General features: G+C 70.7%; 55 protein-coding genes and 2 tRNA genes (2 of these 57 only partly in view). 36 read left to right on the top strand and 21 right to left on the bottom strand.

What is annotated here, in order from left to right:
* From FCN18_RS20780 to FCN18_RS20735, 11 genes are all read left to right on the top strand, one after another.
* Positions 1–715, top strand: partial view of a sodium:solute symporter family transporter gene (locus FCN18_RS20780; RefSeq protein WP_158303143.1) — the end only. The gene continues 749 nt to the left of window position 1, outside the view; the window shows 715 of its 1,464 coding nt (coding positions 750–1,464); its start codon lies off the left edge, out of view; it ends in the stop codon at positions 713–715.
* Positions 712–1,155, top strand: a complete 444-nt coding sequence (locus FCN18_RS20775; RefSeq protein ID WP_113641169.1) for a hypothetical protein — start codon at positions 712–714, stop codon at positions 1,153–1,155. The genes FCN18_RS20780 and FCN18_RS20775 overlap by 4 nt, the downstream gene beginning before the upstream one ends.
* A 366-nt stretch (positions 1,156–1,521) precedes the next feature.
* Positions 1,522–3,222, top strand: coding sequence for a class I adenylate-forming enzyme family protein (locus FCN18_RS20770; RefSeq protein ID WP_137095886.1), 1,701 nt, complete (start codon positions 1,522–1,524; stop codon positions 3,220–3,222).
* Positions 3,219–4,385 (top strand): acyl-CoA dehydrogenase family protein, encoded by a 1,167-nt coding sequence (locus FCN18_RS20765; protein ID WP_113641170.1) that lies wholly within the window; start codon positions 3,219–3,221, stop codon positions 4,383–4,385. The genes FCN18_RS20770 and FCN18_RS20765 overlap by 4 nt, the downstream gene beginning before the upstream one ends.
* A gap of 42 nt (positions 4,386–4,427) precedes the next feature.
* On the top strand, positions 4,428–5,960 hold the full coding sequence (locus FCN18_RS20760; protein ID WP_113641171.1) for a class I adenylate-forming enzyme family protein: 1,533 nt from the start codon (positions 4,428–4,430) through the stop codon (positions 5,958–5,960).
* Positions 5,957–6,991 (top strand): FAS1-like dehydratase domain-containing protein, encoded by a 1,035-nt coding sequence (locus FCN18_RS39810; protein WP_199542461.1) that lies wholly within the window; start codon positions 5,957–5,959, stop codon positions 6,989–6,991. Before FCN18_RS20760 ends, FCN18_RS39810 begins: the two co-directional genes overlap by 4 nt.
* A gap of 4 nt (positions 6,992–6,995) precedes the next feature.
* Entirely contained in the window at positions 6,996–7,127 is a 132-nt protein-coding gene (locus FCN18_RS40585) for a hypothetical protein (RefSeq protein WP_255565654.1), read from the top strand.
* A 39-nt stretch (positions 7,128–7,166) separates the two neighbouring features.
* On the top strand, positions 7,167–7,955 hold the full coding sequence (locus FCN18_RS20750) for an enoyl-CoA hydratase/isomerase family protein (protein ID WP_112272965.1): 789 nt from the start codon (positions 7,167–7,169) through the stop codon (positions 7,953–7,955).
* 11 nt (positions 7,956–7,966) lie between these two features.
* The gene (locus FCN18_RS20745) at positions 7,967–8,785 is read left to right on the top strand and encodes an SDR family oxidoreductase (protein WP_206077951.1); all 819 of its coding nucleotides are present in this window, start codon (positions 7,967–7,969) and stop codon (positions 8,783–8,785) included.
* A gap of 56 nt (positions 8,786–8,841) precedes the next feature.
* Positions 8,842–10,017 (top strand): thiolase C-terminal domain-containing protein, encoded by a 1,176-nt coding sequence (locus FCN18_RS20740; RefSeq protein WP_206077950.1) that lies wholly within the window; start codon positions 8,842–8,844, stop codon positions 10,015–10,017.
* An 11-nt stretch (positions 10,018–10,028) separates the two neighbouring features.
* Positions 10,029–10,478 (top strand): Zn-ribbon domain-containing OB-fold protein, encoded by a 450-nt coding sequence (locus FCN18_RS20735; RefSeq protein ID WP_137095884.1) that lies wholly within the window; start codon positions 10,029–10,031, stop codon positions 10,476–10,478.
* A 1,111-nt stretch (positions 10,479–11,589) separates the two neighbouring features.
* On the opposite strand, the gene FCN18_RS20730 is transcribed toward FCN18_RS20735, so the two are convergent.
* A tRNA-Lys gene (locus FCN18_RS20730) sits at positions 11,590–11,662 on the bottom strand.
* A gap of 202 nt (positions 11,663–11,864) precedes the next feature.
* Here FCN18_RS20730 and FCN18_RS20725 point away from each other — a divergent pair.
* Positions 11,865–13,076: a L,D-transpeptidase gene (locus FCN18_RS20725; RefSeq protein WP_137095883.1), complete on the top strand. Its 1,212-nt coding sequence runs from the start codon at positions 11,865–11,867 to the stop codon at positions 13,074–13,076.
* 56 nt (positions 13,077–13,132) lie between these two features.
* Here the strand turns inward: FCN18_RS20725 and FCN18_RS20720 are convergent.
* The 4 genes from FCN18_RS20720 to FCN18_RS20705 form a co-directional block, all read right to left on the bottom strand.
* Positions 13,133–13,208, bottom strand: a tRNA-His gene (locus FCN18_RS20720).
* Positions 13,209–13,282: 74 nt separating this feature from the next.
* Positions 13,283–13,888, bottom strand: a complete 606-nt coding sequence (orn, locus tag FCN18_RS20715) for an oligoribonuclease (RefSeq protein WP_112272957.1) — start codon at positions 13,886–13,888, stop codon at positions 13,283–13,285.
* A 36-nt stretch (positions 13,889–13,924) separates the two neighbouring features.
* Positions 13,925–14,869, bottom strand: a complete 945-nt coding sequence (locus FCN18_RS20710; RefSeq protein WP_137095882.1) for a S1C family serine protease — start codon at positions 14,867–14,869, stop codon at positions 13,925–13,927.
* Between the two features lie 40 nt (positions 14,870–14,909).
* The gene (locus FCN18_RS20705; protein ID WP_137095881.1) at positions 14,910–15,716 is read right to left on the bottom strand and encodes a ribosomal RNA small subunit methyltransferase A; all 807 of its coding nucleotides are present in this window, start codon (positions 15,714–15,716) and stop codon (positions 14,910–14,912) included.
* Between the two features lie 419 nt (positions 15,717–16,135).
* Here FCN18_RS20705 and FCN18_RS20700 point away from each other — a divergent pair, with 419 nt between their 5' ends.
* The 4 genes from FCN18_RS20700 to FCN18_RS20685 all read left to right on the top strand — a co-directional run bounded on the left by FCN18_RS20700 (position 16,136) and on the right by FCN18_RS20685 (position 21,053).
* Positions 16,136–17,071 (top strand): DNA-3-methyladenine glycosylase family protein, encoded by a 936-nt coding sequence (locus FCN18_RS20700; protein WP_137095880.1) that lies wholly within the window; start codon positions 16,136–16,138, stop codon positions 17,069–17,071.
* Between the two features lie 71 nt (positions 17,072–17,142).
* Positions 17,143–17,874: a M50 family metallopeptidase gene (locus FCN18_RS20695; RefSeq protein ID WP_112272949.1), complete on the top strand. Its 732-nt coding sequence runs from the start codon at positions 17,143–17,145 to the stop codon at positions 17,872–17,874.
* 139 nt (positions 17,875–18,013) lie between these two features.
* Positions 18,014–19,255 (top strand): aldehyde dehydrogenase family protein, encoded by a 1,242-nt coding sequence (locus FCN18_RS20690; protein WP_137095879.1) that lies wholly within the window; start codon positions 18,014–18,016, stop codon positions 19,253–19,255.
* A 109-nt stretch (positions 19,256–19,364) separates the two neighbouring features.
* The gene (locus FCN18_RS20685; RefSeq protein ID WP_112272864.1) at positions 19,365–21,053 is read left to right on the top strand and encodes a DEAD/DEAH box helicase; all 1,689 of its coding nucleotides are present in this window, start codon (positions 19,365–19,367) and stop codon (positions 21,051–21,053) included.
* 6 nt (positions 21,054–21,059) lie between these two features.
* Here the strand turns inward: FCN18_RS20685 and FCN18_RS20680 are convergent, their stop codons facing one another.
* From FCN18_RS20680 to ccrA, 4 genes are all read right to left on the bottom strand, one after another.
* A complete protein-coding gene (locus tag FCN18_RS20680; protein ID WP_137095878.1) occupies positions 21,060–22,109 on the bottom strand; it encodes an adenylate/guanylate cyclase domain-containing protein in 1,050 nt (349 codons plus the stop codon).
* A 5-nt stretch (positions 22,110–22,114) separates the two neighbouring features.
* The gene (locus FCN18_RS20675; protein ID WP_112272860.1) at positions 22,115–22,564 is read right to left on the bottom strand and encodes a universal stress protein; all 450 of its coding nucleotides are present in this window, start codon (positions 22,562–22,564) and stop codon (positions 22,115–22,117) included.
* A gap of 301 nt (positions 22,565–22,865) precedes the next feature.
* Positions 22,866–23,987 carry a coiled-coil domain-containing protein gene (locus FCN18_RS20670; RefSeq protein ID WP_112272858.1) on the bottom strand — a complete coding sequence of 374 codons (1,122 nt, stop codon included), beginning with the start codon at positions 23,985–23,987 and terminating at the stop codon, positions 22,866–22,868.
* A 27-nt stretch (positions 23,988–24,014) separates the two neighbouring features.
* On the bottom strand, positions 24,015–25,358 hold the full coding sequence (gene ccrA / locus FCN18_RS20665; protein ID WP_113641180.1) for a crotonyl-CoA carboxylase/reductase: 1,344 nt from the start codon (positions 25,356–25,358) through the stop codon (positions 24,015–24,017).
* Between the two features lie 252 nt (positions 25,359–25,610).
* On the opposite strand from ccrA, the gene FCN18_RS20660 reads away from it, so the two are divergent.
* Both FCN18_RS20660 and FCN18_RS20655 read left to right on the top strand, forming a co-directional pair.
* On the top strand, positions 25,611–25,979 hold the full coding sequence (locus FCN18_RS20660; protein WP_112273224.1) for an SPW repeat protein: 369 nt from the start codon (positions 25,611–25,613) through the stop codon (positions 25,977–25,979).
* A 177-nt stretch (positions 25,980–26,156) separates the two neighbouring features.
* On the top strand, positions 26,157–26,768 hold the full coding sequence (locus FCN18_RS20655) for a TetR/AcrR family transcriptional regulator (RefSeq protein WP_112272855.1): 612 nt from the start codon (positions 26,157–26,159) through the stop codon (positions 26,766–26,768).
* Here FCN18_RS20655 and mce read toward each other — a convergent pair.
* Entirely contained in the window at positions 26,742–27,185 is a 444-nt protein-coding gene (gene mce, locus FCN18_RS20650) for a methylmalonyl-CoA epimerase (protein ID WP_112272853.1), read from the bottom strand. The genes FCN18_RS20655 and mce overlap by 27 nt on opposite strands.
* A gap of 158 nt (positions 27,186–27,343) precedes the next feature.
* Here mce and FCN18_RS20645 point away from each other — a divergent pair, with 158 nt between their 5' ends.
* Together FCN18_RS20645 and meaB are read left to right on the top strand one after the other, a co-directional pair.
* Complete coding sequence (locus FCN18_RS20645) at positions 27,344–28,525, top strand: acetyl-CoA C-acetyltransferase (RefSeq protein ID WP_112272851.1); 1,182 nt, start codon at positions 27,344–27,346, stop codon at positions 28,523–28,525.
* Positions 28,515–29,492, top strand: a complete 978-nt coding sequence (gene meaB, locus FCN18_RS20640) for a methylmalonyl Co-A mutase-associated GTPase MeaB (RefSeq protein WP_113641182.1) — start codon at positions 28,515–28,517, stop codon at positions 29,490–29,492. The genes FCN18_RS20645 and meaB overlap by 11 nt, the downstream gene beginning before the upstream one ends.
* Here the strand turns inward: meaB and FCN18_RS20635 are convergent.
* A complete protein-coding gene (locus FCN18_RS20635; protein ID WP_113641183.1) occupies positions 29,486–30,166 on the bottom strand; it encodes an MBL fold metallo-hydrolase in 681 nt (226 codons plus the stop codon). The two genes, meaB and FCN18_RS20635, sit on opposite strands and share 7 nt — an antisense overlap.
* 46 nt (positions 30,167–30,212) lie before the next feature.
* Positions 30,213–31,592, bottom strand: coding sequence for a MocR-like pyridoxine biosynthesis transcription factor PdxR (gene pdxR / locus FCN18_RS20630; protein WP_113641184.1), 1,380 nt, complete (start codon positions 31,590–31,592; stop codon positions 30,213–30,215).
* Positions 31,593–31,637: 45 nt separating this feature from the next.
* On the opposite strand from pdxR, the gene FCN18_RS20625 reads away from it, so the two are divergent.
* The gene (locus tag FCN18_RS20625; RefSeq protein ID WP_112272843.1) at positions 31,638–32,102 is read left to right on the top strand and encodes a carboxymuconolactone decarboxylase family protein; all 465 of its coding nucleotides are present in this window, start codon (positions 31,638–31,640) and stop codon (positions 32,100–32,102) included.
* On the top strand, positions 32,099–32,851 hold the full coding sequence (locus FCN18_RS20620) for an isocitrate lyase/PEP mutase family protein (protein WP_112272841.1): 753 nt from the start codon (positions 32,099–32,101) through the stop codon (positions 32,849–32,851). Before FCN18_RS20625 ends, FCN18_RS20620 begins: the two co-directional genes overlap by 4 nt.
* A gap of 152 nt (positions 32,852–33,003) precedes the next feature.
* On the opposite strand, the gene FCN18_RS20615 is transcribed toward FCN18_RS20620, so the two are convergent.
* Complete coding sequence (locus tag FCN18_RS20615; protein ID WP_112272839.1) at positions 33,004–34,035, bottom strand: class I mannose-6-phosphate isomerase; 1,032 nt, start codon at positions 34,033–34,035, stop codon at positions 33,004–33,006.
* On the bottom strand, positions 34,032–35,018 hold the full coding sequence (locus FCN18_RS20610) for a LacI family DNA-binding transcriptional regulator (protein ID WP_137095877.1): 987 nt from the start codon (positions 35,016–35,018) through the stop codon (positions 34,032–34,034). The genes FCN18_RS20615 and FCN18_RS20610 overlap by 4 nt, the downstream gene beginning before the upstream one ends.
* Before the next feature lie 118 nt (positions 35,019–35,136).
* On the opposite strand from FCN18_RS20610, the gene FCN18_RS20605 reads away from it, so the two are divergent.
* The 3 genes from FCN18_RS20605 to FCN18_RS20595 all read left to right on the top strand — a co-directional run bounded on the left by FCN18_RS20605 (position 35,137) and on the right by FCN18_RS20595 (position 37,661).
* Positions 35,137–36,045 (top strand): ABC transporter ATP-binding protein, encoded by a 909-nt coding sequence (locus tag FCN18_RS20605; protein ID WP_137095876.1) that lies wholly within the window; start codon positions 35,137–35,139, stop codon positions 36,043–36,045.
* Positions 36,042–37,136, top strand: coding sequence for an ABC transporter permease (locus FCN18_RS20600; protein WP_112272834.1), 1,095 nt, complete (start codon positions 36,042–36,044; stop codon positions 37,134–37,136). Before FCN18_RS20605 ends, FCN18_RS20600 begins: the two co-directional genes overlap by 4 nt.
* A gap of 156 nt (positions 37,137–37,292) precedes the next feature.
* A complete protein-coding gene (locus FCN18_RS20595; protein WP_112272832.1) occupies positions 37,293–37,661 on the top strand; it encodes a DUF3817 domain-containing protein in 369 nt (122 codons plus the stop codon).
* Positions 37,662–37,679: 18 nt separating this feature from the next.
* Here FCN18_RS20595 and FCN18_RS20590 read toward each other — a convergent pair whose 3' ends face one another.
* Positions 37,680–38,180, bottom strand: a complete 501-nt coding sequence (locus FCN18_RS20590) for a MarR family winged helix-turn-helix transcriptional regulator (protein ID WP_112272830.1) — start codon at positions 38,178–38,180, stop codon at positions 37,680–37,682.
* A 68-nt stretch (positions 38,181–38,248) separates the two neighbouring features.
* On the opposite strand from FCN18_RS20590, the gene FCN18_RS20585 reads away from it, so the two are divergent.
* Positions 38,249–38,554 (top strand): thiamine-binding protein, encoded by a 306-nt coding sequence (locus FCN18_RS20585; protein WP_113641189.1) that lies wholly within the window; start codon positions 38,249–38,251, stop codon positions 38,552–38,554.
* Positions 38,555–38,607: 53 nt separating this feature from the next.
* The gene (locus FCN18_RS20580; protein ID WP_137095875.1) at positions 38,608–39,576 is read left to right on the top strand and encodes a tetratricopeptide repeat protein; all 969 of its coding nucleotides are present in this window, start codon (positions 38,608–38,610) and stop codon (positions 39,574–39,576) included.
* A 59-nt stretch (positions 39,577–39,635) separates the two neighbouring features.
* Here FCN18_RS20580 and FCN18_RS20575 read toward each other — a convergent pair whose 3' ends face one another.
* Positions 39,636–41,096 carry a neutral zinc metallopeptidase gene (locus tag FCN18_RS20575; protein ID WP_137095874.1) on the bottom strand — a complete coding sequence of 487 codons (1,461 nt, stop codon included), beginning with the start codon at positions 41,094–41,096 and terminating at the stop codon, positions 39,636–39,638.
* A gap of 77 nt (positions 41,097–41,173) precedes the next feature.
* On the opposite strand from FCN18_RS20575, the gene glgP reads away from it, so the two are divergent.
* From glgP to FCN18_RS20530, 7 genes are all read left to right on the top strand, one after another.
* Positions 41,174–43,729, top strand: a complete 2,556-nt coding sequence (gene glgP / locus FCN18_RS20570) for an alpha-glucan family phosphorylase (RefSeq protein ID WP_113641191.1) — start codon at positions 41,174–41,176, stop codon at positions 43,727–43,729.
* Between the two features lie 48 nt (positions 43,730–43,777).
* On the top strand, positions 43,778–44,584 hold the full coding sequence (locus FCN18_RS20565) for an ABC transporter ATP-binding protein (RefSeq protein ID WP_407675787.1): 807 nt from the start codon (positions 43,778–43,780) through the stop codon (positions 44,582–44,584).
* 35 nt (positions 44,585–44,619) lie between these two features.
* The gene (locus FCN18_RS20560) at positions 44,620–45,399 is read left to right on the top strand and encodes an enoyl-CoA hydratase/isomerase family protein (RefSeq protein ID WP_112272819.1); all 780 of its coding nucleotides are present in this window, start codon (positions 44,620–44,622) and stop codon (positions 45,397–45,399) included.
* 1 nt (position 45,400) lies between these two features.
* Positions 45,401–46,378 (top strand): class I SAM-dependent methyltransferase, encoded by a 978-nt coding sequence (locus FCN18_RS20555; RefSeq protein ID WP_112272817.1) that lies wholly within the window; start codon positions 45,401–45,403, stop codon positions 46,376–46,378.
* Entirely contained in the window at positions 46,379–47,554 is a 1,176-nt protein-coding gene (locus FCN18_RS20550) for a class I SAM-dependent methyltransferase (protein WP_137095873.1), read from the top strand.
* A gap of 321 nt (positions 47,555–47,875) precedes the next feature.
* Entirely contained in the window at positions 47,876–49,462 is a 1,587-nt protein-coding gene (locus FCN18_RS20535; RefSeq protein ID WP_113641227.1) for an alkaline phosphatase D family protein, read from the top strand.
* Positions 49,462–50,304, top strand: coding sequence for a polysaccharide lyase family protein (locus tag FCN18_RS20530; RefSeq protein WP_112272813.1), 843 nt, complete (start codon positions 49,462–49,464; stop codon positions 50,302–50,304). The genes FCN18_RS20535 and FCN18_RS20530 overlap by 1 nt, the downstream gene beginning before the upstream one ends.
* On the opposite strand, the gene FCN18_RS20525 is transcribed toward FCN18_RS20530, so the two are convergent.
* The 4 genes from FCN18_RS20525 to FCN18_RS20510 all read right to left on the bottom strand — a co-directional run bounded on the left by FCN18_RS20525 (position 50,301) and on the right by FCN18_RS20510 (position 53,497).
* On the bottom strand, positions 50,301–50,780 hold the full coding sequence (locus FCN18_RS20525; protein ID WP_199542470.1) for a SixA phosphatase family protein: 480 nt from the start codon (positions 50,778–50,780) through the stop codon (positions 50,301–50,303). The genes FCN18_RS20530 and FCN18_RS20525 overlap by 4 nt on opposite strands.
* Positions 50,781–50,847: 67 nt before the next feature.
* Positions 50,848–51,624, bottom strand: coding sequence for an ABC transporter permease (locus FCN18_RS20520; protein ID WP_137095871.1), 777 nt, complete (start codon positions 51,622–51,624; stop codon positions 50,848–50,850).
* Positions 51,621–52,628, bottom strand: a complete 1,008-nt coding sequence (locus tag FCN18_RS20515; RefSeq protein ID WP_137095870.1) for an ATP-binding cassette domain-containing protein — start codon at positions 52,626–52,628, stop codon at positions 51,621–51,623. Before FCN18_RS20515 ends, FCN18_RS20520 begins: the two co-directional genes overlap by 4 nt.
* Before the next feature lie 167 nt (positions 52,629–52,795).
* A complete protein-coding gene (locus FCN18_RS20510; protein ID WP_112272805.1) occupies positions 52,796–53,497 on the bottom strand; it encodes a PadR family transcriptional regulator in 702 nt (233 codons plus the stop codon).
* Between the two features lie 144 nt (positions 53,498–53,641).
* Here FCN18_RS20510 and FCN18_RS20505 point away from each other — a divergent pair, with 144 nt between their 5' ends.
* Both FCN18_RS20505 and FCN18_RS20500 read left to right on the top strand, forming a co-directional pair.
* Positions 53,642–54,841, top strand: coding sequence for a cytochrome P450 family protein (locus tag FCN18_RS20505; protein ID WP_137095869.1), 1,200 nt, complete (start codon positions 53,642–53,644; stop codon positions 54,839–54,841).
* Positions 54,842–54,864: 23 nt separating this feature from the next.
* On the top strand, positions 54,865–55,746 hold the full coding sequence (locus tag FCN18_RS20500) for an NAD(P)-dependent oxidoreductase (protein WP_137095868.1): 882 nt from the start codon (positions 54,865–54,867) through the stop codon (positions 55,744–55,746).
* A 6-nt stretch (positions 55,747–55,752) separates the two neighbouring features.
* On the opposite strand, the gene FCN18_RS20495 is transcribed toward FCN18_RS20500, so the two are convergent.
* Positions 55,753–56,245, bottom strand: the 3' portion of a protein-coding gene (locus FCN18_RS20495; RefSeq protein ID WP_137095867.1) for a VOC family protein. The gene runs 212 nt beyond the window's last position; only the last 493 of its 705 coding nucleotides appear in the window; the start codon falls outside the window, past its right edge; it ends in the stop codon at positions 55,753–55,755.

Here is a 56,245-nt window from a genome sequence, read left to right as displayed (position 1 = left end):
GGGAGCACTGATCGCGTCGGTCGGTTACGGCGCGACGACGTTGTTCTCGCTCGGCCTCGGCCTCGCGGCCCGTGCGGAGATCGTCCAGGGCAACATGACCGAGCCATCGAATCCGGACGACATCGTGAACAGTTTCCTCAGCCAGTACATGCACCCGGTGGTCACCGCGCTCGCCCTCACGGCGCTGCTCGCCGCCATCATGTCCAGCGCGAGCAGCTTCATCACCATCGGCGCTTCGGCCATGACCCGCGATCTGCTCGGATCGTTCGGTATCACGCTCAACCGAGAACTGAGGTGGAACCGCATCGCCAGCGTGGTCATCGTCGGCCTCAGCGTTTTCGTCGCGCTGTTCCTCGACCAGATCATCTACCTGCTCGGGGCGATCGGCTGGTCCGCGTTCGCCGCAGCCATCCTCGGTCCGATCGTCGTCGGTCTGTACTGGCGGCGCGGCACCGGGACCGGCGCGCTCACCGCGATCATCACCAGCCTGTTGCTGAACGTCGGCCTCACCATTGTGACCAAGGAGGGATGGTGGACCCCGCCGACCGGTTTCTTCAGCGGCCACGCGGTGATCGCGGTCGGAATGGTCGTCTACGTCGCCGTCTCCTACCTCACTCAGAACCGCGCGGATCAAACGCGCTTCGATGCGATCGCGGAACCGGAGGCGCGGCAACAGCCCGTCCAGATCACCCCAGACACGGAGGCCCGGGCGTGAACGACATCCAGCGGAGGATCGAAGTCCTCGTCGCCATTCTGACCGTGCTGGTCATCATCAGCCTGATCGGCATGTTCCTCGACAGTTCAGCCATCATGTTCCTGGCCGCTCCGGTGATCGTCGCGGTACTCCTGTACCTGTCCGTCGCTGAGGTGCCGGCCGGTCCGGACAGAACCGCTGCCGCCGCGGCCATCCACGTGTTCAACCTCGCTCACGCCGCCGTGTGGATCGGGATCCTCGTGACACTGCAGGTCCACGAGGCGACCTTCTGGGGGCTGCCGCCCGCCAGCGGCCTCCTGGTCTACGTGTTCTGGCCGTTCAGCGCGGTCGCGGCAAGCCTTCTCTACGCGTACGTGTCGAAGAGGACAGGCCTGATCGACCGCCTCGAGCAGAGCGAAACCGGTGAACCGGCCGCCGGCGCCGCGCCGGAAGGAGCATGACCGTGAACGCGCGGCAGCTCCTCGCGGGAGCCCGGATCCTCGACTTCACCTGGAGCGTCACCGTACCGGCGATGACCCGCTACCTACGGCCGCCCCTCGCCGTCCCCACGGGAACGGCCGCGCACCACGCCGTGGACGAGCCTTCCGATGCAGGCTGCACAGTCGATCCCGCCCGGTCCGATGAGGACGGTGTGCAGCACGGTCCCCGGCGGAAAGCACGCGGGTTCCTTCACACGATGGATCACCGGCTGCTCCGCTCGAACAGGCCCAGGTGCTCGCGACCGGGCCGGCGACCGATGGCTGACAGCACATCTCCGAGCCACTGAGGGCAGCCGTCATCTCGTGCTACATCCGATGGAGGACATCATGGCTTCACTCATCCGACAGCGCCGCGAGGCGCTGGAGTCGCGGTTCGGAACCTGGCCGGCGTGGTCCCTTCACGACCTGGTGGACCACGCTGCCGAGGCTCATCCCGATCGCGCGGTGGTCATCGACGACGACGATGCGCTGACGTACTCCCAGATGCGGGCCCGGTCGCGCGAGCTTGCCGCCGGTTTCCTGGCTCTCGGTGTGCGAGCCGGGGACCACGTAGGCGTTCTGCTGCCGAACGACCGGCAGCACGTCGCGGTGCGGGTCGCGCTCTCGAGGGTTGGTGCGACGACCGTCAGCCTGAACTACCTGTACCGCGCCCAGGAGCTGGCGTTCGTGCTCCGCGACTCCGGCTGCCGGCTGCTGGTGACGGCTTCGGGTTTTCGGGACCTCGATCACCTGGCGATGCTCGACGAGGTCGCTCCCGGTTGGACCGGGGGCAACCCCAGATCGTTGCCGGATCTGCGTCAGGTGGTGCAGCACGGCGTCGACCATCCGGAACGGACGGGAGTGCCGAACCTCGACGACGTGGCCGCCCTCGGTCGCGAGACCCCGCCTGATCCCGCGGTGGCCGCTCGGAAGGTTCCGGCGGACTCCGTCAGCGACATCCTTTACACCTCCGGCACCACGGGAAAGCCCAAGGGCATCAAGCTCACGCACGACAACATCCTCCGGGCCGCCTACGCGTCCGCCTATTGCCGGGCGTTCGAGGACGGCCGGCGAATGACCTCGGCCTTGCCGCTGTACCACATCTTCGCGTGGACGGAGGGGTTGGTCGCGTCGATGTTCGTCGGCGGAACCCTCATCACGCAACGGACGTTCACCGTCGAATCCACGCTGGCGGCGATCTCCACGCATCGTGCGTCCGACTGGATCTGCGTGCCCACCATGGCCGTCGCCGTCCTCGACGATCCGGCGGCCGCCGAAACGGACTCGTCGTCCCTGAGGAGCATGATGTGCGCCGCTGCGCCTGCTCCCCGATGGTTGTGGGACAAGGCACGCGCGACCTTCTCGTTGACCGAGCTGGTCACCGCCTACGGCTCCACCGAGCTGGCCGGCTCGGTGACGCTGACCCAGCCGGAGGACCCGATCGAGCGCGTGGTCCACACCGTCGGCCGGATCAAGCACGGCGGCGTCGCCGGCCTCGACGGCGGGCCGCTGGCGCGCCTCAAGGTCACCGACCCGCTCACCGGCGAGGACCTCCCGGAAGGGGCGGTGGGCGAGCTTCGCTGGAGGGGCCCCACGGTCACGCCCGGACGCTGGAGCCGCGGCGATGACGCGGCACCCACGGAGGAGTGGCTGGCATCGGGTGACCTCGGCAGGATCCGGGACGACGGATACGTCGAGCTGGTGGGACGTTCGAAGGAGGTCTACAAGTCCGGAGGTGAGCTGGTCATGCCGAGCGAGGTCGAGCAGCTGCTCACCCAGCAACCCGGCGTCAGCCAGGCGTTCGTCGTCGGGGTCCCGGACGAACGGTGGGGCGAGATCGGCTGGGCCTGGATCGTCCCGGAGCCCGGAGCGACCGTGGACGTCCCGGCGGTCATCGAGGCGTGCCGCGAGAAGCTGGCGCGTTTCAAGGTTCCCAAACAGGTGGAGATCGTCACAGTCGAGCAGCTGCCCCAGACGACCACGGGGAAGGTGCAGCGGCACCTCATCGTCGAGCAGATCAAGACCTCACGTGAATCGAGCGCGACGTGACCCGGAAGATCGACAGCCGCGGCCTGACGGTGGAGGAGAGCGCCCTGCGCGACCTCGCCAGGGACTTCTTCGCCGACAAGGTGGCGCCCCTGGTACCCCAGCTCGAGCGGGACCCTTCGGAACTGATCCGGCCGTTGTTCGCGGAGATGGGCCAGCTTGACCTGCTGGGGCCCAACTTCCCCGAGGCGCACGGTGGAGGCGGCGGCCGGCTGAGGACCCGCGCCATCGTGAGCGAGGAGGCGGCCAGGGTCAATGCCGGGCTGGACATCTCGATGTTCGCCGACGTGGCCCTCTTCGCACGGTGCATCGACCGTCTCGGCACTGATGAGCAAAAGCGCACGTACCTGGAACCCGTGCTTCGGGGCGACAAGATCGGCGCGATGGCGATCACGGAGCCGACTGGCGGATCGGACGCCTTGTCGCCAAGGAGCCGGGCCCGGCGGACCGGCAGCGGGTGGGTCCTGGACGCGGCGAAGACATTCATCACCAATGCGCCGATCGCGGACTTCATCGTCCTCATAGCCCGCACCAGCGGCGAGAACCGGCAGCTGCACGGAGGCACGTGGTTCATCCTCGAACGGGGCATGCCCGGTCTGGTGCAGGGTCCCGCGTTCCGAAAGGCGGGGTGGAAAAGTTCGCCGACGGGGGAGGTCACGGCCAGCTCGGTCACCCTCGACGACACGCACGTCCTCGGTGAGCCGGAAGAGGGGTTCCGGTATCTCGTCGACTCGCTCGACAACGAGCGCGTTCTCATCGGGGCTTCGGCGCTCGGGCTCGCCCAGGCCTGCCTCGAACTCTCGGTCCGGTACGCGCGAGAGCGAGTGGTGTTCGGTCAGGCGATCGCGGGCTACCAGCTCATCCAGGACAAGATCGCCACCATGTCGGCGGGAATCGAGCTCGGCCGCACGCTGGTGTACTCCCTGCTGGATCGCATCGACCGCGGCGAGAAGGTCACGCACCAGGCGGCGGTCGCCAAGCTGCACGCCACGGAGCTCGCCGTGCAGTCGGCTCTCGACACCATCCAGATCCTGGGCGGCGCGGCGTACGTCGACGACCATCCGGCGACCCGGTTCCTGCACGACGCCAAGCTTCACGAGATCGGTGGCGGCACCACGGAGATCATGAAGATCATCATCGCCCGCGAGTCGCTCCGCTCGGCGTGAGCGCCGCGCGGCACATCTAGCGCTAGTTGACAAGGAGACCATATGGACCTCGGACATCTCGTCCGGGTGGGAGAGCTCGATCCTGCTCGGCGCGATCGGCCGGCGGTGTCGGTGGGGCCCGACACCGCGACCCACCACGCGCTCGCCATGGCAGCGCGACGGGTGTCCACGGGGCTGCGTGAACTGGGGGCGCGCTCCGGGGACCGCGTCGGAATCCTGATGAAGAACAGCGTGGACTACTGGACCAGCTACCTTGCGATCACCTCGATGGGAGCGATCGCCGTCAGGCTCAACTTTCGGCTCACGGTCGACGAGATCCGGTACGCGCTGATCGACTCCGGTTGTGCGATCGTGCTCGCCGACGCAGAGCTCGCTCCCCGGGCGCGAGCAGCGGCCGGCGACGTCAAGCTGGTCGTCCGGGGGACATCAGCGACGGTCAGCGGTCCCACCGTGCCCTGGTCCCTGCTGAGCGATGCCGACCCGGCCGAGCCGCCGGTGCAGCGTGCTGCCGACGAAGCGGCGATGATCATGTACACCTCCGGGACGACGGGCCGTCCGAAGGGCGCCGTGTGGACACATGGGGGCACGATGGCCTTCGCGCTCATGCAGGCGGCCCGCTGGGGCTTCGGTGCGGAGACCGTGTCGCTGGTGACCGGACCCATGTACCACGTCGGCGCGCTCGAGGACCTCTGCCTTCCGGCCGTCCTCATGGGTGGACACGCGGTCGCACTGGAGAGCGGTGGCTTCACCGTCGACCGTGCGGTCGAGAGGGTGGTTTCCGTTGGCGCCACCGACGTGCTCATGTTCCCCTTCATGATCTACGAGCTGCTCGCCCGCCCGGACGCCTTGACGGGGTTGGAGGGTGTGGGGCGCCTGTTCACCGGAGGGGAGCCGCTTCAGGGCTGGGCCGTTGAGGAACTGCGACGTCGGGTGCCTCAGCTCGAGCTCTGGCAGATCTACGGCCTGACCGAGGGGACGCCGATCGTGACGGCCGCGGCGCCGGACGAACTGGCGCTCAACCCGCGGGCGGTGGGGCGCCCCCTCCCCATGGCCGAGGTCTCCCTCCGGGACGCCGATGGGGTCCCTCAGACCACCGGACCGGGCGAGATCTGGACCCGCAGCCCGGCACGCGCCTCGGGCTACTGGCGGAAGCCGAAGGAGAGCGCGGACACCTTCGTGGACGGCTGGTGCAGGACGGGCGATCTCGGGGCGTTCGACGAGCACGGACTGCTGGAGGTCGTCGGGCGGGTGAAGGACATGATCCGCAGCGGGGGCGAGAACATCTATCCGGCCGAACTCGAGGATGTCCTCGCCGGCCACGAGGCGGTCCGCGAGATCGCGGTGATCGGCGTCCCTGATGCCCAGTACACCGAAGCGGTGTGTGCCGTCGTCGTCCTTGAGCCGGGCCGTGACCTCTCTCTCGGCGAGCTGCAGGCGTTCAGCAGGGACCGGCTCGCGTCGTACAAGACCCCGAAGCACCTCAGGGTGGTCGAGGAGCTGCCGCGGACGGCTTCGGGGAAGGTACAGAAGTTCCGTCTCCGCGAGATGGCGCTGGCGAAGGGTGCCGCGCGGTGAACCACGGGGACTCGCGCTCTCACCTGGCGTTCGGGACGTACGCGGAGGGCCTCCGGTGGGTGGGGCGCTCCACGCCTGTCCGCCCGTGCTCAGATCCGGTCAATCACGCGCAGGTGAAGGCCTACGCCGCCCTGGTGCGCGACGGAAACCCCTCGTACTGGGACGAACAATGGGCGTCGGACACCTGGGGGGACGTCCTGAGCCCACCGGGGATGTTGATGGTCTGGTCCTGGCCCCTCGCTTGGGTACCCGATCACGTCGCCACCTACCCGCCGATGCTGGCGCCTCTGGTTCCCCTACCCGGCGATCGCGTCGTCAACGCATCGTCGCGAACGTGCTTCGGGCCGCTGATCCGGGTGGGCGACCGGTTGACGGTCGAGGAGACCGTGAAGGCGGTGAGTCCCGAGCGCCGCACGGCCCTCGGTCCGGGGCATTTCATCACCACCGAGGCGACGTATCGCCTCCCCGACGGCACCCCCGTGGCCACCCACGTCAACACGATGCTCCGCTACACCGTGGACTCGACAGGAGAGGGGTCTGCCCACCGGACGCCCGCTCCGGCGCCGGAGGACACGCCCGCGGTGGTCGCCGACCCCCGGCGCCCGCGCGTCGGTGGGCTGATCCCGGGCATCAAGCTGGACGTGACTTTGGAGACCTGTGTGCAGTGCGTCGCCGCGACGCGCGACTTCCTGCCGGCTCACTACGACGCCGACTACGCGCGAGCCAGCGGTGCGCCACAGCCGTTCATCAACACCATGTTCATCCACGGCTTCATCGATCGGGCGGGCACCGATTGGGCGGGTCCACTGAGCCGGGTCGTCCGCCGGGAGGTGCGGTTCCACAGTCCCGCGTTCGCGGGCGCGGAGCTGCATGCGTCGGGCCGTGTCGTCGAGGTCGAGGCCGGAGGGTCCTCAGATGTAGTCGTCGGTCTGGAGATCGTCGTGAGGAGCGGCGATCGCCTCGCCGCATCAGCGCGGTGCGATCTTCAGATCGGTGCGGCAGCGCGGTACCCCGACAGCAACGAAAGGTAAGTACATGCTTGTCTTCGAGGACATCGGGTACGAGGTGGCGGATGCGACCGCGATCATCACCGTTGATCGCCCGGAACGGCGCAACTCGTTCCGTGCCATCACGGCCGAGAAGCGTCCACCGCGGTTCGCCCGGTGAGGATGCGGAACAGTGATGACCGACAAGGAGTGTTGTCCGATGTCCGAGAGCACGATCGAAGTCGAGGAGCACGAAGGCGTGGCCACCGTCTGGCTGGCCCGCCCGGATGCCTTGAACACGATCAACAAGGCCGTGGCCAAGGACCTCCGCGCCACCGGCTACCGGCTGGCCGCCAAGCGGGACCTCCGGGCCGTCGTGATCAGGGGCCGCGGCTCCTGCTTCAGCGCGGGCGGAGATGTCACGATGTTCAGCGACCATATGGATGACATCGCCACCTATATGCTGGACGTGATCCCCGACTTCCACGAGTTCCTCCTCACGCTGCGCGGCCTGTCCGCGTCCACGGTGGCCGCAGTCCACGGGGTCGCCGCCGGTGGAGGCCTTTCTCTCGCGTTGGCGTGCGACTTCGTCGTGGCCGAGTCGGGCGCCCGCTTCGCCACCGCCTACCGCAAGCTCGGCGCCACCGCCGATGGTGGAATCACCCACTCCCTCACCCACCTGGTCGGACCTCGTCGAGCGCTGGACCTGATGCTTCGCAGCGACGGGATCGGCGCGGAGGAAGCGGTCGCGATAGGACTGATCAACCGGCACGTCCCGGCCGCGGACTTCGACGCGGAGCTGTCCTCCCTCGTCTCGTCCTTGGTGGTGACGTCGCCGCTCGTGGTGCGAGAGGTGAGGAATCTCGTCCACGGCGCGGTGTCCAGCACCTTCGCAGCCCAGTTGCGGGCCGAGACGTCGAGCTTCGTGAGGAGCGCCGAGACGATGGACTTCCGTGAAGGTGTTGCCGCCTTCATGGACAAGCGCACACCGGTGTTCGTGGGGCGATGAAAGGCGGAGAAGTGGGAGCTTTTGCGAACAAGACGGTCTTCCTGACCGGCGGCAGTCGGGGAATCGGCCGCGCCATGGCCGTTCGCCTGGCCTCGGAGGGCGCCAACATCGTGGTGGCCGCCAAGACGGTCGAGGACTCGGACGCCTTGCCGGGGACGATCTACACGGTTGCCCGGGAGATTCGCGCGGCAGGCGGCGAAGCCTTGCCGCTGCGGCTGGACATCCGCGACGACGAGGGGGTGAGAAAAGCTGTCGCCGCCGCGGTCGCCGAGTTCGGACGCCTGGACATCGTCATCAACAACGCCAGTGCGATCAGCCCCACGGGACTGCTCGACACGCCGCTGCGGCGCTACGACCTCCTGATGGACGTCAACACCCGGGGGACCTACAGCGTGCTTTTCCACGCACTGCCGCATCTGCTGCAGGGGGACAACCCGCACGTCCTGACATTGTCGCCCCCGCTGCCGACGACCGGCGTGTGGCTGGGCCGCTATCTCGCCTACGCGCTGTCGAAGTACGGCATGACCCAGTGCGCGCTGGGCGTGGCGGCCGAGTTCAATGACCAAGGCTTGGCCTCGAACACGTTGTGGCCGCGCACGATGATCTCGACCGATGCGGTCCGGGTCCACTACCCCGAGGACTTCGCTACGGGCCGGCACCCGGACATCATGGCCGAGGCTGCGGCGCGCATACTCGCCAAGCCGAGCGGCGAGTTCAGCGGGCACACGCTCATCGACGAGGACTTCCTGCGCCAAGAAGGCATCACCGACTTCGACCGGTATGCCATCACGCCGGCAGCCCGCCTCAGCGCGGACATCCTCCTCGAGTGAGCGCTGCCCCCACACACCGGCCCCGGGAGCATGCGCACGTTCGGAGAAGAGCAGGGATGGACACGATCAACATCAGTGGCAAAGCCGCGATCATCGGCGTGGGCAACACCGCGTACACGCGCGGCACAGACCGCACCGAGACCGAGCAGTGCCTCGGCGCGGCGATCGCCGCGTGCCGGGACGCCGAGATCGACCCCGCCGGCGTCGACGGTGTCGTCATGGGCTGGCGAGACCAACCCAGCAACGAGGACTTCATCAACGCTCTCGGCATCAGAGACCTGAAGTACCACGCGCACGTCCACATCGGTGGCGCCTCGCCAACTGCCGCTGTCTTCAACGCCGCGATGGCAGTGGCGACCGGCGTCGCGAGCCGGGTCATCGTCGTGGCGGGATGGAACGCGTTCAGCGGTCCGAGCCGACTCAGCCAGCTCTCCGACCGGCCGACGGTCGTGAACGTCCCGGGCAAGGCGTTACGAGAGAACCTGGAAGCACCGCTCGGTCTGCTGGCGCCCATGCAGTGGTACAGCTTCCACGCCAACCGATGGATCCACGACTACCACATCGACCGGGATGCGATGGCGACCGTGGCCCTCACCGCGCGGGCCCACGCGCACCTCAACCCGAAGGCGTACATGCGGGACCGCCCGATGACGCGAGACGACTACTACGCCAGTCAGATGCTCGTCGAGCCGTTCCGGAAGCTCGACGTATCGCTGGAGACCGATGGCGCCGCTGCCGTGCTCGTCTCGTCGGCGGTTTCGGCGGAGTCCAGCCGCAGCCCGATCTACATCGCCGGTGGTGCCGAGGGCCACGCGGACTCACCCGACGACCTGCTCAACCGACCCGACCTGCTGGACATGGGAATCGGTCGCGCGGCCCCCCGTGCGTTCGAGATGGCCGGTGTCCGGCCTGAGGACTTCGACTTCGCCGAACTCTATGACTGCTTCAGCTTCATCGTGCTCCGTCAGCTCGAGGAGATGGGTTTTTGTGGTCGAGGCGAGTCCCCCGACTTCGTGAAGGACGGTCGCATCGCCCTGGGAGGCGAACTCCCGGTGAACACCCACGGTGGGCTGATGTCGGAGGCGCACGTCCTGGGCATCAACCACGTTGTCGAGGCGGTGTGGCAGCTGCGTGGGGAGGCCGGTGAGCGGCAGGTCGCCGGTGCGGAACTCGGCCTCGTCACCGGCTACGGCGATTTCGGTGACGGTTCGGCACTCGTGCTGCACAACTGAGAGGTAGAAGTATGAACCGGATTCCGGCCTCCACGCTCGAACAGGAGGCCGCTGGCCTCCCGTTGCCGCTGAACGGCGAGGATCCGCTCTTCGCGCCCCATCTGCGGGCCCTGGCGCACGGCGAGCTCCTCGTCCGGCAGTGCATGAGCTGCAGGACCAAGCAGTGGCCTCCCCGGCCGTTCTGCCGCCACTGCCAGTCGGAGGACTTCAGCTGGATCCAGGCACCGGGAGCGGGGACGATCGCGAGCTTCTCGATCGCCTACCGCGCCTTCCACCCGAGCTACGTCGACCACCTGCCGGCCGCGACAGCGCTGGTCGATGTCGAGCCGGGCATCCGGATCGCGGGCCGCTGGGTCGGAGAACTCGACGAGCTGGAGATCGGCGCCAACGCCCGGCTTGTCGTCGACGACTGGGCTGAGCATGGCGTCTCCGCGGCTTGGTCGAGAGTGGAGGGCCAGTAGGACCACCGCACGGGCTATCCGGAACGCTCTCCGACGTGCCTCAGGAAGTCGACGATGATCACGCAGATCCGTTCGGGGTCCTCGAACATCGGATAGTGACCGATCCGTCGATCGTGAGCTTCTTACCGTCAGGGAGACCGGCCGCTATCTCGTCGACGAGGGCAATCGGAGGCCAGAAGTCCTCGTCCCCGGCCGCGACGAGCTTTGTTCAAACGCGGCGCCGGAGATGCGTTTCATCGTGTCCTGCCGGCCCGGCTTCCAGCTCGGCTGCATGTACTCGCCAGGGTCGGGAAACGTCGGGGTGCAAGCGGCGCCCTCGAAAGCGATGGCCGCGCTGAAGTCGTCCGGGAAGTTGGCAGCTCGAGGTTCCGGTGACGACGACCTTGGCGTCGCCGAACAGCTGCTGCGTCAACAGGAGGACGAATTCGGCGTGCCGATCAATGGTGGTCGTGACCTCGCCACGGAGCGGGTAGGTGCGCGCACGGCCGGGAAGGTCCGGCGCGATGCGTTCGCGCCGGCGGGGCGCCCGCGGAACCGATTTCATCGTAGTAGGTCGGAGTACCGTCGAGATCCCATGCGGCCTTCGAAGACAAGACCGCGTGGGTCGATGGCAACACGATCCGCAGCAAGCACGGGCAAGGCGATCAACGAGGGCAAGGGTGAGAACGCCCAGCGTGGCTTTCCGCTTGCCGACTGGCTCGTGGACTTGCGCCTGGATCGGCGTGAGCGTCTCGCGGCCATGGCTGGCGTCGCCCCGGAGAAGCTGACCGGCTGGGTCTTCCCGAATACGCTCGGAGGCTCTCGGGAGACCCGCAACCTACGTCGCGACTGGCGAGCCTTCCGCGAGCGGCACGGCATCGGGGACTGGTTCACGCCTCGCACGTTCAGGCGGACTGTCGCGACTCCGCTCACGGACGCGTTGCCGCACGAGAAGCGAGCGACCTGCTGGGCCACCCACGCGTGTCGCAAACCACAGGCACCTACGTCGCCGCAAGCCGGTCTCGGCGTCATGTCGTGTCGGTGGTCGATGCCCCCGGCGACAGAAAGGGGCAGTAAAGGGGCACCATGATCAAAAAGAAACAACCCCAGGTGCTCTGACCTGGGGTGGAAGTGCGCCATCAGGGACTCGAACCCCGAACCCGCTGATTAAGAGTCAGCTGCTCTGCCAATTGAGCTAATGGCGCGCGTCGTGCGGTCTGGAACCCGCGTTCGTGGGTCCCCCTCAGCGACGAGAGAAACAGTAGCACGGCGCCTCCTTGCCCCTGTCGAGCACCCCTGCCAACACGACTGAGCACGACTTGGCAACAGCCGCACACGCTATGCGACGAATGGGGCAGACTGGGGCCCACAACTGGGGTAATCAGGACACGAAAGTGATGGTCGCCGATGAAACGTCGGGGTGTGCGCGGCCCGTTTCCGGGGGTTCGGCTGGTATCGATCGTGGCGCTGGCGGGTGCGCTGCTCGCGGGCTGCACGTCTGCCGCGAGCGACGAGCGCTCCACAGATCAGGGCTCGGACACCTCGCAGACCACCGCACCTCCCGAGCCCGTCTCGCTCAGCCTGTCGATCGCCGAGGGTGCGCAGAACGTGGAGCCGGGACAACCGATCACCGCGAACGCCACCAACGGCAAGATCACGGAGGCGTCGCTGGTCGGCGCCCACGGCACGGTCGTGAAAGGCGGCCTCACGCCGGACGGCACGTCGTGGCAGTCGGCGGAGCCGCTCGGTTACGGCAAGACCTACACGCTCACGGCCAAGGCGACGGGCCAGGACGGCAAGCCCGCCACCGCCACCTCGACGTTCACGACGGTCACTCCCGCGCAGACGGTCAGCGTCTCGATGAACGTCCAGGACGGCCAGACGGTCGGGGTGGGCATGCCGCTGATCTTCACGTTCTCTGACGACATCACCGACAAGGCGGCGGCCGAGAAGGCGTTGCGGATCACTACGCAGCCGCAGACGGAGGGGGCCTTCCACTGGTTCAGCGACGACCAGGCCACCTGGCGGCCGAAGGAGTACTGGCAGCCGGGCACCACCGTGTCTGTCGACGCCGGCATCTACGGCAGGAACCTGGGTGATGGCACCTACGGTGCCGAGGACAAGGCCGCGAACCTCACGATCGGGGACAAACTGGTCGCGATCGCCGACGGTGCGACCCACCACATGAAGGTGTACGTCAACGACCAGGAGGTCAGGACGATGCCGATCTCCATGGGCAAGCCGTCGAGCCCGACGCCGAACGGCACCTACACCGTCATGAGCGAGCACAACGGCTACACCATGGACTCCAGCACCTACGGTGTCGCGGTCGACAGCAGCCAGGGCTACCGGCTGTGGGTCGAGTACGCGGTGCGCCTGTCCTACAGCGGGATCTTCTACCACTCGGCGCCCTGGTCGGTGGGCTACCAGGGCAACACCAACACCAGCCACGGCTGCATCAACCTCTCCACGGAGAACGCCGCGTGGCTGATGGAGACCTCGAAGCCCGGCGACGTCGTGACCGTGCAGAACGCGGGCGAGCAGATCCTCGAGCCGACCGACGGCTGGAGCGTCTGGCAGCTGTCGTGGGAGCAGTGGATCGCCGGCCCGGAGGGATAGGGCCTGGATACGACTGTGGCGGCCGCCCCACGAAGGGCGGCCGCCACAGGTCGTTCTGGGGTGAGTAACGGGACTTGAACCCGCGACCCCCTGGACCACAACCAGGTGCTCTACCGACTGAGCTATACCCACCATGCGAGGAGCCTGCTGAGCACCTCGGCTGGAATATCGTAGCGTGTCGCCTCAGCGACCATGAACCGGGTTGCTCAAGACCGTGCGCGCAGCACCTCGTCGGCGGCGGCCCTGGCCTGTTCGGTGCTCGGGCCCGGCTGGGCGACGAAGGCGGTCCTGCGGTAGTACTCCAGCTCGCCGATGGACTCCTTGATGTCGGCGAGCGCGCGGTGGGCGAGGCCCTTCTCCGGCTTGGCGTAGTAGATCCGCGGGTACCAGCGGCGCACGAGCTCCTTGACGGACGACACGTCCACCATGCGGTAGTGGAGGTAGGCGTCGAGCTCGGGCATGTCCCTGGCGATGAAACCGCGGTCGGTGCCGATCGAGTTGCCCGCCAGCGGCGCCGTCTGGGCGTCGGGCACGTGGGCGCGGACGTAGTCGAGCACCTTGCGCTCGGCTTCCTCGAGCGTGACCGTCGAGCGGCGCACCTCCTCGGTGAGCCCGGAGCGGGCGTGCATGTCGCGCACCACGTCCGGCATGTTCGCTAGCGCCTCGTCATCGGCGTGGATGACCAGGTCGAGGCCCTCGCCGAGTACTCGAAGCTCGGCGTCGGTCACGAGTACGGCGATCTCGATGAGGGCGTCCTTCGCCAGGTCGAGCCCCGTCATTTCACAATCGATCCAGACAAGACGGTCGGTCACCCGGCCACACTAACGTGACGTGCTTCCGACCGCTTGTCACGCTCCGTTCTCGATGTTGTCGATGATCGTTTTCGCGTCGTTGATGGGGATGGCGAAGCCGATGCCGACGCTGCCCGAGCCGGACGGCGAGTACATCGCGGAGTTGATGCCGATGACCTCTCCCGCCGAGTTGACCAGCGGGCCACCCGAGTTGCCTTGGTTGATCGAGGCGTCGGTCTGGATCGCGGTGTAGCTCGGCGAGTCGGACGTCTGGTCGAACGCCTGCCGTCCGAAGGGCGACTGCGGCTCCTGTCCGGAGAGGTCGGAGAGCATGCGGTCGACGGCGCTCACGATGCCCGACGTGACGGTGTTCTGCAGGCCGGCGGGGGAGCCGATCGCCACGACCTCCTGGCCGACCTTCAGGGAGTCGGAGTCGCCAAGGACGGCCGGGGTGAGGCCGCTCGCGTCCCTGGCCTGCAGCACGGCGATGTCCGCCTTCTCGTCGGCGCCGAGCACGCTTGCCCGGTAGGTGGTGCCGTCCGACAGCGTGACGGTGACGTCTCCGACCGCGTCGCTCACCACGTGCGCGTTGGTGAGGATCCGGCCGTCCTCGCTGAGGATCACGCCGGAGCCGAGGGACTGGCCGCCGGGGACCGACGCCTCGATCTGCACGACGCTCGGCAGCACCCTCTCGGCGACGCCGCTCACGTCCGCCGAGCCGGTGGAGACCTGCTGGCCGGTGGCCGACCCGGCCGAGCTCGTCGACGGCGAACTGCCCGCGCCGTCGTGCGCCGCCGTGACGAACGCGGCACCCCCTGCGCCGCCGACCAGCGCGGCGACCACGGCCGCGGACGTCACGAGCACGCCGACGCGGCCGGAGATCGTCCGTTTTCTCGGCGGTTCCCGGAACGGCGGATGGGCGTGCTGTTGTGGCGGCGGGCCCGTTTGGTGGGTGAACAGCGGATTGGTGTGTTGCCGCGGAGCCTGCGGGTTCTCGGTCATGTTTCAAGCGTGGTCCCGGTTCGTGAGAGCAGGCTGAGGGTCAGCGCTCACTTGGCTGAGAGTTGCCGTCCAGTGCGATCGCCAGCGTCGCCCATTGGCGGGGTGACACCGATCCGGCCGGTGCCGCCGGGTCGATGCCGCAGGATTTGAGCGCACGGTGTGGTTTCCTGCCCGTCAGTTCGGCGACGGTCGCCCTGACGCTGCGCGCCGGCGCGCGGTAGGCGGTCTCGAGCAGCGCCCACAGCGCCCGCTCCGCACTCCGGCCCAGTCCTGCCCTGCGCCGGATGTTCAGCTGGGCGGAGTCCACAGTGGGCGCGGGGCGGAAACAGCGGGCCGGGACGCGGCGTTCGAGTGAGAGGTCGAAGCGCCCCGCCCACCACGCCAGCTCCTTGGTCCTCGGCACGGAGGTGGTGAGCCGTTTGGCGAAGCCCCATTCCACGATCAACGCCGCGCGGCGCAGGGCCGTCACCTTCGGTGTCAACAGCCTGCGCAGCAGTGCCGTCGAGATGGAGTACGGAATGTTCGCCACGACGAGGAAATCCTTGCGGGGCAAGGGAAAACTGCGGGCATCGGCCGTGACGACTCGTACGTTGGGGTGCTGGGAGACCCGCTTGCTGAGCTTTCGGACGAAGGCGGGATCGCGTTCGACGGCGATCACCCTTGCGCCGGTTCTCGCCAGCGGTGCGGTGATCGCGCCGAAGCCCGCGCCGAAGTCCACCACCAGATCGGCGGGGCCCGGTGAGCAGAAGCTGATCAGGCTTTCGGCGATGCTGTGCGAGGCGAGGAAATGGACACCGGACGGGTTGGGGACTGGTTTCCGGGCAGGAGAGTGGCCGGATTGCGGCATGGTGCGACTCCGTCATGACAGAGGGAAACGCGCCGAGGGAGGCGCGCGCGGACGTCATGGCGCAGCGACCGAAGCCGGCCGGAAAGGGCTCAGGAGATGGGCACGACGCGTTCGCCCGTCAGCTCAGCCGGGCGAACGCGGAGGTACCTGAAGTGGACTCGCAGCCGCTGCGATCAGGCGTGGCGCGGCCGAAGCCGGACGAACGCCATGCAGCGGTTGCACAAGGTTCCCATGCGAGAAACGTAGCAAGGTAGTGCAACCGAATTATTCGCCGCGGCGTGGTGAGGTCTCCGTTCGTGGCGTTCTCACCGTGATCCGGGTGCGAACGGATCCTTTGGCGCACTTGGTACTCCCGTGCTGTCACGATGTCGTTCTACGGTCGGCACATCACGTTCGGACGATCTGCCGAGAGGTGCACGATGCTGACCACCGCCAGGAGAACCATCCGCCCGACCACCGTCGAGTTCGAGATATGCGGCGACTTCGACCTCACCCGGTGCGCGGCCTTTCCCGCGGACCGCTCCCCGGCCGGGCGTGCCGCAGAGGACGATCCGGGAACGCTTCGCCTGGCGTTTCCTCTGGACGGCACGGGCGAACACGTGGGCGCCCTCGTGCGGCAACGAGCGCACGATGTCGTGAGCGTCGAGGTCACGGCCACCCGTGAGGCCGTGCCCGCCGTCGCCGAGCAGGTCCGCCGGATGCTGTCGCTCGATGTCGACGGCACCGGGTTCGCCGATGCGGTCGCGGCCGATCCGGTCATGCGAACTCTCCGGGAACGACATCCGGGCCTGCGGCCGGTGCTCTTCCATTCGCCGTACGAGGCGGCGTGCTGGGCGGTGATCTGTGCCCGGCTCCGGGTGGCCCAGGCGGCGCTGCTGAAACAGCGGCTGGCCGCCCGGCTCGGGTGCGCCGTCGCCGTCGGCGGGCGGACCGTAGCGTCGTTCCCCTCGCCTGAGCAGTTGTGCGCTCTCGACGAGCAGCCAGGGTTGTCGGCGCAGAAACGGCAGCGGCTCGTCGCGATCGCCGGAGCCGCGCGGGAGGGACTGCTCGACGCCTGGAGTCTGCGGGCGATGCCGGTGGAGGACGCGTTGGAGCGGGTGCGCGGCCTGGCGGGGGTCGGGCCGTTCTCGGCGGAGCTGATCGTGGTGCGCGGAGTCGGTCATCCCGATGTCTTCCCGAGGCACGAGCTGCGGCTGCACACGGTGATGGCCGCCGTCTACGGCACCGGGGTGGTCGAGGAGCTGGAGGACATCGCCCAGCGATGGCAGCCGTTCCGGAGCTGGGGTGCGTTCCTGCTCAGGTCGGTCGGCACCTCGGCGATCACCTGGAGCCGGCACGGGGGCGAGGAACGATAGCGCGGTGTGGAGCAACGCACCGGGGAAGGGGGTAACGGAGAGCAGACCGGCGTTGTGATGAGCTAGCCGGCGTGCAGTTGGCCGTCCAAGACAGCGAGATCTGGCGTGCGTTCGACCTGGACGCGGCCACGACCGGCACCATCGCCCTCGCCACGGGTGTGGTGGCGCTGCTCGTCGTGCTGCTGCGGACACCGTGGCGGCTCGCGCGCAACGTCATGACGATCGTGCACGAGGCGGGACACGCCGCCGTGGCGGTGCTGGCCGGCAGACGCCTGCAGGGCATCCGGTTGCACTCGGACACCTCGGGCGTCACGGTGTCGCGGGGCAAGCCGGAGGGGCCCGGCATGGTGCTCACCACGCTCGCGGGCTATCCGGCGCCCGCGCTGCTGGGGCTGGCCTTCGCGGGGCTGGTGTCGGGCGAGAACCTGAGCGCGGTGCTCGGCATCGCGGCGGTGCTGCTGCTGGGCGTGCTGGTGATGGTGCGCAACGCCTACGGGGTCTTCGCCGTGCTCGTGTCCGCGGCCGTGCTCGCCGCGATCGCGTGGTTCGCCGGGCCGGGTGTGCAGGCGGCGTTCGTCTACGTGATGACATGGTTCCTGCTGATCGGGTCGGTGCGGCCGGTGTTCGAACTGCAGGCCAAACGCCGCCGGGGTGCCGCGCGGGACTCGGACGCCGACCAGCTCGCGCGCCTCACCGGGCTGCCCGCCGCGATCTGGCTGCTCGTCCTCGGGGTCCTGACACTCACCTGTCTCGTCGTCGGCGGAATGCTGCTGGTGGAGCCCGCCGTGCCGGCGCCGCTGTGAACCCGGTCTCGTGCGCGCTCAAGCAGGACCAGCCCGGCAGTCTCGCCACGCCGTGCGGCACACTGGGGTGCTGACACCGGTTGGGTCGAGAGGCTGTTGTGCGTCGCGCGTCGCGACGAGTGGTTGAGAGGGCTGTGCTGTGACGGACGAGGTCGCCAAGGCTGTCGAGGAGTGCGCGCGTGCGGCGAAGGGGGCCGCTCCGTCCCTCGCCGCGGCGTCGGACGAGGCGATCGACACGGCCCTGCGGGGCATGGCGCAGCGTTTGCTCGACCACCGCGACGAGGTGCTCGAGGCCAACGTCGCCGACGTCGAGCGGTCCACGGCCGACGGCATGAGCGCCGGCCTGCTCGACCGGCTCACGATCACCGACGAGCGGCTCACCGGGATGGCCGAGCAGCTGCGCCTGCTGGCCGGTGCCCCGCACCAGGAGCGCTCCGTCGAGGTGTCCACACTCGACGGTGGCCTGCGCCTGGTGGAGCGGCGGCGGCCGGTCGGCGTCATCGGCGCCAACTACGAGGCCAGGCCGAACGTGACCGTCGACGTGGCGTCGCAGCTGGTGAAATCGCGCAACGCCGGTGTGCTGCGCACGGGCTCGGCCGCGCTGGGCTCGGCACAGCGGCTGGTCGAGGTGGTGATCGCGCCCGCGCTGGCCGCAGCAGGCATCGACGCCGACGTGATCCAGCTCGTGCCGCGCGTCGAGCGGGAGGCCGCCGCGGCGCTGGTGAGCCTGCCGGGTCTGGTGCCGTTGGTCATCCTGCGCGGCAGCGGCGACAGCACCCGCGCGCTGGCCACCGAAGCGGCCACGCACGGTGTGCGGACGCTCGCCCACGCCGATGGCGGTGGCGTGCTGTACGTGGACGCGGCCGCCGACGCGGAGAAGGTGCGCTCGCTCGTCGGCGCGAGCCTCGACCGGCTCGGCGTCTGCAACCGGCTGAACCTGCTGCTGATCAACGACGCGGTCTACGACGAGCTGTGGCCACTGGTGTCGGAGGCGCTCGCCGGGCGGGACGTGAGCCCGTCGCTGCCGCCGTACGAGCACGCCATCGGTTACGAGTGGGCGCTGGACTCCGACCGGGAGGCCACGGTCACCGTCGCGCGGGTCGCCGACCTGGCGGAAGCGGTGGCGATCGCCAACGAGCAGACCTCCGGTCTGGCCGCGGGCATCGCGACCGAGGACGCGGCGGCCGCCGAGGCGTTCTTCGACGGCTACCAGGGCACCGGCGTGTTCTGGAACGCGCCGACCCGGCTGCTGGACGGCTTCAAGCTGCTCGGCGTGCCCGAGACCGGCATCAACCTGGACAGGGTGCCGGGACCGCGTGGTCCCGTCACCTACACCGACCTGTACGTCCGCCAGTACGCGGTACTGCCCGCAGGGCGCTGAACGCATCGACGCCGGTTCGACCAGTACCGTCGATGGTTGTCCCTGCCTGGGGAAGTCAACGGGCGTGGCGTCGCCGAAACCCGTTCCCTGGATCAGGAGGTCCACCACCATGACTGAAAACGAATCGGACACCGTGGCGAGCTTCGCCGACCTCCAGCTGCGCCAGGAGCTGCTCGACGCGCTCACCGGTCTCGGCTACGAGGAGCCGACGCCCATCCAGCGGGCGGCCATCCCGCCGCTGCTGCAGGGCCGTGACCTCGTCGGGCAGGCCGCCACCGGCACCGGCAAGACCGCCGCGTTCGCGCTGCCGATCCTGCAGCGGATCACCGGGCACGGCGCGGGCGTCAAACCCAAGGCGCTCGTGCTCGCACCCACGCGTGAGCTCGCCGTCCAGGTCTCCGAGGCGATGCACCGCTACGGCCACGAGCTGGGTACGCGCGTGCTGCCGATCTACGGCGGCCAGCCGATCGGGCGGCAGCTGAAGGCGCTGGAGCGGGGCGTCGACGTCGTCATCGCCACGCCGGGCCGCGCGCTCGACCACATCTCCCGCGGCACGCTTTCGCTCGGTGAGCTGACCATGGTGGTGCTCGACGAGGCCGACGAGATGCTCGACATGGGCTTTGCCGAGGACATCGAGGCGATCTTCCAGAACATCCCCGAGGAGCGGCAGACGATGCTCTTCTCGGCGACGATGCCGCCGCGCATCAGCGGCATGGTGGACCACTACCTCACCGACCCGGCGCGCATCGAGCTCGGCCGGGCAGCCTCGGCGAAGGACGAGCCGTCGAAGGTGCGGCAGAGCGCGTACGTGGTGCCGAGGGGCCACAAGCCGGCGGCGCTCGGGCGAATGCTCGACGCCGAGTCGCCCACGGCCGCGATCGTCTTCTGCCGCACCCGCGAGGAGGTCGACCAGCTCACCGAGACGCTCAACGGCAGGGGCTACCGGGCCGAGCCGCTGCACGGCGGCATGAACCAGCAGCAGCGCGACCGGGTGGTGGAGCGGCTGCGGTCGGCCACCGCCGATCTCGTGGTGGCCACCGACGTCGCCGCGCGCGGGCTCGACATCGAGCAGCTCACGCACGTCGTCAACTACAACGTGCCGAGCGCGCCCGAGTCGTATGTGCACCGCATCGGTCGCGTGGGCAGGGCCGGGCGCGAGGGCACCGCAATCACGCTCGCCGAACCCCGCGAGCACCGGATGCTCAAGACCATCGAGCGCGTCACCGGCATGAAGATCGCCGTCCGGAAGCTGCCGACGATCGCCGACGTGAAGGCCCAGCGCCTCGAGCAGACCAGGGCCGCACTGTGGGAGAGCCTGCAGGATTCCGACGGCCTCGACCGCTTCCGCGCGGTGGTGGAGCCACTGGCCGATGAGTTCGACGTGATGGAGGTGGCGCTCGCCGCGGTCAAGCTCGTGCACGAGGCGGACGGCACGATCACCGACGAGGAGGAGATCCCCGAGGTCACCTCGTGGCCGCCCGCCGACGGCAGGCGCGGCCGCAAGGACGGGCCCGGTGGGCGCGAGCCGCGCCGCGGGCGGGCCGTGGGCCGGGGTATGACCCGCCTGTTCGTCGGCGTCGGGCGCACGGCCGGGGTCCGCCCGCAGGATCTCGTCGGCGCCATCGCGGGGGAGTCGCGGCTGCGTGGACGCGACATCGGGGCCATCGACATCGCCGACCGGTTCTCGCTGGTCGACGTTCCCGAGGGCGCAGCCGACGACGTGATCGCCGCGTTGAAGGGCACCACGATCAAGGGCCGCAAGGCCACGATCCGCCGCGAGCGGTTCCAGTCGCGCTGAGGCGGATCAGTGGCGGGGGTCGCGGCGGCCGGTCAGGCCGAGCAGCTCGGCGGCCAGCTGCTGGCCGCTCTCGAACGGGCCGCCCGTGTCCCTCGCCCTGCGCAGCGCCGACGGGCGGACGCGGCTGTAGCCGCGCACGGACACCGGGCGCCGTGAGCGGACCTCGTACGCCGGTTCGCCCGCGAGTTGCTTCGCCAGTTCCCGGTCCACCAGGATCGTGCCCGGCCGGGCGAGGGAGGTGAGCCTGCTCGCCAGGTTCACGGTCTCGCCGTACACGTCGCCGAAGCGGCTCAGCACCCGCCCTGCCGCGAGCCCGGCCCGCACCGGCGGCAGCTCTTCGTCGGCGCTCGTGCGCTCCGAGAGCGTCAGCGCGATCTCGGCGGCGGCCACCGGCGCGTCGGCCACGAACAGCACCTCGTCGCCGATCATCTTGACCACGCGCCCCCTGCCCTCGGCGATCACCTCGGTGGCGAGCCCCTCGAAGCGCTCCAGCACGTCGCCCAGCGCGGACTCGTCGATCCGGCGCGTCATGCGCGTGTAGCCGACCATGTCCACGAAGCCCACGACCTCGGTCCTGGACTCCAAATCCTCGTCGGGCGCCGCGAGCGCCCGGCCCGCGTACGCCCCGAGGTGCCGCCGCCACACAAAGCTCTGCACCTGCTCGAGCTGCGGCACCAGCTGCTCCACGAGCTTGATGAGCTTGCGCTCGTCAGCGGCCAGCTCAGGGCGTTCCCGGATGAGCGACCACAGCAGGTCCGCCTGCCACTCCGCGAGCCGGGACATGTGCAGGCCGAGCGCCCGCGTCACCGCGGTCTCCAGCTCCTGGTCGAAGACGCCCGCGTCGATCATGCGGTCCGCGATGCGGACGGCCTCGACGTCGGCGTCTGTGAACACCACCTGGTCGTCGGGCACGGCGGCGAAGCCCAGCGCTCGCCAGAGCTGCCGGGTCCGCTCCTCGGGCACCCCGGAGCGCTCGGCGACCTGGAGCCGGGTGTACTTGCGCTTGCCACCCAGCAGGATGCGCTCCAGCCTGCGCTGCAAAGCCTCGTCGGCCATCGCGCCTACGTCGTGTGCACGATGAGCACGTCGACGCCAGACTTGCGCGCCACCTCCGACGGCACGGAGCCCAGGATGCGGCCTGCGAGCGTGTTGAGTCCTCGGTTGCCGACCACGAGCAGGTCGGCGGAGCGGTCCTTGACCACCGAGCGCAGCGCGTCGACGGGCTCGCCGCGCACGGCGACCGTCTCGATCTTCACCGCGCCCGCTCGCGCGGCCCGGTCGCGCGCCGACTGCAGCGTGTCCTCGGCCGGGGCCGACCCGACGACCTGGTATGCCTCGTCACGCAGCTCGTCCTGGGCTCGCTCGACCTCCTGCTTGCTCGCCGGGTAGTACGCACAGGCGATCACCAGCGTGGCAGCGGCGTCGGCGGCGACGGCTGCCGCACGGTCGACGGCGGCGAACGACGAGTCCGAGCCGTCGGTGCCGACGACCACGGTCTGATAGGCGGCCATCAGGTCCTCCTGCAGGGTGCACGGGCAAGTCTGCACGAGGACAGTAGCGTGCCGCGCGGCACCGCGCAGCAGTAACCTACTCGCGAGTTAGGTTCTGAGCCGACGGTGGCGGTGGTCCTGAGGTCGCGGCGGGTGGGTGCTTCGGACCCGTCGGCGTCCTCGGCGGCGGCGGTGTCGGTCGTGGCCGGGGTGTCGGCGGTTGGTGGTGTGCCCGTTGTTGGGTGTCTTGTGGGCTTTGGCGGGCGGGGTGTGGGCGGTGCGCGGCGGGTCGTTTGTGGCCGCGCGGCGCCCTGGGGTCGGCCTATTCGTGGGTTGGTTTGGAGCCGACGGTGGCGGTGGTCCTGAGGTCGCGGCGGGTGGGTGCTTCGGACCCGTCGGCGTCCTCGGCGGCGGCGGTGTCGCTCGTGGCCGGGGTGTCGGCGGTCTGTGAGGCGCCGTCCTCGAGTGCCTCGTTGGCCTCCGCGAGCATGGCGCGGGCCGCGCGTACCTGTTCGGCGATCTTGCCGCGCAGCGTGCGCAGCGACTCGACCTTGGCCGTGGCCTCGGCCAGCCTGCGGTTGGCCTCCTCGGTGGCCTCGCGCACGCGGCGGTTGGCCTCGTCGGTCGCCTCGGCGACGCGCGCGTTGGCCTCGTTGATCGAGTTCTGCTTGCGCCGGTTGGCGTCCTCCACCGACTCGCGCTGCCTGCGGTCGATCTCCGTGCGCGCCTTGGTCTGCTCCTCGGCGACCTCCTTGCGGATGGCCGCCGCCTCCTCGGTGGCTTCGCGGACACGCCGCTCGGCCTCGGCCTTGCTGGCGGCCTCCTGCTCGGCGAGCAGGCGCATCGACTCCGTGCGCCGCGTCGCCATCGCGATCTCGAAGTCCTCTTCGACCTGCGTGCGGCGTTGCTCGGACTCGCGGTCGAGCCGGTCACGCTCCGCCTTGGCCGTCGAGGTGATCGACTCAGCCTCGGCCCGGGCGTCGGCGAGCACCTTGCGGTGCTCCGCCTCCATCTCCCTGCGGCGCTCGGCGAGCTCGGTGAGCAGCTGCTCGTACCGGGCGCGCATCGCGCTGGCGTCGGACTCCGCCTTCGCGCGGATGTGCCCGGCCTCGGCCTCCGCCCTCGCCTTGGTGTCGTTGGCCTCCTCCTGCGCGAGCCTCAGCATGCGCTGCAGGCGCTCGGAAAGACCCTCGATCGTGGTGGGTGGCTGCGCGAGCCGCTCGACCTGCCCGCGCAGGTCGTCGATCTCGATGCGGGCCGCCTCGAGCTGCCTCGCCAGGTCGCCCGCCTGCGAGATGGCCGCGTCCCGGTCGGACGTGAGCATCTTCAGGTCGGCGTCCAGCCGCTCGAGGTGTTCGTCGACCTGCGCACGGCTGTATCCACGCTTCTCGAAGTCGAAGCCGGCTCCCAGCGGCACGAGCTCCCGTTCTTCGCCAAGGCTCATGTACCCCACCCTAACGGGCGCCGAGAACTACACGCCGCGGAACGTCTCGATAGCGGGGAGGTGTTTCGCGCGCGTTTCCTCGTCGCGCACGCCGAGGCCTTCCTCGGGCGCCAGGCAGAGCACGCCGACCTTGCCCTGGTGGAGATTCCGGTGCACGTCGTAGGCGGCCTGGCCGGTGTCGGCCAGTGAGTACGTTTTGGACAGAGTCGGGTGGATGTGCCCCTTGGCGATCAACCGGTTGGCCTCCCACGACTCACGGTAGTTCGCGAAGTGCGAGCCGATGATCCGCTTGAGGTTCATCCAGAGATAGCGGTTGTCGAACTGGTGCAGGTATCCCGACGTCGACGCGCACGTGACGATCGTGCCGCCCTTGCGGGCCGCGTAGACCGAGGCGCCGAACGTCTCCCTGCCGGGGTGCTCGAACACGATGTCCGGGTCCTCGCCGCCCGTCAGCTCACGGATCCGGGCGCCGAACCGCTGCCACTCCTTCGGGTCCTGGGTGGTCTCGTCCTTCCAGAACCGGTAGCCCTCGGCGGTGCGGTCGATGACGTGCTCGGCTCCGAGCCTGCGGCACAGTTCGGCCTTCTCCGGGCTGGACACCACGCACACCGGGATCGCGCCTCCGTTGAGCGCGTACTGCGTCGCGTACGAGCCGAGCCCGCCCGAGGCGCCCCAGATGAGCACCACGTCGCCCTGTTTCATGTCCGCGCCGTTGCGTGAGACGAGCTGGCGGTAGGCGGTGGAGTTGACCAGTCCGGGGCAGGCGGCCTCCTCCCACGTGAGGTGGGCCGGTTTCGGCATGAGCTGGTTGGCCTTGACCAGTGCGATCTCGGCGAGACCGCCGAAGTTGGTCTCGAAGCCCCAGATGCGCTGCTCGGTGTCGAGCATCGTGTCGTTGTGCCCGTCGGGCCCCTCGAGCTCCACGTCGAGGCAGTGCGCCACCACCTCCTGGCCCGGCTTCCACCGGTGCACGCCGGGACCGGTACGCAGCACCACGCCGGAGAGGTCGGACCCGACGACGTGGTAGGGCTGGTCGTGGCGCTTGGCCAGTTCGGAGAGCCTGCCGTAGCGCTGCAGGAACTTGAACGTCGGCAGCGGCTCGAAGATCGAGGTCCACACGGTGTTGTAGTTGATCGCGCTGGCCATCACGGCCACGAGCGCCTCACCCGGCCCCAGCTCCGGCACCGGCACGTCGTCGAGGTGCAGCGACTTGCGCGGGTCCTTGTCGCGGCTCGGCAGGTCCGCGAACATTTCGACGTCCTCGGCGTGCACCGTGACGCCCCGGTAGGACTCCGGCATCGGCAGTGAGCCGACGGCCTCGGACTCGCCGGCGAGCACGGCCTGCAGGATCTCACTCAGCTCGTTCGCCATCGGGGGGCCTCCGTGAGGTCGGGTGAGTGGGGCTGGGCGGCTGAAGTTACCCGTAGGTAACCGCAGGCACAACTGTACGACCGCACAGGTCACCCAGCATGGCGCCGAGTTGCTCCGACCGTGACCGATCCGTGTTTGACCGGCCGGCCAACCAAGGCGCACGATGGAGGTGGAACCGCGTGCTCACGGTCTTCCCGCGGTGGACGCACCGGCGTGTTCGCCGCGTCGTTGCTGCTACTGGAGGTGATCACGATGGCAGATGTCTCGGCACGTCCCTGGACGCGTCCGCACGACTGGGCCGAGGTCGTGCTGGGTGCGGTGCTGGCCTTGTCCCCGCTCTGGATGGGCACCGACAACGCCGCGATGTGGACGATGATCGTGCTCGGCGCGCTCATCGCACTGGACGGGCTCGTGTCACTCGCGATGCCCGGCCTGATCTACGGCGAGGGTCTGCAGGTGGTCCTCGGTGCGCTGGCGTTCATCTCACCGTGGGTGATGACCTACACGGAGTTCGACGGCGCGGCCTGGACGTCCTGGATCGTCGGCGCCCTGACGGTGCTTGCGGGAGCGGCGGCGCTGCCCGTCGCCAACTCCGTCCACCGCACGGTGCGCGGACACTGACAGCCAGGGCGCGCCTCCCAGCCCCCGTTGCCCGCTGGGCGGGGCAGGGAGCAGAGAGACAAGCCCAGTCCCCTTCGCGGACCCGCGACCACGCCGGTACGGCGTCGTCGCGGGTCCCGCGGCCGTGCGCGGCGCGCTATCGTGACCGCGGGCGGTGAGGCGTCGAAAGGGGGAGAGATGGCTCGCCAGCAGGCCGATGATCCATCGGCCAGGGAGCGCATCCTCCTCGCCGCGGAGCACCTGTTCGCCGAGACCGGCTTCGACGCGACCCCGACGTCGCGGATCGCCGAGGTGGCCGGGGTGCCCAAGGGGCTCGTGCACTACTACTTCCGCCGCAAGCGCGACCTGCTGACCGCGCTGGTCGAGCGGCTGCCCGACGAGCACATCGAGCCCGCGCACGTGGTGGTGCCCGGAGACATCGCCGAGAGCCTGCGCAGGCTCGTCGCCGAGCTCGACCGCAGGCTGTCCGCGTCGCGGGTGCTGTCGCACCTGCTCTGGCGGGAGGCCGACACGCACCGGGCCGTGCGCGACGCGCTGCAGACCCGGTACGAGGTGCTGGTCAAGCAGGTGCGCACGGTGATCCTCGCGGCGGCGGGCGCGGGCACGCTCGCGCTCGCCGACGTCGACAGCGCCTCGGCGCTGCTCGCGCTCGCGGTGAGCTACCGGCACTCGATGGCCCGGCACACCGGTGAGGGCTCCGCCGACGAGATGGAGCGCGAGTTGATGTTCATCGCGGGCGCGCTCACCTCGCGGGCGAACGACTCAGTGCCCGGCGGCGGGCTCGACTAGCTCCACCAGCACACCACCGGCGTCCTTCGGGTGGACGAAGTTGACCCTGCTGCCCGCCGTGCCGCGCCTGGGCTCCGGGTAGAGCAGGCGCAGCCCCTTCGCCCGCAGCGCCTCGGCGGCCGCCTCGATGTCGGTGACCCGGTAGGCCAGCTGCTGCAGGCCGGGGCCCCTGGTGTCGAGGAACTTGCCGATCGTGGAGTCCGGCCGCAGGGGCGCGAGCAGCTGTACCGCGGGGCCGCGCTCGTCGCCGGGCGCGTGCAGCATCGCCTCCCGCACGCCCTGCTCCTCGTTGACCTCGGTGTGCGTGGCTTCGAGGCCGAAGTTCTCCGCGTAGAACGCGATGGCCTCGTCGAGGTCGGGGACGGCGACGCCGACGTGGTCGATCGTCGTGATGAACGGCTTCAGTGCCTCCTGCATGGAGGCAGAATAGGGGGACGACACAGGCGCCGGACGTGCGGATGTTCACACCCCGCGCGGCCCTTCGCGTTCGATTCAGAAGGCGCCGGTGCCGGTATCGTCGACGAAGCGGCTCGTGCAGCGAGGCAGCGTGTCGATCGAGATTTCAGGAGGCTGTTGTGTCCGGTTCCGTGATCCTGGGTGCCGCCCGTACGCCGATCGGCCGGCTGCTCGGCTCGTTGAAGGACTTCTCCGGAGCACAGCTCGGCGGTATCGCCATCAAGGCCGCGCTGGAGCGCGCCGGTGTGGCCCCCGAGGCCGTGCAGTACACGATCATGGGTCAGGTCCTCACCGCGGGCGCTGGCCAGATCCCGGCGCGGCAGGCCGCCGTCGCCGCGGGCATCCCCATGAACGTGCCCGCGCTGAGCATCAACAAGGTGTGCCTCTCCGGGCTCGACGCCATCGCGCTGGCCGACCAGCTCATCCGTGCCGGTGAGTTCGACCTCGTCGTCGCCGGCGGGCAGGAGTCCATGACGCAGGCGCCGCACCTGCTGCCCAAGTCGCGCTCCGGCTTCAAGTACGGCGACACGACGCTCGTGGACCACATGGCCTACGACGGGCTGTTCTGCGCGTTCGACCAGGTCGCGATGGGCAGCTCCACCGAGAAGTACAACGCCCGCTACGGCCTGACCCGGGAGCAGCAGGACGCCTTCGCGGCGCGTTCGCACCAGCTCGCCGCCAAGGCCATCGCGAACGGGACCTTCGCGGACGAGATCGCCGAGGTCTCGATCCCCCAGCGCAAGGGCGACCCGATCGTCTTCAGCGCCGACGAGGGCGTGCGCGGCGACACCACCGCCGACGGCCTCGCCAAGCTGCGGCCCGCCTTCGCCTCCGACGGCACGATCACCGCCGGCTCGGCCTCGCAGATCTCCGACGGCGCCGCCGCCGTGGTGGTGGCGAGCAAAGCCAAGGCCGAGGAGCTGGGGCTCACGCCGCTCGCCGAGATCGGCGCGCACGGCGTGGTCTCCGGCCCGGACGCGAGCCTGCACGAGCAGCCGTCGAACGCGATCAAGGCCGCGCTCGCCAAGGCGAAGCTCGACGTGGGCGCGCTCGACCTCGTGGAGATCAACGAGGCGTTCGCCGCCGTCGGGCTCGTCTCCACGGAGAAGCTCGGCGTGGACCCCGACATCGTGAACGTCAACGGCGGCGCCATCGCGCTGGGCCACCCGATCGGCGCCTCCGGCGCGCGGCTCGCCGTGCACCTCGTGCACGAGCTGCGCCGCCGCGGTGGCGGGCTCGGTGCGGCCGCGCTGTGCGGTGGTGGCGGTCAGGGTGACGCGCTGCTGATCAGTGTCCCCTAGGGCGCGCCCTACTGACGTCACCGGGCTCGTCGAGCAGGCGCGGGGCGGCTCGCCCCGTGCCGTCGCCCGGCTGCTCTCCCTCGTCGAGGACGCGCACCCGCAGCTGCCGGAGATCGCGGCCGCGCTGACGCCCCACACCGGCAACGCGCGGGTCGTGGGACTCACCGGGCCGCCGGGTGTCGGCAAGTCGACCTCCACGTCGATGCTGCTCAGCGCGCTGCGTGAGCAGGGCAAGCGGGTCGGTGTACTCGCGATCGACCCGTCGTCGCCGTTCTCCGGCGGTGCGCTGCTCGGTGACCGCATCAGGATGACCGAGCACGCCACCGACCCCGGCGTGTTCATCCGTTCCATGGCCACCCGCGGTCACCTGGGCGGGCTCGCCTGGGCCACACCGCAGGCGGTGCGGGTGCTCGACGCGGCGGGCTTCGATGTGGTGCTCATCGAGACCGTCGGCGTTGGACAGTCCGAAGTGGATGTCGTACGGCTCGCGGACACCACCGTGGTGCTGCTGGCCCCCGGCATGGGCGACGGCATCCAGGCCGCCAAGGCCGGAGTGCTGGAGATCGCCGACGTCTTCGTGGTCAACAAGGCCGACCGCGACGGCGCCGACGCGACCGTGCACGACCTGCGGCAGCTGATCGCCATGAGCCGCAGGGGCGTCACCGGCCCGGCGTGGCGGCAGCCGATCGTGCCCACCGTCGCGGCCGAGGGCAAGGGCGCCGCCGACGTGCTGCAAGCCCTGCGGGACCACCACGACTGGCTCGCCGCGCACGGCGAGCTGGAGCGCAGGCGGACCGTGCGGGCGAGCGCCGAGGTCGAGGCCATCGCGCTGCGGCGGCTGCGCGCCGAGCTGGGCGAGCTGCGGGGCGGCGACCGGCTCGCCGGGCTCGCGCGCCGTGTGGCGGCCCGCGAGCTCGACCCGTTCACGGCAGCGGATGCCCTGGTGGCCGACCTGCGCGGTCAGTAGCCCCCGGCGACCGCCCGCAGCGTCGCACCGGCGTCGCTGGTGAGCGGCTCGCCGTGGCCGAAGCACACCACGCGCGGATCGAGGACGGCCAGCCGCTTCAGCGCCGCGACCGTGCGCTCGCGATCCTGGTTGAACACGCCGAGCAGCACGTCGCCGCCGTGCTCGGCGACCGTGTCCCCGGTGAAGAGCACGCCGTGCGCCGGCAGGTGCACGGCGATGCTGCCCTCTGTGTGGCCGGGAACCCAGAGCGCCACGGCGCCGTCGCCGAAGCCCAGGTCGTCGCCGTCGTCCACCTCCACGTCGAGCTCGGCCGGCGGGCCCGCCAGGTGCCCGCTCACGGCTTCGAACAACGGGCGCTCCCAGTCCTCGAGCACCGGCGGCGAAACCGGTTCCCCGCTGCGGACGTACGGCGCGTCGAGCCGGTGCGCGGACACGGTCGCGTCGCTCCACGCGCGGACTTCGGCCAGCGAGCCGGTGTGGTCGCCGTGGGCGTGCGTGATCACGATCCGGCGCAGCTGCCCGCCGAGGTCCTCGACCGCCCGCCGGATCTCCATGCCCTGCCCGCGCGGGCCCGCGTCGACGAGCGTCAGCCCGTCCGCGTCGCGCCACAGGTACGCCTGCCCGACGTCGAAGCGGAGCAGGTGCAGCCGGTCGGTCAGCTCGACGATGTCCATGCATCGCAACGTATTCGGCAGCCGCAGGGCGGGCACGCGAATCCGCTCAGGGCGAAACGCCGGCCAGCGTCCGGCCCAGCGCCTCCAGCGTCGCCGAGAACGCGTGCTCGGCCGGGGTGGCGTAGCCGAGCACGAGCCCCTGCGGATGGTCGCCCGGCGTGATCCAGTGTGGACCGAGCCCCTGCAGCGCAAGGGATTGCCGCTTCGCGGACGCCAGCACCTCGGCCTCGCCAGGACCTCCCTCTGGAAGCGTGAGCAGCAGCTGCACGCCCGCTGAGATGCCGTGCGGCGTCAGGTAGCCCGGCAGCGTGGCGAGCAGCCGGTCGCGGCGGGCTCGGTAGGCGGCGCGGCAGCGGCGCACGTGCCGGTCGTAGTCGCCGGAGCCGATCAGGTCGGCGAGCACGAGCTGCTCCAGCACGGGGGTGCGCCAGCCGTGGGTAGCCATCGCCGCACGCACCGGTTCCACGAGCGCGCGCGGCAGCACGAGCCAGCCGAGCCGCAGCCCGGGCGCGAGCGTCTTGCTCGCCGTGCCCGCGTAGGCCACGCGCTCCGGCGCGAGCGCCTGCAACGCGCCGACGGGCTTGCGGTCGTAGCGGAACTCGCCGTCGTAGTCGTCCTCGATCACGTACCCGCCCTGCTCACCCGCCCAGCGAGCCAGCTCGGCCCGCCTGCGCGGCGCGAGGGTCATGCCAAGCGGGTACTGGTGCGCGGGCGTCACCACCACGGCCGGACTGTCCAGTTCGGACACCCGGATCCCCGACTCGTCGACGGGCACCCCGGTGATCCGGGCGCCCGCCGCGTGGGCGTAGTCGCGGAAGACCCACAGCGACGGGTCTTCGAATGCCAGCTCGCCCCGTCCGCGCAACGCGATCGCCAGCAGCGAGATCGCGTGCGCGTAGCCCGCGCAGACGACGATCCGTTCCGGGTCGGCCACCACGCCACGGCTGCGGGCGAGGTAGCCCGCGAGCACCTCGCGCAACGGCGCGACCCCGCGCTCGTCGACGTAGCCGAACGCGGAGGCGGGCGCGTGCTGGAGCACCCGCCGGGTCGCCGACAGCCAGGCCGCGCGGGGGAAGGCGGACAGGTCCGGGTTGCCGGGCATGAGGCTCCAGCGGGCCTCGGGGGAGCGGAGCCGCCCGCGCGGCGCCGACGCCTGCTGGACGCCGTCGGCCACCACGACGGTCGGGGCGCCCTGGCTCGTGTGCACGTAGCCTTCGGCGGCGAGGTCGGCGTAGACGCGGGTGACCGTCCCGCGCGCGACGCCGAGGTCGCCCGCGAGCGCGCGCGTGGAGGGCAGGGCGTCGCCGTGAGCGAGCCTGCCCGTGCGGATGGCGTTGCGGATCGCGTCGGCGAGGCCGCGCCGCCCGGTCGACGGATCCCAGTCGAGGTGCACGTCCCGCGCCGAACTGGTCCATGATCCCGTCATGAAACTGGACCATACTCGTGGGCCAGTTCCGGTTACGTTGGCGGAGTGACGAAGCGAACCCAACTCAGCCCCGCGCTGCCCGAGGCGTACAAGACCCTGGTCGCCCTGCACACCACCGTGGAGAAGGCCGCGGCCGACGCCGGGCTCGACCAGCGCCTCATCGAGCTGGTGAAGATCAGGGCGTCGCAGATCAACGGCTGCGCGTTCTGCGTGGACATGCACTCGCGCGACGCGCGCAAGGCGGGCGAGACCGAGCGGCGGCTCTTCCTGCTCAGCACGTGGTGGGAGACCGAGCTCTACACCGAGCAGGAGCGGGCCGCGCTCGCGCTCACCGAGGCCATGACCCGTCTCCCGCAGCACCAGGACGTGCCCGACGACGTCTACGAGCAGGCCAAGGCGGTGTTCACGGAGGAGCAGTACGTGGCCGTCGCGTGGGCGGCCACGGTGATCAACGCTTTCAACCGCCTCGGCGTCACCAGCCGCAAGCCGCTGCCACCGGATCCACGGTGACCGCAGGCCGGCTCCGGGAGCTGCACGTGCCGGGCAGCCCGCTGGTGCTGCCCAACGTGTGGGACGCCGACAGCGCGCGCCTGGTGGAGGAGGCCGGGTTCCCGGTCGTGGCCACGAGTTCGGTGGCGGTGGCGCGGACGCTCGGCTACCGCGACGGCGAGCAGGCGCCTGCGGCCGAGATGCTCGCCGCGGCCACCCGGATCGCCCGTGCCGTGAGCGTGCCGGTGACGGTCGATGCCGAGGCGGGCTACGGCCTCGCGCCTTCGGAGCTCGCCGAGCGGCTGCTCGCCACGGGCGCGGTCGGCTGCAACCTGGAGGACACCGACCACGCGCGCGGTCAACCGCGAGACGCGGCCGAACAGGCCGACCGCCTGGCGGCGGTCCGGGAGGCGGCGGGCGAGGACCTCGTGCTCAACGCCCGCGTCGACGTCTTCCTCGGCGCCGGGGAAGACGCCGACGAGCAGGCCGTGCTGCCGGACGCGCTCGACCGCGCCCGCCGCTACCTGGCGGCGGGCGCGGACTGCGTGTACCCGATCCACGTGCGCGCGCCCGACGTGTTGCGGGCGTTCACCGAGGGGGTGCGCCCGGCGGCCGTCAACGCGACGTACCTGCCCGGCGGGCCGGACCTCACGGGCCTCGCCGGGCTCGGCGTCGCCCGGATCTCGCTCGGCGGCGGCCTCTGGAAGGCCACGCGCACGTGGCTGCACGGCACCCTCACCGCCCTCGCGGACGGCAAGCTCCCGTACTGACCCGGCCGCAGTGAAGGCCACCTTGCCTGCGCCCACCCGCCTCCCACCACCACCCAAACGGAGACGCTCCGCGCCGCTGTGGCTGATTCCACGCAGTGAAGGTGGCCTTCACTGCGGGCAGCCAGGCCACCCACCGCCGTCGACCGCGGTCCCTACGGGGCGGGTGGGCGGCAGCGGACCATGGTCGTCTGGCCGGTCAGCTCCAGCTCGCCCGCCGCGTGCGGCACCACGAGGGTGTCGCCCTTGCCGACCGGGTACTCGGCGCCGGACGTGCTGCGCAGGGCTCCGTCGCCGTCGAGCACCACGAGCACCGCGAACGACGGGTCCAGCGCGAGCGCGGCGCCGCCGGGACGCAGCGTGTCCGCGCGGAAGAACGGGCGCGCGCCCTCGGCGAGCAGGTCCACGGTGGACGACGTGTCGGATCCGGTGTGCCGCACGATCGTCTCGAGTCTGTCCCCGTCCCAGCCCGACGTGTCGAGCGCCCGCAGCGCCGTGTCGAAGCCGATGCCGAGGTGGCCCTTGTCGGGGGAGGCGAGGAAGTCGCGCCATTCGATGGTCAGCGAGAAGTCCGTCGGCTGCTGTAGCTCCACCACGAAGACGCCCTCGCCGATCGCGTGCGGAAGCCCCGCGGGAATGTAGACCGTGTCGCCGGGCCGAACGCGGATGCGGTTGAGCGCGCCGAGCATCGCGGGCGCGTCCTGGTCGCGCACCCACTGGTCGATGGTCGCCAGGTCCTGCGAGCGCTCGAACCCCGCGTACACGGTGGGCTCGGGCCCGCTCGTGCCTGCCACGATCCACGCCTCGGTCTTGCCGAAGTGCGAGTCGAAGTGCTTGCGGGCGAAGGAGTCCGAAGGGTGGAAGTGCACGGGCAGTCGCTGGCCCGCGTCGAGCAGCTTCACCAGCAGGGCCGTCGAGTCGCCGAACCGCTCGACGTGGGCCGCGCCGAGCCAGCCCCGCGGGTCGGCCTGCACGGCCTCACGCAGCAGCCGCCCGTCCGGCAGCCTGCTGAGCCCCGCGCTCTCGTTGCCGAAGAGCGTGGTGGTGGAGGCGACCCAGTCCTCGGGGCCGAAGTCCTGACTCGAGTCCGCGCCGCGCAGCGCGGCGATCGCGGCGCCGCCCCGGTAGAACTGCGCGGGCTGGTTGGCCGGGAGCCGGATGGGTTCGAACGCTTGCGTACCGGTCATGCGGGAGCGACCTCTCCGGAACCGCGGGCGGTGAGACGCACGGGCAGAACGACCTTTCTCGGTGGTGACTGATCTCCTTGCAGGCGGGCGAACAACAGCTCGGCCGCCGTCCTCCCGAGCAGGCCGACGTCGTGCGCGACCACCGAGACAGGTGGGTCGAGCAGGTCGGCCAGCTCGAAGTCGTCGAAGCCGACGAGCGCGGGACGGCGTTCGCGCCTGCCCAGCGCCCGCAGCAGCTCCACGGTGACGCGGTTGTTGCCCGCGACGACCGCGGTGGGCGTGTCCGGCCCGGCGAGCATCCTGCGCACCGTCTCCGCGACGCTGTCCTCACCCGGCTCGCGCATCACCACGACGCGCTCCGTCGGGCCGATGCCCGCGCGGGCACACCCCTCGTGGAAGCCCCGCAGCCGCTCGCGCGCGGTGTGGATCTCCGGGCTGTCGCCCGCGAACGCGATACGGCGGTGGCCGTGCGCTGCCAGGTGGGCGGCGGCCTCGGCGGCCCCCGCCGCGTTGTCCACGAGCACCGTGTCGGCGGCGAGCCCGCCCGGCGGGCGGTCGATGAACACCACGGGCGTGCCGGAGCGCAGCTCCGGACCGAGGTAGGCGTGCCGGTCACCGGCGGGCACGATCAGCAGCCCGTCGACCCTGCGTCCGCAGAACTCCAGCGCCAGCTCGCGTTCCCGGTCGGGGTTCTCCTCCGACGAGCCCGTGAGCACCTGCCTGCCGAACGCGGTCGCCACCCGCTCGACGGCTCTGGTCAGCTCCGAATAGAACGGGTTGCCCACGTCCTCGACGATCAGCCCGAGTGTGCCCGTGGTGGAGCCACGGCGCAGGTTGCGCGCACCGGCGTTGCGCCGGAAGCCCAGCTCCTCGATGGCGGCGAGCACGCGGGCCGCCGTCTCCGGGTGCACCGCGGGCTCGTCGTTGACCACCCGCGACACGGTCTTGATGCTCACACCGGCCAGCCGGGCCACGTCGTTCATGGTGGCCCGGCGCGCGCTGTCCGAGGTTGACGACAACGTTGTCATAGCGAGTGGATCGAACACCGCCGCACCGGTGCCTGTCAACCGGATGTCTGGCGCGGTCGCTAATGTCCGTGCCATGGCCACGTCCTCGGCACTCAGCGTGTCCGGCATCCATCTCAACTACGGCGACCTCCGCGCGGTCGACGGCGTCTCGTTCGACGTGGCCGAAGGCGAGTTCTTCGGCATCCTCGGCCCGAACGGTGCGGGCAAGACCACGACGCTGGAGATCGCCGAGGGCCTGCGCGAGCCCGACTCCGGAACCGTGCGCCTGCTCGGCGAGTCACCGTGGCCGCGCAACATCGCGCTCCTGCCCCGCATCGGCGTGCAGCTGCAGGCGTCGGCGTTCTTCGACAGGCTGACCGCGCGCGAGCAGCTGGAGACGTTCGGCGCCCTCTACGGCGTCAGCGCCTCGCGCGTGGACGAGGTGCTGGAGCTCGTCGGGCTCACCGAGAAGGCGGCCACCCTCGAGGCGAAGCTCTCCGGCGGCCAGCGGCAGCGGCTCTCGATCGCGTGCGCCCTGGTCCACGACCCGGACATCGTCTTCCTGGACGAGCCGACCGCGGCACTCGACCCGCAGGCGCGGCGCAACCTGTGGGACGTCCTGCGCGAAGTCCAGGCGCGCGGCAAGACGATCGTCTACACGACCCATTACCTCGACGAGGCCGAAGTGCTGTGCGATCGCGTGGCGATCATGGACCACGGCCGGATCCTCGCCCTTGACCCGCCCGCCCGGCTCGTCCGCGACCTCGACGCCGCCACGCGCGTGATCCTGGAGCGCGGCGCGCTGCCCGCCGAGCAGGCCCGTGCCCTGCCCGGCGCCGACCAGGTCGCCGAGGACGACCTGTCGCTCACCATCTCCACGCGCTCGCCCGCGCCGCTGCTGTCGGCACTGGCCGAGCGCGGCACGCTCGACGGGCTGCAGGTTCGGACGGCGACGCTGGAGGACGTGTTCCTCGAGCTGACGGGACGGGAGTACCGGGCATGACCCTCACCGCGAACCTCCGCGAGCGCACGGCGGCGCGCCCTGCGCCGTCCTCGGCGTTCCTGGCTCTGTCGAAGGCGGGCTTCCTCGGCTTCATCCGGGACAAGGCGACGCTGTTCTTCACCTTCCTGTTCCCGATGATGTTCCTGGTGCTCTTCGGGCTGCTCTTCGGCAACGAGGGCGTCTCCCGGACCTCGATCGGCGTCGTCGGCGACGGCCCGGTGATCTCCGCGCTCGAACGGTCCGACGCCGTGGAGCTGACGCGGCTCGACTCGGCCGAGGCCGCGCGCGAGCAGGTGCGAGACGGCGACCTGCCCGCCTACGTCGAGCAGAACGGCGACACGATCACGTTGCGCTTCGCCGCGAGCGACCGGACGCAGGCCGGGGTGGTCAACGGCCTCGTCGCCGGCGTGGTGAACCAGGCCAACATCGCCGCCACCGGGCAGGCTCCGCGGTTCACGCTCGACTCCGCGCAGGTGGAGGACGAGTCGCTCAAGCCCATCCAGTACCTGACGCCGGGAATCATGTCGTGGGCGATCTCGATCTCCGCCGTGTTCGGTGCCGCGCTGACGTTCGTGAACTGGCGCAAGAAGCAGGTGCTGCGCAGGCTGCGGCTGGCTCCGGTGCGGCCGGTGACCGTCCTGGGCTCGCGGCTGCTCGTGGCGCTCGGCGTGGCCGTGCTGCAGTTCGTGGTGTTCGTGGGCGTGGCGATGCTGCCCGTGTTCGGGCTGCGGCTGTCGGGGCAGTGGTGGCTGGCGATCCCCTTGCTGTTGCTCGGCACGCTCTCGTTCTTCGCGATCGGCATGCTCGTCGGCGCCTTCTGCAAGACCGAGGAAGCCGCCAGCGGTGTGGCCAACCTCATCACGCTGCCGATGGCGTTCCTCTCGGGCGCGCTGCTGCCGCTCGACGCCATCCCGCAGTGGCTGCAGAACGTGTCGCTGATCTTCCCGATGCGCCACCTCAACGAGGGGATGCTCGACGTGATGGTGCGTGACCAGGGCATCGGCGCGCTCCTGCTGCCCGCCATGGTGCTGCTCGGGTTCACGGCGGTCGTCGGCCTCATAGCGGCGAAGGTGTTCCGCTGGGAAGCGTGACGCGCCGCGGTGGTGATGATCACGAGCCCCCGGTGGCCCGGTGATGGCCATCACGCATCACACTGGTATCGAGACGTCCGACAGCGTGGTTGACGTGGACAGAAACTGTATTCGCGGCCGCTGTTCGGGCGGTTTTTCGTGATCAAGGAGGAACCCTTGTCGAACAAGGCTGGCGTCTTGTTCCGCGTGGTCGCCGTTGCCGAAGCCTTCTCCTGGGCCGGCCTGCTGATCGGCATGTTCCTGAAGTACGTCGTGGAGCTCGGCGAGGGCGGCGTGCCCGTGCTGGGCATGGTGCACGGCGTCATGTTCGTCCTCTACCTCGCGGTGACGCTCGCGGTGTTCCGCCCGCTGGGCTGGTCCTGGAGGGTCCTGGTCGTCGCACTGCTCGCGAGCATCCCGCCGCTGTTCACGTGGATCTTCGAGAAGTGGGCGCTGCGCCGCGGCCGTCTCGACGGCCCCGAGCGCCTGCGCAACGGCGGCACGGGCCTGTTCGTGGCGAAGGAGCCGGAGCCCGCCAACGCCTGAGGCGCCCGGCGCCAGGGCTCACTCGGCGAAGTCGCCCGCTGCCTTGCGGACCTTCGTCAGCAGCTCGGTGAGCTGGTCGGTCTGCCGTGAGGTGAGGCCGACCAGCCCGAAGTCGATCGCCGTGACCGCCTTGGTCGCCTGCTCGCGCCGCACGCGCCCCTCGTCGGTGATCTCGACGAGCGTGGTGCGCCGGTCCGTCGGGTGTGGCAGCCGCTTGACCAGGCCGTCCTTCTCCAGCCGGTCCACGATGTTCGTGACGCTCGTGGGATGCAGCTGCAGTCGTTCCCCCATCACGCGCATAGGCAGGCTCGTGCTGCGGGCGAACGTCAGCAGCACCAGCGCCTCGTAGCGCGCGAACGTCAGGCCGTGCGGCTTGAGCGCGCCGTCGACGGCGGACTGGACGATCTGCTGCACCCGCATCAGGCCGGTCACGGCGGCCATGGTTCCGGAGGGCCCGATGCGGTCCTCCCACAGCTGCGCCGCGCGCGCGATCGGGTCGAACGGCAACGGACGGTTCATGGGCCTCGAAGTTAGCAGCGACTGTCGGCAAGCTGGGGACCGGTGTCGCTCACTACTTGGAGGAACACATGATCGTCGCGTTCAGCGTCAGCCCCGCGAGCGGGGATTCCGATGGCGGGGTGAGCGAGGCCGTGGCCCGCGCGGTCCGCGTCGTCCGCGAGTCCGGTCTGCCGAACTCGACCGGGCCCATGTTCACCAACATCGAGGGCGAGTGGGACGAGGTGATGGACGTGGTCAAGCGCGCTGTCGAGGCGGCGGGTGAGGGCGCGCCCCGCGTCAGCCTGGTGCTCAAGGCCGATATCCGGCCCGGCTACGAGGGCCAGCTCGACGCGAAGGTGGAGCGCGTCGAGCAGCACCTGAAGGGCGGCGCCTGACCGACCTCCCGACCAGCGGTGAAGTCGCCGCGCGTCCGTGCCAGGATGGAACCGTGACACAGCCACGTGGATCAGCAGGAAACTCGCCCGCGGTGTCCGCGGCGCTCTCCGGCGCGGTCGACCTCTCCGGGCTCAAGGCGCGGGCCGACGCGGCCCGCCAGCAGCCGCCGCAGGACGGTGCGCAGCCGGCGGGGCCGCCTGCCGGAGGCGGCGGCCCGCACGTCATCGACGTCTCAGAGGCGACGTTCCAGGCCGAGGTCGTGGAACGGTCGCTGCAGAACCTGGTGGTCGTGGACCTCTGGGCCGACTGGTGCGGGCCGTGCAAGCAGCTGAGCCCGGTGCTGGAGAAGCTGGCCGCCGAGGGCAACGGCGCGTGGGTGCTCGCCAAGATCGACGTGGACGCCAACCCGCGCATCTCGCAGCTGTTCGGGGTGCAGTCGATCCCCACGGTGGTCGCCATCGCGGGCGGGCAGCCCGTCGACGCCTTCTCGGGGGCGCTGCCGGAGCCGCAGATCCGGCAGTGGCTGCAGCAGCTGCGCGACGCGCTGCGCGACAAGCTGCCCGGCATCAGGGCGGCCGAGCAGGGTGGTGGCGAGCCCGTCGAGGAGCCCGAGGACCCGCGCTTCACCGAGGCGGAGGAGGCTTTCGAGCGCGGTGACTTCGCCGCCGCCGAAGCCGCCTACCAGCGCATCCTGGACACCGAGCCCGGCAACGAGCTGGCCAAGGCCGCGCTCGTGCAGGTCCGCTTCGCCGCGCGGGCGACCCAGACCGACCCCTCGGCGGTGGCCAAGGCCGAGGCCGACCCCGGCAACCTGGACGCCCAGCTCGCCGCCGCCGACTTCGAGGTCGCACAGAGCCAGGTCGAGGACGGATTCGCCCGCCTCATCGCGGCCATCCGGCGCACCAGCGGCGACGACCGCAACCGGGTCCGGGAGCACCTCGTGGGGTTGTTCGACCTGTTCGACCCCGCCGACGAGCGGGTCATCAAGGCGCGCCGCGACCTCGCCAGCGCCCTGTTCTGAGCCGAACACGGCGACGGCCCCTCACCCGCGCAGGGGAGGGGCCGTTTCGCTGAGCGCGGTCAGCCGTAGTTCTGCGTGCAGGCCGAGGAGCCCTCGAAGTAGCCGAGCCGCAGCGACTCGACGCGGGCGAATCCGTTGGCGACCGGGTGGCCGTTCACGTCGGCGGCGAGCAGGCTGCGCGGCTGGAGCAGCTCGGCGATGGCCTCGTCGAGGTCACCGGAGGAGAGGACGAGCGTGTTGCCGCTGCCCGGGTCCTTGATCACCCCGGCCCACGCGCCGACGAGGCAGGACGTGCGCAGGCCCGCGTTGGCGCTGTCCAGCGACGCCCCCACGCCCTTCTGGATCCCCTGCGTGTAGCGCGAGGCGATCTCGCTGAAGGCGGCGAAGTCGCCGAGCCCGCCTGCCGACTCGGTGCCCTGGAACTCGGCCGCCCGGTCCACGGGCTGGCCGATCGCGGCGAGCTCATCCATGTCGATGCTCACCGTGTTGGTGTCGGCGCAGTACGACGCGGGCGGTGTGCTGTTGCCGCTGTCGCACTCGCCGCCGTCGTCCACGATCTGTGGCGGCTCCACGCCTGCGCCCGCGAACGCCTCGTCGAGGCTCTGCTGCAGCAGCCCGACGCTCCGCTCGTCGATCGTGATGTCGCCCGACCCGTCGTCACCGGAGTGGAACGGCTGCTCCGTGATGCGGGCGTCGACGTTCTCCTGGTTGATGCCGGCGCACTCCTTGGCGCCCTGCTCGAAGCCCAGCTGGAAGGCGTAGGTGCGGTCGAACGCCGTGCCGTGCGCGCCCTGCTCGGAGGCCGACTGGCCCGCCTCGTCGCGGATGAAGAACATCGACGCGAGCACCTGGTTCAGGCCCTCCGAAGTGGACACCGTGAAGTACTTGCTCTTGTCCTCGGCGATCCAGCGGAAGTAGGAGCCGGTGAAGCAGTCGGCCTGCTGCTCCTTCACGATCGTCGAGGTCGACTCGTCCACACCGGCCTTGTCGCCGAGCCGGAACTGGATGGCGTGACCGAACTCGTGGCCGAGCACGGTGACGATCGCCATCGGCCCGAACCGCTCCCGCAGCAGGGGCAGCAGCAGGCCCCGGTCCCACGCGACCAGGTCCTCCGGCGGGCAGTAGAAGGCGTTCATCGCCGCGTCGGCCGTGGTGGCGCCGCAGACCTCGATCTCGGCCTCGTTCGGGTCGTACGACAACAGCTGCGCGACTGGCTGGAACTCCTCGCCCCAGTGGACTGGCATCTCCTGCGCCCAGTAGTCACTGACGTCGGCGATCGCGGCGATCGCCAGCTGGTCCTCCTGGCTGTCGCTCGCGTTGCGTACCCGCAGCTCCGGCTTGGGGGCGTCTGGCTTGAGGCCGCTCTCGAAGTGCGTGACGGGCAGACCGGCGATGTCGCCCGCGGTCTGCAGCTGCCCCCTGGTCTCCTCGCCGCACGCGGTCGCCAGCAGCGCGGCGACGGCGGTGAGCCCGGTGATCAGCGCTCTGCGACGGGCGCCGCGCCCCCCAGTGTTGTTCATGAACCGCACCTTACTGAGTGACCTTCGTGCGTACGCGCGGAATCACCGATCAGGAGAAGTCAGTATGGTCGCTCTTCATGAGAGCAGTCCGCCGGTTCACGGTGCACGCACGCGTGCCTGATCAGCTGACGGGCCTGACGGCGCTGGCGACCAACCTGCGCTGGACATGGCATCCGCCGACCCGCGACCTGTTCGCCTCCATGGACGACGCCCTGTTCCGGCGCATCCGGGACCCGCTGCGGATGCTCACCGAGATCCCGGCGGCGCGCCTGGAGGAGCTCGCCGCCGACGAGGACTTCCTCGCCAGGACGAGGGACGCGATCGAGGATCTCGAGCGCTACCTCACCGAGCCGCGCTGGTACCAGCGCAGGGCAGCCGGGGACGAGAACGGGCACCGGGCGCCGGACGCCATCGCCTACTTCTCGATGGAGTTCGGCGTGCACGAGGCACTGCCGAACTACTCGGGTGGCCTCGGCGTGCTCGCGGGCGACCACCTCAAGGCCGCCTCCGACCTCGGCGTGCCGATGATCGGCGTCGGACCGCTCTACCGGGCGGGCTACTTCCGCCAGTCGCTCTCGCTCGACGGCTGGCAGATCGAGCACTACCCGGTGATCGACCCGAGCGGGCTGCCACTGGAGCTGCTCACCGAGCCGTCGGGCGAGCCCGTGGTGGTGCACGTCGCGATGCCCGGCGGCCGCGAGCTGCACGCGCAGATCTGGAAGGCGAGCGTCGGCCGCGTATCGCTGCTGCTGCTCGACACCGACGTCGAGAGCAACGACGAGGACCTGCGCGGTGTCACCGACCGCCTCTACGGCGGCGACGCCAACCACCGCATCCGGCAGGAGATCCTCGCCGGCATCGGCGGGATGCGCGCGGTGCGGCGCTACTGCGAGCTGACCGGGCACCCTCAGCCCGAGGTGTTCCACACCAATGAGGGCCACGCCGGGTTCCTCGGCCTGGAACGGGCTCGCGAGATCCTCGCTGACGGGCAGCTGACCTTCGACGAGGCGCTCTCGGCGGTGCGCGCGGGGACGGTGTTCACCACGCACACCCCGGTGTCGGCCGGGATCGACCGGTTCCCCGTCGACCTGGTGCAGCACTACTTCGGCGACGGGCGGCTGCTGCCGAACGTCGACCCTCGGCGGGTGCTGGCGCTGGGCGCCGAGGACAACCCCGGCATGTTCAACATGGCGCACATGGGGCTGCGGCTGGCCCAGCGCGCCAACGGCGTCTCCGCGCTGCACGGCCGGGTGTCGCGGCGGATGTTCGCCAACCTGTGGCCGGGCTTCGACGTCGCCGAGGTCCCGATCAGCTCGGTGACCAACGGCGTGCACGGGCCGACGTGGGTGGCCAGGGAGATGAGCGCGCTGCTCGGCGGCAGCGACGAGGAGTGGGGTCACGACGGGCACGAGGCCGGCATCGACGAGTCGGTGACCGACGAGCAGCTGTGGGAGCTGCGCCGCGAGCTGCGCGGCAACCTCGTCGCCGAGGTGCGCCGCCGCGCGCGCGACGCGTGGCTGCAGCGGGGTGCGTCCGCGCTGGAGCTGGGCTGGACCGAGCGCATCTTCGACCCTGACGTGCTGACGGTCGGCTTCGCCCGCCGCGTGCCGACCTACAAGCGGCTCACGCTGATGCTGCGCGACCCCGAGCGGCTGCGGGCCCTGCTGCTGGACGAAGAGCGGCCCATCCAGATCGTGGTCGCGGGCAAGTCCCACCCGGCCGACGAGGGCGGCAAGGCGCTCATCCAGCAGATCGTGCGCTTCGTCGACGACCCCGCGGTGCGCCAGCGGATCGTCTTCCTGCCCGACTACGGCATGTCGATGGCGCGCTACCTCTACCGGGGCTGCGACGTGTGGTTGAACAACCCGACGCGGCCGCTGGAGGCGTGTGGAACGTCGGGCATGAAGGCCGCTCTCAACGGCTGTCTCAACCTCTCCATCAGGGACGGCTGGTGGGACGAGTACTACGACGGCAGCAACGGCTGGGCCATCCCCACCGCGGACGGCGTCACCGACCCGCTGCTGCGCGACGACCTGGAGGCCGACGCGCTGTACGACCTCCTCGGCCAGCAGATCGCGCCGCTGTTCTACGACCGCGACGCCACCGGCGTGCCCAAGGGCTGGATGTCCATGATCTGGCACACGCTCCGCACGCTCGGCCCGCGCGTGCAGGCCTCGCGGATGGTGCGCGAGTACGTCGAGTCGTACTACCTGCCCGCGGCGACGATGGTGGCCGAGGCGAGCCGGGACGGCTACGCCGGCTCCCGCGCGTTCGCCGGGTACCGCACGCGGCTGGACCTCGCGTGGAACCGGGTGCGCGTGCTCGACACGGAGCTGGTGGTCGAGGGCGCCGACGCGCTCGTGGTCGGCGGGGACGTGCGGGTACGGGCCGGGGTCGACCTCGCGGGGCTCGACGAGTCCGAAGTGGACGTCCAGGCGGTGGTGGGCCGGGTCGGGGACACCGACGACCTCGAGGACGTGGTGACCGTGCCGATGCGGCCTGCCGGCCGCGGTGTGTTCGACGCCACGTTGCGGTTGCCGCACGCGGGCGCGCTGGGCTACACGGTGCGTGTGCTGCCGAAACATCGCCTGCTCGCCAGCCCCGCCGAGCTGGGAAAGGTCGTCCTCGCGTGACACGGGGTCGTGCGAGCGGTGCGTGGTGAGTCGGTGACAATGGCCCACGTGAACTCGGTGCAGGAGAACCTCGACGATCTCGTCGTCCACCTGTCGGGCGTCGAGGTGCGGCGCGGCGGCAACAAGCTGCTCGCCGACCTCGACTGGTCGGTGGAGCTCGACGAACGCTGGGTGGTGCTCGGGCCCAACGGCGCGGGCAAGACGACGCTGCTGAAGCTGGCCGCCGCGGAGCTGCACCCGACGAGCGGCACGGTCCATGTGCTGGGCGAGCGGCTCGGCCGCGTGGACGTCTTCGAGCTGCGGCCCCGCATCGGGTTCACCTCCGCCGCGATCAACGGGCGCGTGCCGCCGGAGGAAAAGGTCCGCGACGTCGTGGTCAGCGCGGGCTACGCCGTGCTCGGCCGCTGGCGCGAGGTCTACGACTCGCTCGACACCGATCGCGCCGACGACCTGCTCGGCGCGCTCGGCATCGGCCACCTCGCAGGCCGCATGTACGGCACCCTGTCGGAGGGCGAGCGCAAACGCACGCTGATCGCCCGGTCGCTGATGACCGACCCGGAGCTGCTCCTGCTCGACGAGCCCGCCGCGGGCCTCGACCTCGGTGGCCGCGAGGACCTGGTGGCGCGGCTTTCGTCACTCGCGCTCGACCCGGACGCCCCCGCGATGGTTCTGGTGACCCACCACGTCGAGGAGATCCCGCCCGGCTTCACGCACGCCCTGCTGCTCGGCGAGGGCCGCGCGGTGGCGGCCGGCCTGCTCGACGACGTGCTGACCAGTGAGAACCTGTCCGCGACCTTCGGGCAGGACCTGCTTCTGGAACGTTCGGGTGATCGATTCTTCGCCCGGCGCCGGTAACGTGCGGTGAACATCTAGCAGTCAAGGAGGATGGCGTGGGCGAGTTCGTACGTCTCGAGGTCGAAGCGGGGGTCGGCACGATCCGGCTCGACCGCCCGCCGGTCAACGCACTGAACTACCAGGTGCAGGCGGAGCTCAGGGAGGCCGCCGAGGAGGCCGCCGACCGCGGCGACGTCCGCGCCGTGATCCTCTACGGCGGCGAGAAGACCTTCGCGGGCGGCGCGGACATCAAGGAGATGGCCACCAAGTCCTACGTGGAGATCTCGAAGTTCGGCGCCGAGCTGACGGCCTCGCTGACCGTGATCGCCGAGCTGCCGAAGCCCACGGTCGCCGCCGTCACCGGCTACGCGCTCGGCGGCGGGCTGGAACTGGCGCTCACCGCCGACCGTCGGGTGATCGGCGACAACGTGAAGGTGGGCCAGCCCGAGATCCAGCTCGGCATCATCCCCGGTGGGGGCGGCACGCAGCGGCTGGCCCGGCTGATCGGCCCGAGCAAGACCAAGGATCTCGTCTACACCGGCCGGTTCGTGAAGGCAGAGGAGGCGCTGGCGATCGGGCTCGTCGACGAGGTCGTGGCCCCCGACGACGTCTACTCGGCGGCGCACAAGTGGGCCGCGCAGTTCGTGAACGGCCCGGCCGTGGCGCTCAGGGCCGCCAAGGCCGCCATCGACGGCGGGCTCGACCAGGACCTGCGCAACGGGCTCAAGCTGGAGACCCAGCTGTTCACGGCGCTGTGGGCCACCGAGGACCAGACCGCCGGCATGCAGTCGTTCATCGAGAACGGTCCGGGCAAGGCCACCTTCGAGGGGAAGTGACGTGACGGACGTCATCGACCCCGCGCCGAACCCGCACGCGAGCGCCGAGGAGGTGCGCGCCGCCTACGGCGACCCGAAGCTCGCCAACGTGCTCTACCACGACTGGGAGGCGGGCACCTACGACGAGAAGTGGTCGATCTCCTACGACGAGCGCTGCATCGCCTACGCGACGGACGTGTTCAACGCGGTCGCCGGTGAGCAGGACCAGCCCTACCCGACGGCGATGGAGCTGGGCAGCGGCACCGGTTTCTTCCTGCTGAACCTCATGCAGGGCGGCGTGATCAAGAAGGGCTCGGTCACCGACCTCTCGCCCGGCATGGTCCAGGTGGCGCTGCGCAACGCCGAGAAGCTGGGCCTCGACGTGGACGGCCGGGTCGCCGACGCCGAGCGGATCCCCTACGACGACAACAGTTTCGACCTCGTCGTCGGCCACGCCGTGCTGCACCACATTCCGGACGTGCAGGCCGCGTTCCGCGAGGTGCTGCGCGTGCTCAAGCCGGGAGGACGGTTCGTCTTCGCGGGGGAGCCGACCAAGATCGGTGACTTCTACGCGCGCAAGCTCGGGCAGCTGACCTGGTGGCTCACCACCAACGTCACGAAGCTGCCCGCGCTGCGGGAGTGGCGGCGGCCGCAGGAGGAGCTCGACGAGTCCTCCCGTGCGGCGGCGCTCGAAGCCGTGGTCGACCTGCACACGTTCGACCCCTCGGAGCTGGAGCGCACGGCGCTCGGCGCGGGCGCGGTGGACGTCAAGGCCGTGACCGACGAGTTCAGCGCGGCGCTCGTGGGCTGGCCGGTGCGCACGTTCGAGGCGGCCGTCCCGCAGGAGAAGCTCACCGTGCGCTGGCGTCTCTTCGCCTACCACATGTGGCTTCGACTGTCCGCTGTGGACAAGAAGCTGCTCTCGAAGGTGTTGCCGCGCGAGCTGTTCTACAACGTGATGATCACCGGCACCAAGCCGCCCGCCCCGATGGAACCGTAGTTGCCGTACGCCTTCTCGCTCGACGACGTCGCCTTTCTGCGATCGGCGCAGGGCGAGAAGGCGCTCGCGGCGTGTGCAGAACTGCCGCTGACCGACGCGAGCCGGATCGCCGACGTCGGCACGGCCCGGCGGCTCGTGGGCGACCGCTACGCCGCCGCGCTGGAGACCGTGGTGCTGCGGCGCAAGGCCGTCACCAAGCTGGCGGACGCGGGCGGGTGGCTGTTCACCGGTGACGCCCTGCAGCAGGCGAGCGCCGCGCCGGTCGCCGCGTACCGGGCGCGCAGGCTCTCCGGCCGCGACGTGCACGACGTGACCTGCTCGGTCGGCGCCGACCTGGTGGAACTGGCGGGCAGCGCGGCACGGTGTGTCGGGTCCGATGTGGACGAGGTCAGGCTCGCGATGGCCGCGCACAACTGCGAACGGGCGGGGGTGTCGCCGCTTCTGGCGCGGGCCGACGTCCTGCGGCCGGTGACGAGGGACTGTGTGGTGGTGGCCGATCCGGCGCGCAGGGACTCCTCGGGGCGCAGGACGTGGCGGCCGGAGGACTTCGTTCCCGCTCTCGACGACCTCGCGGGCGCCTACGCGGGCCGTGATCTGGTGGTCAAATGCGCCCCGGGTATCGACCCGGCCGCCGTGCCGTGGGCGCGCGAGGTGGAGCTGATCTCGCTCGACGGCCAGGTGCGCGAGGCGTGCCTGTGGAGCGACGGGCTCGCCACGGTGGCGCGCCGGGCCACCGTGCTGCGCTCCGACGGGACACAGTGGACGGTCACGGACGCGGACCCCGACGACGCCGGGGTGGGGGAGCCGGGCGAGTGGATCGTCGACCCGGACGGCGCCGTGGTGCGAGCGGGGCTCGTGCGGCACTACGGGGCGCGGCACGGCTTGTGGCAGCTCGACGAGCGGATCGCCTACCTCACGGGTGACACGCCGCCGCCGGGCGTGCGGGCGTTCCGCGTGCTGGAGTTCGACAACTACAGCGAGAAGGGCCTGCGGGCGACACTGCGCAGGCACGACATCGGGCGCGTCGAGATCCTCGTGCGCGGCCTGGACATCGATCCCAACGCGCTGCGCCGCAGGCTCAAGCCCAAGGGGACCGAGGAGGCGAGCGTCGTGCTCACCCGCATCGGCCGCACACCCATGGCCTTCCTCTGCCGAGCGGAACGGATCCCCGCCTGACGCCGCGCGCGAGTCCCCCGTTCCGGCCCGCGAGTCCCCCGTTCCTGCCCGCGAGTCCCCCGTTCCTGCCCGCGAGTCCCCCGTTCTGGCACGCGGCGTGATTCACCTCGCCCCCCGCGACCGCCGCCACTCACTGTCCTGAAGGCAGAACTCGCGGTCTTGAACGCAGAACTCGGCGTTCTGAGCGGGGGACTCGCGCGCCGGAGTGGGGGACTCGCGCGCCGGAGTGGGGGACTCGCGGTCTGGAGTGCACGGCTCGCGGCCCACAGGGGTTCGCTTGTCCTTCACCTCCTGCTCATGATCGTCGGCAACGCTGACGCCATGTCCGACGACGACAGAGTGGGTATCGACCGGCGGTCCTTCCTGGGCCTGACCGGGGTCAGCGCGGCGGCCTTGGCGCTGGGCACCGGAACGTCCGCCTCGGCCGCTCCCGGCGGGGAGGGGCGGGTGACCGCCGACCCGTTCGGACTCGGCGTCGCGTCGGGGGATCCCGAACCCGACGGCGTCGTGCTGTGGACCCGGCTCGCCCCGGAACCCCTCGCCGAGGACGGGCACGGCGGCATGTCGCGGCGGTCGGTCACCGTCGAGTACGAGGTGGCCGAGGACGAGCGGTTCCGCCGCGTGGTCCGCAGGGGCAGGGCGCTCGCGTCGGCGGAACTGGCCCATTCGGTGCACCCGGAGGTGCGCGGGCTCCGGCCGGGTCACGAGTACTTCTACCGCTTCCGCGCGGGCGGGTACGTCAGCCCTGTCGGCCGCACCCGCACCGCGCCCGCACCGCACGAGCGCGGCGGCGCGCTGTCGCTCGCGCTCGCTTCGTGCCAGGCGTGGTACCACGGGCACTTCACGGCCTACCGGCACCTCGCGGCCGATGACCCGGACCTGGTGTTCTTCCTCGGCGACTACATCTACGAATATGCGATCAACGCGGGAAACCTGTGGCGGCAAGGCGTTTCCGTCGGCCCGGCACACGACGCCGAGACGCAGACGCTCGAGCAGTACCGGCTGCGCTACGCACTGTTCAAGAGCGATCCGCACCTGCGCGCGGCCCACGCCCGCGCGCCGTGGATCGTCACGTGGGACGACCACGAGGTGCAGAACAACTACGCCGACGCCCACTCCCAGTACGGCATCTCGCCCGAGGACTTCGAGCGCAGGCGGGCGGTGGCCTACCGCGCGTACTACGAGAACCTGCCGCTGCGCAGGACATCGCTACCGAGCGGCCCTGACATGCGGCTGTACCGCAGGACGACGTGGGGCGGGCTCGCCGACTTCCACGTGCTCGACACCCGGCAGTACCGCGACAACTTCCCCTCGGACACCACGGCGGGCGGCGAGCACACCGATCCGCGGCGCTCGATCCTCGGCGCGGAGCAGGAACGCTGGCTGCTCGCCGGGCTCGGCCGCTCGCGCGCGACGTGGAACGTGCTCGCGCAGCAGGTGGTCATGGCGCAGATCGACCGCGACACCGGGCCGGGCCGGACGTTCAGCATGGACCAGTGGGACGGCTTCACCGCGAGCCGGGACCGCGTGCTCGGCGCCGTCCAGCGCGAGGGCGTGGACAACCTCGTGGTGTTCACCGGTGACATCCACCGGCACGTCGCCGCGGAGCTGAAGGCCGACTTCACCGACCCGTCCTCGCGGACGATCGGCACCGAGCTGGTGACCGGGTCGATCGGGTCCGACGGCGACGGGGCACCCACCGACGGCTACACCGACCTCTGGCTGTCGAACCCCCACGTGCGGTTCTACGACGGTCGCAGGGGTTACGTGCACTGCCGGCTCGACGCCGAGAGGCTGACGTCGGAGTTCAGGGTCGTGGACTACATCGAGCGTGACGACGCGGCGGCCGTCTCCACCGTCGCGCGCTTCGTCACCGAGGCCGGCAGGCCCGGCCTACGGGAGGCGTGATGAACACACTGGTGAAATCCGTGCAGCGGCTCACGGCCACCACCGGCATCGGCTGGATCGAGCTGGCGTGGGCGGCGCGGTCGTACCGGCCGCTGGTCGACCACTTCGCCGTCTACGGCTCGCCGGACCCGGCGTTCGAGCCGGGGCCGGGGACGCTGCTCGGCAAGACGGTGTACGGCCGGTTCCGGCACGCCGAGCTCGGTCCCGCCGGGCGGACGTGGCACTACCGCGTGGCGACCGTCGACGCGGCGGGCGACCGCAGCAGGCCGTCGGCGCTCCTGCGGGCGACCTCGGCGGAGTCGGTGACCGTGCGCGGCAAGCCGGTCGCCGTGATCGGTTCCTTCGACCGCAGGAGCCTGGAGTTGGCACTCGCGCCCGCCGGTTACCAGCAGTACTCGAGCCGGTTCCCGGACGGCGCCGACTACGTCGACGGCGTCAGCAGTCCCTCCGCCGACTGGCCCTACCTGCACCCCGGCCCTGCCGACCGCTGGGCGGGCAGCAAGGCGCACTCGTTCCGGTGGCGGTTCCGGCTGGAGCGCGTGCCCTCGCGGGACCTGGTGCTCGCGGTGTGGCTCATCGACACCCACGCCAGCATCCCCGGTTCGCTCGCGGTGTCCTGCAACGATGCCGCGGTGGCCGAGGTGGAACTGGAGAAGGGCGCGACGAAGGGCTCCCTGCAGGGTGACGCGACGGTGCCCGGCAACCCGCTCCGTCCGTCCGTTGTAGAGCTTCCGCTCCCGGTGGCCGTGCTCCGGGCCGGGGAGAACGTGCTCACGCTCGGCAAGCACGCGGGCTCCTGGCACGCCTACGACGCGCTGGGCGTCTTCGAGCCGGCCGTTTAGCCGCGGGGTTTGGCGACGTCGTCGAGGCTCGCCCAGCCCGGCCGGACGTCGGCCCAGTCGCCGGTGCCGGAGAGCACCGCGATCGAGGACGTCTTGAGGGTGCAGCCGCGGTCCGCGAGCGTGGAGACGAAGTCCTCCAGCCCGGGGTTGTGGCCGATGAACAGCACGGTGTGGGCGTCGCCGGGCAGTTCGCGGGCGATGCGGGTGAGCGTGTCCGCCGAGGCGCCGTAGAGCCGCCCGTCGTGGTTGACCTCGGGTGAGCCGCCCAGCTCCCGCCGCACGAGGTGCCAGGTCTGGCGGGCGCGCTTGGCGGTGGAGCACAGCACGAGGTCGAACGCGGGCACGTGTGCGCGCAGCCAGCGGCCCGCGGCGGGGGCGTCGCGGCGACCGCGCTCGGCGAGCGGGCGTTCGTCGTCGGCGACGCCGTAGGGCCAGTCCGACTTGGCGTGCCTGAGGATCACGAGTTCTCGTCGCACACCCCCATCCTGCCCCCAAGGCCACCTTTGTTGCGTTCAACGCAACAAAGGTGGCCTTGGGGAGCGGTCAGATGGAGCGCTGGTAGCTGCGGAACGCTCGGGTGGCCAGCCAGCCGAGCAGCGCGGCGAGGGCGAGCAGCAGGCCCGCCCGCCACGCCACGACGCCCCAGTCCGGGTCGGCCGTCAGCGCCTCCCGGCTGGCGACGGCGGCCCAGTCGACGGGGTTGAACCGTGCGACGTCAGCCACCCAGCCGGGCAGCAGCGCGGGCGCCATCATCACCGACGACAGGAACGCCAGCGGCAGCGTCAGGAACTGCGACACCCCGATCAGCGCCTCCCGCTGCCGGGTGAGCAGCGCCAGCGCGTCCGACAGCGCCGCGAAGACCACGGCGAGCAGCACCGTGCACACCAGCACGGCGAGCACGCCGGTCACACCGCCCGCGTACCGCGCCCCGGCCAGGAGCCCGACGCCGAAGACGATCAGCGACTGGATCACCGTCACGATGCCCTGGTGCACGAGCGAGCCGGTGACGAGCGAGCCCCGGCTCAGCGGCGACGTGACGTTGCGGTCCAGCACGCCGCGTTCCGCGTCGTCGACGAACGTCGTGCCGCTCCAGCCCGCCGACATCATCGCCGTCATCACGATCACGCCCGGCGTCAGGTACTCCAGGTACGAGTCCACGCCGAAGCCCGGCAGCTCGGCGACCTTCGAGAACAGCTGCCCGAACAGCAGCAGCCAGACCATCGGCTGCACCAGGGTGAACAGCAGGTACGCGGGCTGGCGGGACAGCGTTCGCAGCGAGCGCAGCGTCAGCAGCCCGGTGTGGGTTGCGAACGTGGTCACACCAGCACCCCCTCGGTCCGGTCGGCCTCGCGGAACGCGCGGCCCGCGTGGCGGAGGTAGACGTCGTCGAGCGACGGCCTCGCCATCGTGATCGCCGTCGGCACCACTCCGGCCGCGTCGAGTGCCGCGAGGACGCCGGGCAGTGCCGCGGCTCCGTTGCCGACGCGGGCGCGCAGCACGCCGCCGTCGACGGTCACGTCCGCGACGCCCGGCACCGCGCCAACTGCGTGCCGGGCACGGTGTCGGGCATCGCCGGCGTCCCCGGCGGCCAACTCCACCTGGACGCTGTCACCGTGCAGCTCGTTCTTGAGCTGCTCGGGGCTGCCCTCGGCGACCACCCTGCCGGCGTCGACGATCACGAGCCGGGCCGCCAGCCGGTCGGCTTCCTCGAGGTAGTGGGTGGTGAGCAGGACCGTGAGCCCGTCGTCCGCCGCGAGGCGGTCGATCTCGGCCCACAGGCCGGCGCGTGCCTCGGGGTCGAGGCCGGTGGTCGGCTCGTCGAGGAACAGCACGCGCGGCCGGTGGACGAGCCCCATCGCGACGTCGAGCTTGCGCTGCATCCCGCCGGACCACTTGCCGGCCAGGCGGTCGGCGGCGTCGCCGAGTCCGAAGCGGGTCAGCAGTTCACGGGCCCGTTCGCGCGCGTCCCGCCGGGAGAGGCCGTACACACGCCCGGACAGCACGAGGTTCTCCCTGCCGGTCGCCATCGGGTCGAACGCCGGCTTCTGCGAGACGTAACCGATCGCGCGGCGCGCCCGCGCGGGATCGCGTCGCACGTCGAACCCGGCGACGGTCGCCGTGCCGGAATCCGGCTTCGACAGGGTGCTGAGGATCCGGACCGCCGTGGACTTCCCCGCTCCGTTCGGGCCGAGCAGTCCGAAGACGACGCCGGTGGGCACGGCGAAGCTCACGCCGTTCAGGGCGCGGACGGCTTTCTCGCCCCGGCCGTAGGTCTTGCCGAGATTCACGGCCTCGATGGCCGTGCCTGATCTGGTGGTGGGCACAGTGGTGCTCCTTCTCCGATGTGGATGGAAGGAGCCGGGCCTCGCTCGGCCGCGTTACCCTGACGAGTGCGGGCACGCTGGGAACGGCGGTCTTTCGCGAGAGCGCCGGACTCCGGTGTGTCGGAGGGGTTCCGGCCGTGGTGTTGCCGCACCGTGGCCGGAGCCCCTCAGCCCTGTTCGGGCCGCTGTGTGTCACTCAGTTCGCTCAGCCAGCTCAGCTCCTCCTTGAACTCCTCGGCGAGGACTTCGTCGACGGCCTCGGGCGTGCGGCCCTCCTCGCGCAACTCGTGCATCCGCCGCCACAGCGCGATGCCCTCGAAGGTGCCCGACCGCAGTTCGTCGAGCAGGGCGCTCACGAACTCGATCTCCGTGCGCAGCAGCGCGTACTTGAACTCCATCTCGATCAGGAAGAGCCGGGGGAAGTTCGGTGGTGCCCACGCGTTGCTCTGGTCGTGGGCCCGTTGCTGCTGCCGCAGCGACCGCAGGCGGGTCTCCAGCAGGTTGATCACCTCGTCGGGCCCGAAGATCGGCATGAGCGAGAGCGCCGCCTCGAACTGCGTGAACTCCTTGGCGGGCCGGGAGAGCAGGTCGCTGAGCCAGTCGGTCATCTCGGTGCTGCCGGCTTCGGTGATGGCGTAGACGGTGCGCTCGGGTCTCCGGCCCTCGCGGACGGTCTCCCGAGCGGTGATCAGCCCGCGCTTCCGCAGTGACTCCACCACCGAGTACAGCGATCCGTAGTTGAGCTTGATGCTGTCTTCCTTGTGCCGCTCGCGCAGGGTGCTGGACATCTCGTACGGGTGCATCGGGCGCTCGTACAGCAGGCACAGCACGGCCAGTGCCAGCGGGTTCGCTCTCGTCCGGCCTGCCATTCCCGCTCCAGATCAAGTGCTCGTAGCCGATTACTCGACTCAGAGTACTACGTAACCGCCGGAAAGCCATCGCCCGCACGACAAAGGTAAGTGCGATACCCTCGGCATCCAGATGATATGAACATCCAAATGAGGTGCACATCGATGACCAGTGCCGTTCCCGAGATCACCCTGGCCGACCCCGCGGTGATCACCGATCCCTTCACCGCCTACGCGCCCGTCAGGGAGCGCTCGGCGGTCGCCCGATTGACCGTGCCAGGGCTCGCTCCGATGTGGGGCGTGCTCCGGCACGCGGAGGCGAGGGCGATGCTCAGCGACCCCCGGTTCGAGCTGAGCGAGGAGACCTTCGCTCTGCGGCCCGACGTGCCCGACGACTGCAAGCCGTACATGCGGACGATGCAGGAGATGGAGGGCGGCGAGCACACGCGGCTGCGCAGGCTCGTCGCGCCCGCGTTCACCGCCCGCCGCGCCCAGAGCTTCCGGCCCCGCATCGAGCGGATCGTCGACGGGTTGCTCGACGAGCTGACCGGCCGCGCCGACGGCGGTGTCGTGGACCTGCTGCGGTACTTCGCGCGCCCGCTGCCGATGGACGTGATCTGCGAGCTGGTCGGCATTCCCCGCGCCGACCGTCTCCGCTGGCGCGGGTACGGCACCGCCGTCGCCGCCGGGATCGGCGAGGAGTTCGGCAGGGCCATCCCGGGGATCATCGAGGGAGCGCGCAAGGCCGTCGCGGCCCGGCGTGCCGAACCCGCCGACGACCTGATCGGTGACCTGATCCGCGCGCAGGCCGAGGACGGCGACCGCCTCAGCGACGTCGAGCTGGTCACCCTCGTCTGGAGCGTCGTGCTCGGCGGGCAGACGCCCACCAACCTGATCGCCAACTGCATCGCCACGCTGCTCGCCCACCCCGGCCAGCTGGAGCTGTTGCGGGAGAACCCGGCGCTGCTGCCCGGCGCCGTCGAGGAGCTGACGCGCTGGTGCGGCCCGCAGCTGCTGACGATGCCACGCTTCGCGCGGGAGGACGCCGAGCTCGCCGGAACGCCGGTGCGCAAGGGTGACTCGGTGACGGTGGTGCTCGCGTCGGTGAACCGGGACCCGCGCGTGTTCGCCGATCCCGACACGCTCGACGTCACGCGTGCGGTGAGCGCGCCAGGGCACCTCGGTTACGCGCACGGACCCCACTTCTGCCTCGGTGCCGCGCTCGCGCGGGTGCAGACCGAGGTGGCGCTGGCGGCGCTGCTGCGCCGGTTCCCGGGGCTGGCGGCGGCGGGCGAGGCGACGCGCATGCCGGATCCGGGCACGTGGCGTCTCACCGAGCTGCCCGTCGCCCTTGATCTCCAGTAAGGTCGAGCTCCTACCGTCGTGGAATGACTACCACGGCAAAGGAATCGGTCACCGTGCTCGGCCTGGGCGAGATGGGCGCCGCGCTCGCCCGCGCGTTCCTCTCCGGGGGTCATCCGGTGACCGGGTGGAACCGCACCCGCGAACGGGCCGACGCGCTCGCCGCGAACGGAGCCGTCGTCGCGGAGACCGTGCGTGAGGCGGTGACGGCGAGCCAACTTGTGGTCGTGAGCGTTCAGGGCAACACCGCCGCCCGCGAGGTGCTGGAACAGGCTGGCGACGCGCTAGCCGGCCGCGCCGTGCTGAACCTGACCGACGGGACGTCGGCCGAGGCCCGCTCGGTCGCGCGGTGGGCGGCCGAGCGCGGCGCGGAGTACCTGCACGGGCAGCTCATGACGATCGCCCCCGGCGTCGGGCGCCCGGACGCCACGGTGTTCTACGGCGGCTCGCGCGGGGTCCACGACCGGTTCCGCGCCGCGCTGGATCTCTTGGGCGGCAAGGGAGTTCTCGTCTCGGATGACGCGGGCGTGCCGACGCTGTACGGCATGGCCGTGCACGGCACGATGTGGGGTGCGCTCAACGGTTTCCTGCACGCGGCGGCGTTGCTCACGGGCGAGGGAATCGAGCTGACCCGTTTCCTCGAGGCCGCGGATCCGTCGATGTCGGCGCTGCTGTCGCTGCTGCCCTCGATCGCGAGCGAGGTGGACCGCGGCGAGTACGCGCTCGAGTTCGGCGGCCTGCGTCATCACCTGCCCTCGGTGGACGACCTGGTGCGGGAGAGCCGGGCGGCCGGTGTCGACGACGACCTGCCCGCACGAACGCTCGCACTCGTCCGCCGCGCCGTCGCCAACGGGCACGGTGACGACAGCTACGCGCGGCTGGTCGAGTACTTCCGCAAGGGGAGCTGAGTCACCTCAGGCACGCTCGTGGCGAGACGGCGATCGCGGCGCGGCAGGCATCCGGCGATCGTCGCCCCGCCGCTGCTGAACGGCGACCGGGAAGCCCATTCCCTCGGGTGTGACGACGCGGGCCGCGGGGCCGTGCGCGCCCGCGACGGCCACCGCGGCCTCCCACCGTGGTTCCGGCTCGTCCGCCTCGGTGAAGACCGCCGAGGTGAAGGGCGCGCCGAGCATCCGCTCGTAGAACTCCCCGGCGCGGCCGGGCTCCGCGCACGCGACCACCATCCGGGCCGGCGCCGCCGGGGTGCCCGGCGGGAACGTCCACCCTCGGAACTCCTTCGGCCGCCACAGGGAGAACGCCGCGCCGACCGGGTCGACGAGTGTGGCCAGCCGGCCCTGCTCTCCGACGTCGCAGGGCTCCACCACCATCGTGGCGCCGTACGCGATCGCCTCCTTCGCGCACGCGCCGACATCGTCCACGGCGAGGTAGTAGGCCACGTGCGGCGGG

The organism is Prauserella endophytica, assembly GCF_005146945.1.
Taxonomy (GTDB): Bacteria; Actinomycetota; Actinomycetes; order Mycobacteriales; family Pseudonocardiaceae; genus Prauserella_A; species Prauserella_A endophytica.
This window is presented reverse-complemented; position numbering and strand designations above follow the sequence as displayed.

Bases quoted from the DNA above. Each gene is read 5' to 3' on its own strand.
- FCN18_RS20770 (WP_137095886.1), top strand. From the start codon at position 1,522: ATGGCTTCACTCATCCGACAGCGCCGCGAGGCGCTGGAGTCGCGGTTC.
- FCN18_RS20760 (WP_113641171.1), top strand. From the start codon at position 4,428: ATGGACCTCGGACATCTCGTCCGGGTGGGAGAGCTCGATCCTGCTCGG.
- FCN18_RS40585 (WP_255565654.1), top strand. From the start codon at position 6,996: ATGCTTGTCTTCGAGGACATCGGGTACGAGGTGGCGGATGCGACCGCG.
- FCN18_RS20750 (WP_112272965.1), top strand. From the start codon at position 7,167: ATGTCCGAGAGCACGATCGAAGTCGAGGAGCACGAAGGCGTGGCCACC.
- FCN18_RS20740 (WP_206077950.1), top strand. From the start codon at position 8,842: ATGGACACGATCAACATCAGTGGCAAAGCCGCGATCATCGGCGTGGGC.
- FCN18_RS20735 (WP_137095884.1), top strand. From the start codon at position 10,029: ATGAACCGGATTCCGGCCTCCACGCTCGAACAGGAGGCCGCTGGCCTC.
- FCN18_RS20725 (WP_137095883.1), top strand. From the start codon at position 11,865: ATGAAACGTCGGGGTGTGCGCGGCCCGTTTCCGGGGGTTCGGCTGGTA.
- FCN18_RS20710 (WP_137095882.1), bottom strand. From the start codon at position 14,869: ATGACCGAGAACCCGCAGGCTCCGCGGCAACACACCAATCCGCTGTTC.
- FCN18_RS20705 (WP_137095881.1), bottom strand. From the start codon at position 15,716: ATGCCGCAATCCGGCCACTCTCCTGCCCGGAAACCAGTCCCCAACCCG.
- FCN18_RS20700 (WP_137095880.1), top strand. From the start codon at position 16,136: ATGCTGACCACCGCCAGGAGAACCATCCGCCCGACCACCGTCGAGTTC.
- FCN18_RS20685 (WP_112272864.1), top strand. From the start codon at position 19,365: ATGACTGAAAACGAATCGGACACCGTGGCGAGCTTCGCCGACCTCCAG.
- FCN18_RS20680 (WP_137095878.1), bottom strand. From the start codon at position 22,109: ATGGCCGACGAGGCTTTGCAGCGCAGGCTGGAGCGCATCCTGCTGGGT.
- FCN18_RS20675 (WP_112272860.1), bottom strand. From the start codon at position 22,564: ATGGCCGCCTATCAGACCGTGGTCGTCGGCACCGACGGCTCGGACTCG.
- FCN18_RS20670 (WP_112272858.1), bottom strand. From the start codon at position 23,987: ATGAGCCTTGGCGAAGAACGGGAGCTCGTGCCGCTGGGAGCCGGCTTC.
- ccrA (WP_113641180.1), bottom strand. From the start codon at position 25,358: ATGGCGAACGAGCTGAGTGAGATCCTGCAGGCCGTGCTCGCCGGCGAG.
- FCN18_RS20660 (WP_112273224.1), top strand. From the start codon at position 25,611: ATGGCAGATGTCTCGGCACGTCCCTGGACGCGTCCGCACGACTGGGCC.
- FCN18_RS20655 (WP_112272855.1), top strand. From the start codon at position 26,157: ATGGCTCGCCAGCAGGCCGATGATCCATCGGCCAGGGAGCGCATCCTC.
- mce (WP_112272853.1), bottom strand. From the start codon at position 27,185: ATGCAGGAGGCACTGAAGCCGTTCATCACGACGATCGACCACGTCGGC.
- FCN18_RS20635 (WP_113641183.1), bottom strand. From the start codon at position 30,166: ATGGACATCGTCGAGCTGACCGACCGGCTGCACCTGCTCCGCTTCGAC.
- pdxR (WP_113641184.1), bottom strand. From the start codon at position 31,592: ATGACGGGATCATGGACCAGTTCGGCGCGGGACGTGCACCTCGACTGG.
- FCN18_RS20615 (WP_112272839.1), bottom strand. From the start codon at position 34,035: ATGACCGGTACGCAAGCGTTCGAACCCATCCGGCTCCCGGCCAACCAG.
- FCN18_RS20610 (WP_137095877.1), bottom strand. From the start codon at position 35,018: ATGAACGACGTGGCCCGGCTGGCCGGTGTGAGCATCAAGACCGTGTCG.
- FCN18_RS20605 (WP_137095876.1), top strand. From the start codon at position 35,137: ATGGCCACGTCCTCGGCACTCAGCGTGTCCGGCATCCATCTCAACTAC.
- FCN18_RS20600 (WP_112272834.1), top strand. From the start codon at position 36,042: ATGACCCTCACCGCGAACCTCCGCGAGCGCACGGCGGCGCGCCCTGCG.
- FCN18_RS20590 (WP_112272830.1), bottom strand. From the start codon at position 38,180: ATGAACCGTCCGTTGCCGTTCGACCCGATCGCGCGCGCGGCGCAGCTG.
- FCN18_RS20585 (WP_113641189.1), top strand. From the start codon at position 38,249: ATGATCGTCGCGTTCAGCGTCAGCCCCGCGAGCGGGGATTCCGATGGC.
- FCN18_RS20575 (WP_137095874.1), bottom strand. From the start codon at position 41,096: ATGAACAACACTGGGGGGCGCGGCGCCCGTCGCAGAGCGCTGATCACC.
- glgP (WP_113641191.1), top strand. From the start codon at position 41,174: ATGAGAGCAGTCCGCCGGTTCACGGTGCACGCACGCGTGCCTGATCAG.
- FCN18_RS20535 (WP_113641227.1), top strand. From the start codon at position 47,876: ATGTCCGACGACGACAGAGTGGGTATCGACCGGCGGTCCTTCCTGGGC.
- FCN18_RS20530 (WP_112272813.1), top strand. From the start codon at position 49,462: ATGAACACACTGGTGAAATCCGTGCAGCGGCTCACGGCCACCACCGGC.
- FCN18_RS20510 (WP_112272805.1), bottom strand. From the start codon at position 53,497: ATGGCAGGCCGGACGAGAGCGAACCCGCTGGCACTGGCCGTGCTGTGC.
- FCN18_RS20505 (WP_137095869.1), top strand. From the start codon at position 53,642: ATGACCAGTGCCGTTCCCGAGATCACCCTGGCCGACCCCGCGGTGATC.
- FCN18_RS20500 (WP_137095868.1), top strand. From the start codon at position 54,865: ATGACTACCACGGCAAAGGAATCGGTCACCGTGCTCGGCCTGGGCGAG.